55 protein-coding genes, 1 pseudogene and 1 riboswitch (1 of these 57 running past the window's edge) are annotated in these 49,129 nt (G+C 36.0%); of the genes and pseudogenes, 7 read left to right on the top strand and 49 right to left on the bottom strand.

Annotated elements, in window-relative coordinates:
• Positions 1–126 precede the first annotated feature (126 nt).
• A complete protein-coding gene (locus tag NFR29_RS01845; RefSeq protein ID WP_251422364.1) occupies positions 127–876 on the bottom strand; it encodes a class I SAM-dependent methyltransferase in 750 nt (249 codons plus the stop codon).
• A 122-nt stretch (positions 877–998) separates the two neighbouring features.
• Between NFR29_RS01845 and NFR29_RS01840 the strand changes: the two genes are divergently transcribed.
• Both NFR29_RS01840 and NFR29_RS08305 read left to right on the top strand, forming a co-directional pair.
• A complete protein-coding gene (locus NFR29_RS01840) occupies positions 999–1,928 on the top strand; it encodes a DUF1848 domain-containing protein (protein WP_251422362.1) in 930 nt (309 codons plus the stop codon).
• Positions 1,929–2,039: 111 nt separating this feature from the next.
• Positions 2,040–2,583, top strand: a pseudogene (locus NFR29_RS08305) (hotdog family protein).
• Between the two features lie 54 nt (positions 2,584–2,637).
• On the opposite strand, the gene NFR29_RS01825 reads toward NFR29_RS08305, so the two are convergent.
• Entirely contained in the window at positions 2,638–3,249 is a 612-nt protein-coding gene (locus NFR29_RS01825; protein ID WP_251422353.1) for a phosphatase PAP2 family protein, read from the bottom strand.
• A 104-nt stretch (positions 3,250–3,353) separates the two neighbouring features.
• Positions 3,354–4,733 (bottom strand): VanW family protein, encoded by a 1,380-nt coding sequence (locus NFR29_RS01820; RefSeq protein WP_251422350.1) that lies wholly within the window; start codon positions 4,731–4,733, stop codon positions 3,354–3,356.
• A 127-nt stretch (positions 4,734–4,860) separates the two neighbouring features.
• Here NFR29_RS01820 and NFR29_RS01815 point away from each other — a divergent pair, with 127 nt between their 5' ends.
• Positions 4,861–5,868 carry a site-specific integrase gene (locus NFR29_RS01815; RefSeq protein ID WP_251422347.1) on the top strand — a complete coding sequence of 336 codons (1,008 nt, stop codon included), beginning with the start codon at positions 4,861–4,863 and terminating at the stop codon, positions 5,866–5,868.
• A 111-nt stretch (positions 5,869–5,979) separates the two neighbouring features.
• Here NFR29_RS01815 and NFR29_RS01810 read toward each other — a convergent pair whose 3' ends face one another.
• Entirely contained in the window at positions 5,980–6,288 is a 309-nt protein-coding gene (locus tag NFR29_RS01810) for a LysM peptidoglycan-binding domain-containing protein (RefSeq protein ID WP_251422344.1), read from the bottom strand.
• Positions 6,289–6,525: 237 nt separating this feature from the next.
• Between NFR29_RS01810 and lexA the strand changes: the two genes are divergently transcribed.
• Positions 6,526–7,203, top strand: coding sequence for a transcriptional repressor LexA (gene lexA, locus NFR29_RS01805; protein WP_251422339.1), 678 nt, complete (start codon positions 6,526–6,528; stop codon positions 7,201–7,203).
• Positions 7,204–7,361: 158 nt separating this feature from the next.
• Here lexA and dapA read toward each other — a convergent pair whose 3' ends face one another.
• The 26 genes from dapA to cobU form a co-directional block, all read right to left on the bottom strand.
• The gene (dapA, locus tag NFR29_RS01800) at positions 7,362–8,252 is read right to left on the bottom strand and encodes a 4-hydroxy-tetrahydrodipicolinate synthase (RefSeq protein WP_251422337.1); all 891 of its coding nucleotides are present in this window, start codon (positions 8,250–8,252) and stop codon (positions 7,362–7,364) included.
• A 62-nt stretch (positions 8,253–8,314) separates the two neighbouring features.
• Entirely contained in the window at positions 8,315–9,346 is a 1,032-nt protein-coding gene (locus NFR29_RS01795) for an aspartate-semialdehyde dehydrogenase (RefSeq protein ID WP_251422334.1), read from the bottom strand.
• Between the two features lie 34 nt (positions 9,347–9,380).
• Complete coding sequence (gene dapB, locus NFR29_RS01790) at positions 9,381–10,178, bottom strand: 4-hydroxy-tetrahydrodipicolinate reductase (RefSeq protein ID WP_251422331.1); 798 nt, start codon at positions 10,176–10,178, stop codon at positions 9,381–9,383.
• Positions 10,179–10,257: 79 nt separating this feature from the next.
• Positions 10,258–10,432, bottom strand: a riboswitch (Lysine riboswitch).
• A 42-nt stretch (positions 10,433–10,474) separates the two neighbouring features.
• Complete coding sequence (recN, locus tag NFR29_RS01785) at positions 10,475–12,139, bottom strand: DNA repair protein RecN (RefSeq protein WP_251422328.1); 1,665 nt, start codon at positions 12,137–12,139, stop codon at positions 10,475–10,477.
• Between the two features lie 4 nt (positions 12,140–12,143).
• Positions 12,144–12,599 (bottom strand): arginine repressor, encoded by a 456-nt coding sequence (argR, locus tag NFR29_RS01780; RefSeq protein ID WP_251422325.1) that lies wholly within the window; start codon positions 12,597–12,599, stop codon positions 12,144–12,146.
• Between the two features lie 351 nt (positions 12,600–12,950).
• On the bottom strand, positions 12,951–13,526 hold the full coding sequence (mnmM, locus tag NFR29_RS01775; protein WP_251422323.1) for a tRNA 5-(aminomethyl)-2-thiouridylate-methyltransferase MnmM: 576 nt from the start codon (positions 13,524–13,526) through the stop codon (positions 12,951–12,953).
• Positions 13,527–13,536: 10 nt separating this feature from the next.
• Positions 13,537–14,421: an NAD(+)/NADH kinase gene (locus tag NFR29_RS01770; protein WP_251422320.1), complete on the bottom strand. Its 885-nt coding sequence runs from the start codon at positions 14,419–14,421 to the stop codon at positions 13,537–13,539.
• Between the two features lie 9 nt (positions 14,422–14,430).
• Entirely contained in the window at positions 14,431–15,234 is an 804-nt protein-coding gene (locus NFR29_RS01765; protein WP_251422317.1) for a TlyA family RNA methyltransferase, read from the bottom strand.
• On the bottom strand, positions 15,231–15,713 hold the full coding sequence (locus tag NFR29_RS01760) for a divergent PAP2 family protein (RefSeq protein ID WP_251422314.1): 483 nt from the start codon (positions 15,711–15,713) through the stop codon (positions 15,231–15,233). The genes NFR29_RS01765 and NFR29_RS01760 overlap by 4 nt, the downstream gene beginning before the upstream one ends.
• A gap of 19 nt (positions 15,714–15,732) precedes the next feature.
• Complete coding sequence (locus NFR29_RS01755; RefSeq protein ID WP_251422311.1) at positions 15,733–16,611, bottom strand: polyprenyl synthetase family protein; 879 nt, start codon at positions 16,609–16,611, stop codon at positions 15,733–15,735.
• A gap of 10 nt (positions 16,612–16,621) precedes the next feature.
• Positions 16,622–16,828, bottom strand: coding sequence for an exodeoxyribonuclease VII small subunit (xseB, locus tag NFR29_RS01750; protein WP_251422308.1), 207 nt, complete (start codon positions 16,826–16,828; stop codon positions 16,622–16,624).
• An 83-nt stretch (positions 16,829–16,911) separates the two neighbouring features.
• On the bottom strand, positions 16,912–18,138 hold the full coding sequence (gene xseA / locus NFR29_RS01745) for an exodeoxyribonuclease VII large subunit (RefSeq protein ID WP_251422305.1): 1,227 nt from the start codon (positions 18,136–18,138) through the stop codon (positions 16,912–16,914).
• Positions 18,135–19,082: a Kae1-like domain-containing protein gene (locus tag NFR29_RS01740; RefSeq protein ID WP_251422302.1), complete on the bottom strand. Its 948-nt coding sequence runs from the start codon at positions 19,080–19,082 to the stop codon at positions 18,135–18,137. Before NFR29_RS01740 ends, xseA begins: the two co-directional genes overlap by 4 nt.
• A complete protein-coding gene (gene nusB / locus NFR29_RS01735; protein ID WP_251422299.1) occupies positions 19,079–19,480 on the bottom strand; it encodes a transcription antitermination factor NusB in 402 nt (133 codons plus the stop codon). The genes NFR29_RS01740 and nusB overlap by 4 nt, the downstream gene beginning before the upstream one ends.
• A gap of 10 nt (positions 19,481–19,490) precedes the next feature.
• Positions 19,491–19,862 (bottom strand): Asp23/Gls24 family envelope stress response protein, encoded by a 372-nt coding sequence (locus tag NFR29_RS01730; protein WP_251422297.1) that lies wholly within the window; start codon positions 19,860–19,862, stop codon positions 19,491–19,493.
• A 4-nt stretch (positions 19,863–19,866) separates the two neighbouring features.
• Positions 19,867–20,256 carry an Asp23/Gls24 family envelope stress response protein gene (locus NFR29_RS01725; RefSeq protein ID WP_251422294.1) on the bottom strand — a complete coding sequence of 130 codons (390 nt, stop codon included), beginning with the start codon at positions 20,254–20,256 and terminating at the stop codon, positions 19,867–19,869.
• Positions 20,257–20,380: 124 nt separating this feature from the next.
• A complete protein-coding gene (gene efp, locus NFR29_RS01720; RefSeq protein WP_251422292.1) occupies positions 20,381–20,938 on the bottom strand; it encodes an elongation factor P in 558 nt (185 codons plus the stop codon).
• Positions 20,939–20,952: 14 nt separating this feature from the next.
• Positions 20,953–22,026 carry a M24 family metallopeptidase gene (locus tag NFR29_RS01715; RefSeq protein ID WP_251422289.1) on the bottom strand — a complete coding sequence of 358 codons (1,074 nt, stop codon included), beginning with the start codon at positions 22,024–22,026 and terminating at the stop codon, positions 20,953–20,955.
• A gap of 65 nt (positions 22,027–22,091) precedes the next feature.
• Positions 22,092–22,790, bottom strand: coding sequence for a pseudouridine synthase (locus NFR29_RS01710; protein ID WP_251422286.1), 699 nt, complete (start codon positions 22,788–22,790; stop codon positions 22,092–22,094).
• Positions 22,791–22,813: 23 nt separating this feature from the next.
• On the bottom strand, positions 22,814–23,452 hold the full coding sequence (gene cobC, locus NFR29_RS01705; protein ID WP_251422283.1) for an alpha-ribazole phosphatase: 639 nt from the start codon (positions 23,450–23,452) through the stop codon (positions 22,814–22,816).
• Between the two features lie 32 nt (positions 23,453–23,484).
• On the bottom strand, positions 23,485–24,615 hold the full coding sequence (locus NFR29_RS01700; RefSeq protein WP_251422280.1) for a pyridoxal phosphate-dependent aminotransferase: 1,131 nt from the start codon (positions 24,613–24,615) through the stop codon (positions 23,485–23,487).
• A gap of 103 nt (positions 24,616–24,718) precedes the next feature.
• A complete protein-coding gene (locus tag NFR29_RS01695; RefSeq protein ID WP_251422277.1) occupies positions 24,719–25,657 on the bottom strand; it encodes a GHMP family kinase ATP-binding protein in 939 nt (312 codons plus the stop codon).
• A gap of 43 nt (positions 25,658–25,700) precedes the next feature.
• Complete coding sequence (gene cobS / locus NFR29_RS01690; RefSeq protein WP_251422274.1) at positions 25,701–26,567, bottom strand: adenosylcobinamide-GDP ribazoletransferase; 867 nt, start codon at positions 26,565–26,567, stop codon at positions 25,701–25,703.
• Complete coding sequence (gene cbiB / locus NFR29_RS01685; protein ID WP_251422272.1) at positions 26,567–27,559, bottom strand: adenosylcobinamide-phosphate synthase CbiB; 993 nt, start codon at positions 27,557–27,559, stop codon at positions 26,567–26,569. The genes cobS and cbiB overlap by 1 nt, the downstream gene beginning before the upstream one ends.
• Before the next feature lie 5 nt (positions 27,560–27,564).
• Positions 27,565–29,091: a cobyric acid synthase gene (locus NFR29_RS01680; RefSeq protein ID WP_251422269.1), complete on the bottom strand. Its 1,527-nt coding sequence runs from the start codon at positions 29,089–29,091 to the stop codon at positions 27,565–27,567.
• Positions 29,084–29,662 carry a bifunctional adenosylcobinamide kinase/adenosylcobinamide-phosphate guanylyltransferase gene (gene cobU, locus NFR29_RS01675; protein WP_251422266.1) on the bottom strand — a complete coding sequence of 193 codons (579 nt, stop codon included), beginning with the start codon at positions 29,660–29,662 and terminating at the stop codon, positions 29,084–29,086. The genes NFR29_RS01680 and cobU overlap by 8 nt, the downstream gene beginning before the upstream one ends.
• A gap of 63 nt (positions 29,663–29,725) precedes the next feature.
• Here cobU and NFR29_RS01670 point away from each other — a divergent pair, with 63 nt between their 5' ends.
• Positions 29,726–30,061, top strand: coding sequence for a hypothetical protein (locus NFR29_RS01670; RefSeq protein WP_251422263.1), 336 nt, complete (start codon positions 29,726–29,728; stop codon positions 30,059–30,061).
• Between the two features lie 108 nt (positions 30,062–30,169).
• On the opposite strand, the gene NFR29_RS01665 is transcribed toward NFR29_RS01670, so the two are convergent.
• From NFR29_RS01665 to NFR29_RS01615, 11 genes are all read right to left on the bottom strand, one after another.
• Positions 30,170–30,685 carry a cob(I)yrinic acid a,c-diamide adenosyltransferase gene (locus NFR29_RS01665; RefSeq protein WP_251422261.1) on the bottom strand — a complete coding sequence of 172 codons (516 nt, stop codon included), beginning with the start codon at positions 30,683–30,685 and terminating at the stop codon, positions 30,170–30,172.
• A gap of 14 nt (positions 30,686–30,699) precedes the next feature.
• Positions 30,700–31,107 carry a nucleoside-diphosphate kinase gene (gene ndk, locus NFR29_RS01660; RefSeq protein WP_251422259.1) on the bottom strand — a complete coding sequence of 136 codons (408 nt, stop codon included), beginning with the start codon at positions 31,105–31,107 and terminating at the stop codon, positions 30,700–30,702.
• A gap of 19 nt (positions 31,108–31,126) precedes the next feature.
• Complete coding sequence (htpX, locus tag NFR29_RS01655; protein ID WP_251422257.1) at positions 31,127–31,984, bottom strand: zinc metalloprotease HtpX; 858 nt, start codon at positions 31,982–31,984, stop codon at positions 31,127–31,129.
• An 85-nt stretch (positions 31,985–32,069) separates the two neighbouring features.
• Positions 32,070–32,984 carry a homoserine kinase gene (thrB, locus tag NFR29_RS01650; RefSeq protein WP_251422254.1) on the bottom strand — a complete coding sequence of 305 codons (915 nt, stop codon included), beginning with the start codon at positions 32,982–32,984 and terminating at the stop codon, positions 32,070–32,072.
• Positions 32,985–32,986: 2 nt separating this feature from the next.
• The gene (locus tag NFR29_RS01645) at positions 32,987–34,276 is read right to left on the bottom strand and encodes a homoserine dehydrogenase (protein ID WP_251422251.1); all 1,290 of its coding nucleotides are present in this window, start codon (positions 34,274–34,276) and stop codon (positions 32,987–32,989) included.
• Positions 34,277–34,301: 25 nt separating this feature from the next.
• Entirely contained in the window at positions 34,302–34,751 is a 450-nt protein-coding gene (locus tag NFR29_RS01640) for an ACT domain-containing protein (RefSeq protein WP_251422248.1), read from the bottom strand.
• Between the two features lie 15 nt (positions 34,752–34,766).
• Positions 34,767–35,753 (bottom strand): lysylphosphatidylglycerol synthase transmembrane domain-containing protein, encoded by a 987-nt coding sequence (locus NFR29_RS01635; RefSeq protein ID WP_251422245.1) that lies wholly within the window; start codon positions 35,751–35,753, stop codon positions 34,767–34,769.
• Positions 35,750–36,604, bottom strand: a complete 855-nt coding sequence (locus tag NFR29_RS01630; protein WP_251422242.1) for a ChbG/HpnK family deacetylase — start codon at positions 36,602–36,604, stop codon at positions 35,750–35,752. The genes NFR29_RS01635 and NFR29_RS01630 overlap by 4 nt, the downstream gene beginning before the upstream one ends.
• Before the next feature lie 153 nt (positions 36,605–36,757).
• A complete protein-coding gene (locus tag NFR29_RS01625) occupies positions 36,758–37,564 on the bottom strand; it encodes a TrmH family RNA methyltransferase (protein WP_251422239.1) in 807 nt (268 codons plus the stop codon).
• Positions 37,546–39,276 (bottom strand): ABC transporter ATP-binding protein, encoded by a 1,731-nt coding sequence (locus tag NFR29_RS01620; RefSeq protein WP_251422236.1) that lies wholly within the window; start codon positions 39,274–39,276, stop codon positions 37,546–37,548. Before NFR29_RS01620 ends, NFR29_RS01625 begins: the two co-directional genes overlap by 19 nt.
• Complete coding sequence (locus tag NFR29_RS01615; RefSeq protein WP_251422233.1) at positions 39,273–40,991, bottom strand: ABC transporter ATP-binding protein; 1,719 nt, start codon at positions 40,989–40,991, stop codon at positions 39,273–39,275. The genes NFR29_RS01620 and NFR29_RS01615 overlap by 4 nt, the downstream gene beginning before the upstream one ends.
• Before the next feature lie 212 nt (positions 40,992–41,203).
• On the opposite strand from NFR29_RS01615, the gene tpx reads away from it, so the two are divergent.
• Positions 41,204–41,719 (top strand): thiol peroxidase, encoded by a 516-nt coding sequence (tpx, locus tag NFR29_RS01610; protein ID WP_251422231.1) that lies wholly within the window; start codon positions 41,204–41,206, stop codon positions 41,717–41,719.
• 73 nt (positions 41,720–41,792) lie between these two features.
• Positions 41,793–42,194 (top strand): phosphate-starvation-inducible PsiE family protein, encoded by a 402-nt coding sequence (locus NFR29_RS01605; protein ID WP_251422228.1) that lies wholly within the window; start codon positions 41,793–41,795, stop codon positions 42,192–42,194.
• Between the two features lie 107 nt (positions 42,195–42,301).
• On the opposite strand, the gene NFR29_RS01600 is transcribed toward NFR29_RS01605, so the two are convergent.
• From NFR29_RS01600 to dnaJ, 8 genes are all read right to left on the bottom strand, one after another.
• The gene (locus tag NFR29_RS01600) at positions 42,302–44,203 is read right to left on the bottom strand and encodes a type I glutamate--ammonia ligase (RefSeq protein ID WP_251422225.1); all 1,902 of its coding nucleotides are present in this window, start codon (positions 44,201–44,203) and stop codon (positions 42,302–42,304) included.
• Between the two features lie 149 nt (positions 44,204–44,352).
• Complete coding sequence (locus NFR29_RS01595) at positions 44,353–44,796, bottom strand: GatB/YqeY domain-containing protein (RefSeq protein ID WP_251422223.1); 444 nt, start codon at positions 44,794–44,796, stop codon at positions 44,353–44,355.
• A 71-nt stretch (positions 44,797–44,867) separates the two neighbouring features.
• A complete protein-coding gene (rpsU, locus tag NFR29_RS01590; protein ID WP_004695751.1) occupies positions 44,868–45,047 on the bottom strand; it encodes a 30S ribosomal protein S21 in 180 nt (59 codons plus the stop codon).
• A gap of 151 nt (positions 45,048–45,198) precedes the next feature.
• Positions 45,199–45,543 carry a histidine triad nucleotide-binding protein gene (locus NFR29_RS01585; RefSeq protein ID WP_251422220.1) on the bottom strand — a complete coding sequence of 115 codons (345 nt, stop codon included), beginning with the start codon at positions 45,541–45,543 and terminating at the stop codon, positions 45,199–45,201.
• A gap of 26 nt (positions 45,544–45,569) precedes the next feature.
• Positions 45,570–46,865, bottom strand: coding sequence for a tRNA (N(6)-L-threonylcarbamoyladenosine(37)-C(2))-methylthiotransferase MtaB (gene mtaB, locus NFR29_RS01580; protein ID WP_251422217.1), 1,296 nt, complete (start codon positions 46,863–46,865; stop codon positions 45,570–45,572).
• A gap of 90 nt (positions 46,866–46,955) precedes the next feature.
• The gene (locus tag NFR29_RS01575; RefSeq protein ID WP_251422214.1) at positions 46,956–47,675 is read right to left on the bottom strand and encodes an RsmE family RNA methyltransferase; all 720 of its coding nucleotides are present in this window, start codon (positions 47,673–47,675) and stop codon (positions 46,956–46,958) included.
• Positions 47,653–48,543 (bottom strand): 50S ribosomal protein L11 methyltransferase, encoded by an 891-nt coding sequence (locus tag NFR29_RS01570; protein WP_251422211.1) that lies wholly within the window; start codon positions 48,541–48,543, stop codon positions 47,653–47,655. The genes NFR29_RS01575 and NFR29_RS01570 overlap by 23 nt, the downstream gene beginning before the upstream one ends.
• A 55-nt stretch (positions 48,544–48,598) precedes the next feature.
• Positions 48,599–49,129: the 3' end of a molecular chaperone DnaJ gene (dnaJ, locus tag NFR29_RS01565; RefSeq protein WP_251422208.1), read on the bottom strand. It continues 621 nt past the right edge of the window; 531 of the gene's 1,152 nt are visible here — the last part of the coding sequence; its start codon lies beyond the right edge, outside the window — the gene reads right to left on this strand; the stop codon is at positions 48,599–48,601.

Below are 49,129 nucleotides of genomic sequence, written 5' to 3'. Positions count from 1 at the left end.
AAATGGCACCAACCACATAAGTGATTGGTGCCAAACAAATGATTAGGGATAAGCACCCCAACATTTGACAGAGAGCCAATAAAAAGCCAAGAGCAGTACATTAGTTGTATCGTTCTTGGCTTTATTTTAATTTTTTACAGCTTTCACTAAAAACATAGGCGCAGGAATATAAAATTCATCTTCTTCAGCATATATGCGAGATCCTACCGTAGTGTCTAGTGTAACAGTGGCATTAAGGCCTTCTAAAATCTGCTGATCCCACAATGGGCGATTAGTGGCACTAATAGAAAGCATGTGGTAAATGGTATGGCACTTTTCTAAGAGTTCTTCTTTAATATGTTGATGAGCGTGATGGCTAGCAAGGAGCTGTTGATGATGATTTTTTCCGTGCTCTGCATCATAATTCAATAACATACCATTAGGTTTTAAAACCCGTAACCACTCTTGATATGCCCTATCAGGGTGGGGGAGGTTCCACGTAACATTGCGGGCTACGACCATATCAAATGTATGGGTAGGAAACTCTAAGTTTTCTGCATCCATAACAGAAAAAATAGCTTTACTATTAAGTGTTTTAGCCAGCAGATTTGCTTCTTCAATCATATTTGGCGTAATATCGATGCCTGTTACAGAGTGACCTAAGTCCGCTAAGAGGATGCTGAAAAATCCAGCGCCACAGCCTACATCTAAGATGTGTAGAGGCTCTGTAGAAGATATGTGACTAATTAATTCATCGCGCCATAGTAAAAGCTTTGGACTTTGTAATTCTTTTTCACGCAGCTTTCTAAAATCTTCAGCTCGTTCTGTCCAATAGGACGTAATAAAGCGTTTTTCGTCTTCTTGTATAGATTGGATGGGGGTAAATGAATCGCTCATACATACTCCTTTATAGTTTCATGCTACTCCTTATAGTACCATATATAAAGGTAGATAGGTATTGCTTTATAACAAAATCTTTCGTTATAATTGAATTAATTTGAATGGGAAGGAGGCTATCTATGATATTACAAACAGGACAACGAACTGATATCCCTGCTTTTTATGGAGAGTGGTTTATAAACCGTATCAAAGAGGGATTTGTTGATGTGCGTAATCCTTATCATCCGAAAATGGTAACGCGTCATAAGATTGCCCCTCATATTGTAGATGGCATTGCTTTTTGTAGTAAAAACCCGAGACCTTTTATGAAATATCTTCCCGCTATTAGTGACTATCGTCAATATTGGCATGTAACTATAACGCCTTACGGAGATGATATTGAGCCTTATGTACCATCGAAAACCATTGTATTAGAGGCGTTTCGTGAGCTTAGTAATATACTAAATTCTACGGCTATTGTGTGGCGTTATGATCCGATTATTCTAACACATCGCTATACCTATGATTTCCACTGTGAAAGCTTTCATCAAATGGCGCAAACCCTATCTGGATATACAGATAGGGTTGTTGTAAGCTTTTTAGATATATTTGACAAAGTATTACAGAATTTTCCTGGTGGACATCGCCCAGAGAAGGACATACAACACAAATTAATTGGCGAATTTGTTCAAATTGCTAAATCTTGCCATATGACACTCAAAACGTGTGGCGAAGGTCATGAATTTAACATTGATGGGGCGCATACGGAGGGCTGCCTATTGTTATCTGACTATGAGCGTGCGTGGGGTGTTAAACTAGAAGCGCCTAAACGTAATCCAGCACGTCCCGAATGTGCTTGTTATTTGCACGGAGACATTGGTGCCTACGATACGTGTGAACATTTTTGTCGCTATTGTTATGCTAATACAAACCAAAGTACTGTACGGAGTAATCGAGCACTACACAATCCTCAGTCCACCATGTTAGTAGGGGAACTACAAGACACCGATATATTGCGTATTAGCGACGATAAGTCGTGGATTGTACCGTACCAAGAAGAATTGTTTTAATAAAAGACTTATTTTTATAGCATAACTGTTTTATAAGTGAATTACTTTAGTAGGAACGTTATATTAATAAAAAGCTTTTTAATAAGTAATATTATTCTAGCCGGAGGTGAAATGATGACTATAGAAAAGGATCACATGCTTGTATTGGCAATGTGTTATGACTTTGATAAAACCTTAACCCCTGATGATATGCAAGCCCAAGGATTTATTCAATCTGTAGGTTATGATGATGATGAGATTAAACGCTTTTGGGAAGAATCTAACACATTAGCTAAAACTCATGATATGGACAATAATTTAGCTTATATGTATAAAATGATTGCTGAAGCAGAAGGTCATTTATATGTAACAAAAGATAAGCTGATGGAATACGGTAGTCAAGTCAAGCTATATAATGGCGTTCTAACTTGGTTTGAACGAATGCGTCAATATGGAATATAATAAAGAAAAAGTGTATAAAATGATGCGCCATAACCGAATTCGTTATTATGCGCCAGCAGATTATTCTGATGGTTCTGAATTAGATACATTAGTAAAGTCGATTATTCGTAAAACAGCTGCTTATGAACTCTTGGAAAAAGAACATATTAAAGATAAACGTGAGGCGGAACTCATTACTTCCGATAACGATAATTTATCGGAAGTAATGGAATGATAAAAATTGGACCCCATACAGGCCCAATCTATATTTTTAGCATATTGCGGTATTTTATTTTCGTTTAAATGTATATGGTTCATATTCGACTTCTTGTTTTCGACTAGTCCACCAAGACCAAAGATATGTGGCGATTTTCCACGCTACATATCCAACAATTAGGCCTAATACCATTCCTGTTAATACATCTGTTGGATAATGTACAAACAAGTATACTCTCGAAAATGCGACTATAACAGATCCAACTAAAGCAATTATGCCCCAGAATCGCTTATTATAGTTTATATTATATAATCCCATATATAATGCCATAGCCGATGCAAATGATCCAAAGCTATGTCCTGACGGGAATGAATAGCTTGTTGCTTTTGGTGGCTCTGCTACTAATGGTACATCAGGAAAATCTACAAAAGGCCGTAATCGAGCGATATGAGGCTTTAATGTTTGATCGCCAATGATAAAGACTAATGTTAAGGATATAAAAATAGCTAATCCTACAACGCGATATTGCTTTTGAAGCATTAATATAATAGATAATACTATCCATAAAGCACCAGAGCTCGTTATAGTAGATATAAACACCATAAAGGGTGTTACATAAGGATTAACGAAATGTTGCTGCACATAAAATATTAGTGAATGATCAAATTGTAAGATCGTTTCCATAAAAAACCTCGTAAATTCTATAAGCATAAATTGTATACTACAAATAGAAATGATAGCCTAATCTAAGGAATAAATCAATAGATTAGGCTATTTTTAATAAAAACTTAATGTTTTTTCATATCTGAATCGTCTTTACCTTTAGATTCTTCTTTTTTATCAACTTTTTCAGGAGTTGCTTTAGCTGGTGCTTTTGTAATAATCGTATCTACTGGATCATAGAGAGAGCCGTACACATCTGTATGACTAGATCCATCACCGTATGTAATATGACGATATGTGTTGAGAGTAAATCCAGGATGACCTTCTTTGATGATATCTTCTGTTAGAGAAGGATCAAAGGATGTAATCGTTTGATTAGGTACCTCTTTTTCATCACCTACAGATATAGATACTGATTTAGGCTCATCTTGTGGTGTACCGATAATATAGATAGTCAACTCATTACCATTCATGACACTAAGAACGTATACGGCATTCTGATAAGGGTTTTTAAACTGAAAGTCTAAATATCCGTACGCTACAGTAGCATCTAATCCAGCCGGAATATATGACACAGGCTCAAAGTGAGGTGTTCTTTCCACAATTTCCATACCAGATAATAAAGCGGTATTAAAAATAGTAGAACTTACCTGACAAATGCCACCACCAATACCAGGTACGAGTTTGCCATCGATCATAACTGGCGCATCGTCAAAGCCTGCTTCGGCCGTTCTTTCACCAACTACGTCATTAAAAGAAAATACTTCTCCAGGTTTTAATAATGTGCCAGTAATTTTAGTAGATGCAATTTCTATATTGTTCGTCCGATTTCTGTTACTCGCATCAAAATAAGTGGTATAACTAGCTAATACAGTCGTTAATGGTTTTACATCTGCATCTGTGACGCGTATAGTTGCTTGGTTCGTGTGAATTAAGGCAACATTGTCAAATTTATTTTCTTTAACTTGCTCTTTTAATGCATTAATAGTAGCATCAATATCAATGCGATCCCCTTCTTTAGATGGAATCATTTTAACAACGCCATTTTCAATGACTAAACGAGCATCATTGCCAGGGGCATCTACTTGTTTTGCTAATTCTGTCAAATAAGCTCGAGCTTTTACTTCGTCTAGTTTATAAATGGGATCTATAGTAGCACCTGTTGTAAAAGCTGTAAATCGACTAATCACTAAGTCTAAGAAAGAATCTTCATAGCCATATGTATACAGTGCATTAGCAGTAGCATCAATATCTAAGGTAATACCTAAATCCGTAGCATTACTTTTAATAGCTGAATCATTATTTAATTGAATAGTAATTGGTACCGTATCTAAAGCCTCCTGAGCTAATAGCTGACGTACATTTTCTCTACTATAACCAGATAAATCCTTTTGTTTATAATGTACACCTTTTGTAATATCACCGGATATAGGTACCAAACTACATCCGCTTACACATAATGTGGAACTAAGTAATACACATACACTTAATCGTTTTATATTCATGGGAACACATCTCTCATATATACAGGAACACATCTCTCATAACTAATATATCGAATTAATTTATTATAGCATAAATAACTACTTTTATGTGTTACAATATTAATATACATGTAAAAAGGAATGAATTATGACAACAAATCAAAACAAGCATTTTTATTTACGCAATAATGATGCTTTAATGAATAGCAATAAATTGTCTATGAAAGCAAAACAAAGCATTTTATTGTCTAAAGCAGAAAATACAATAGATGCGTACGAGTCCGATTGGCTAGATTTCGTCGATTGGTGCAATTACCAAAAGGTCAGCTATTTCCCAGCTACACCGGAAACAGTAGTTAATTATATTAACGATTTAGCTGATTATGCTAAAGCTAATACGATTGCTCGTCGCATTAGTGCCATCTCAGAAAATTACAATGCCGCAGGAGCTGCTGCTAATCCGTGTATATCTCCTCTTGTTAAGCAAGCATTACGAGGGATTCGCCGTTTAAAAGGCACCTTCCAACAAGGTAAGACCCCTATCCTATTAGATGATATTGAAGATATATTAGAAACGATGGATACCTTAGACATACCAGATATACAAAAATTAAGAGATAAAGCCATCCTCCTCGTTGGGTTTATGGGGGCATTCCGGCGAAGTGAAATCGCTGCTATTACGGTGGAAAACTTAAAGTTTTCTCCACAAGGCTTAGAAATTTTTGTAGCTTCATCCAAGGCCGACCAAGAAGGTCAAGGGGCGATTGTAGCCATTCCACATTTAACAGGATCTCCTTTAGATGCGGTGAAGGCTTTAAAGAAATGGTTGTCTGCTAGTCAAATTACGACAGGTCCTGTATTTAGAGGCTTTACCAAGTCCATGTCCATTCGTAATACTGCTATATCAGATAAATCCATTGCGGATATAGTCAAACGCTATGTCTCTTTAATCGGTCTTAATCCTGATATGTATGGTGCCCACAGTTTGCGCCACGGTTTTGCTACAACGGCCGCTTCTTATGGTGTAGAAGAGCGAAATATTATGCGCCAAACTCGTCATCATAGTGTTAATATGGTGAGACGCTATATTAATGAAGCTAATAAATTTGTGGATAATCCTATTTCCACTATTTTTGAAAAACGATTTTCTAAATAATACATAACATGCTAGATAGTTTGAGATTAATTAATTTCTAGTAAATAAAACAGCTATGACTAAATGATTTATGTCACTAAATCAAATGGTCATAGCTGTTTTTATCTATATTTAGTTTTGAGCCATATAGTCCATAGCTCGTACTGGACTATCTACATCATGTACAGGTACTTTGATTTTGGCACCTGGCGTTAATGAGCCTGAATCTGTAATATTATTAAGTTCTTTTACTGCATATACAATTTCTCGAACATCCATATTAGGTTGTGCACTGCGAGCTGCAATATCCCATAATGTATCCCCTGCTTGTACTGTTACTTCTCGAACAGAATGGGGATTTGTAGTAATAGATGGAGATGTTTGTTGGTATCCAATTACCATTGCTAAGCACATAGTAAGCATAATCATTACATGTTTCATTTTATATAACCTCACAATATATAAGAGTAATTTCGAACAAAAATATCAGAACATTTGTTTGTCTACAATGAAATAATAACACAGGAACAAATGTTTGGTCAATAGTTTTGTGAACAAATGTTTGCAAAAATTATATAATGAGCCTATAATAGTGTATATAATCATATAAAAGAATATACATAAGAGATTATTCTCTATACTATAATCACTAATTATTGCTTTATTTTGGAGGTTCTTGTGAGACGCCCAGCAACAGATATAAATACTAAACAACGTCGTATATTGGAATTCATTCGTAATTCTTTGCATAATGAATATAGATGCCCTACTGTACGTGAAATATGTGCTCATGTCGGCCTAAGCTCCACTTCTACTGTCCAGTCTCACTTAAATACATTAGAAAAATTTGGCTATATTCGTCGAGATCCTAATAAAAACAGAGCTATTACGATTATTGATGAAAAAGCTCCTGACCTATCTGCTGGTGACAGCGTCGATGGTTTAAGCAGTTCTGATAATTTCGAATTTTTAGGCGCTCAATTAAAACAAGTCCCTCTTATTGGTACAGTACAAGCTGGTATGCCTATTACGGCAGTAGAAAACTTAGAATCGACGTTGACCTTGCCTGTACAATTAACAGGTGATTCTGATTGCTTTATGCTTCGCGTACAAGGCGAGTCGATGATGAATATTGGTATGTACGAAGGTGATATGCTCATTGTACGCCATCAAAACACTGCTAATAATGGAGATGTTGTAGTTGCTCGTATTGATGATGAAGCAACTGTAAAACGCTTCTATAAAGAAAACGGCCACATTCGTTTGCAGCCAGAAAATGATGACTTTGATCCTATTATTGTAAAAGACTGCCATATTGAAGGTTTAGTTATTGGTTTAGTACGGGATCGCATTTAAAAGAAGCATAGTTAAAGACTCCATTTATAATTAAATGTAAATAAAAAAAGGTAAGCATAGAATATGCTTACCTTCTTTTGTTCCTTTTGAGCTATCTAAATATTCTATTGTATTAACATATTTGTAAATACTATAGAATAAGTTTCTCTTCTTCTATATTAAGCTTGTAAATAGGCTTGTAAAGCCATATCAATGCATTTAGCTTCTTCCTCACTAGGTTCACACATTGGTAAATTAAATGCCCCTGCTGGTAAGCCTAGTTTTCGAGCTGCATATTTAACTGGTATAGGATTTGTTGTTACAAACATAGCTTGTATAATTGGCGTCAATTTATGATGCAATTGTTTTGCTTCTTCTGTATGTCCTGCTTCGAAAGCTTGAATCATATGATTCATATCATTACCACTAATATGAGACACAACAGATACAACACCACAAGCACCAAGAGATAACATTGGTAGTGTTAATGCATCATCACCACTATAAATCATGAAATCCGAATTTGGCATCAAGCGATTGATTTCAGAGGCAATTAAAATATTGCCACTTGCTTCTTTAACAGAGTTAATATGAGGATATTCTCCGTGTAATTTAGCTAATGTACTAGGAAGAATGCCGGTCCCTACTCGACCTGGTACATTATAAATCATGATAGGTAATGTAGTTGCTTCTGCAACAGCTTTAAAGTGTAAATATTGGCCATGTTGATTTGGTTTATTATAATATGGCACCACCACGAGTAGTCCAGAAATACCCTCTATAGCAGATACTTCTTTCACAAAATTGACAGTCTCTCTTGTATCATTAGAGCCTACATTAGCAATGATAGAACCTTTATGGCTGCATTCTTTGGCAATTGCTTTAAATAGTGAAAGTTTATCTTCTTGTGACATGGTTGGATTTTCCCCTGTTGTACCACATACAACAAGGCCGTCTGAACCATTATCTAAGAGATGATGAGCAATAGCTATGCTGTTTTCTATATTAACGGATCCATCTTCATTGAAAGATGTAATCATGGCTGTTAATACTCGGCCGAATGTTTTCATAATCTTCCTCCACTTGATAGTTTAAGTGTATTCACACCTATCAAGTCTATATTGATAGACTATTAAAATGCTTGTTTTTCTACTAAATATTCTGCAATTTGTAATGCATTTAATGCCGCACCTTTACGGATTTGGTCCCCTACAATCCAGAAATTCATACCTTTATCATTGTATAAGTCCTTACGAATACGTCCAATTTCACAATCATTTTTATTAGATGTATAGAGTGGCATTGGATATTCCTGTTCGCTTGGATTATCATTGACTTGCAAACCAGGGAAGGCTTCGCAAGCTTTACGGAATTCTTCTACCGATACAGGTGCTTCTGTTTCAACTAATACAGATTCAGAATGGGAACGATATACAGGTACACGCACAGTAGTTGGCACTACTTGAATCGTATCATCATGAAGGATTTTTTGTGTTTCATGAACCATCTTCATCTCTTCTTTTGTATAGTCATTATCTAAGAAAATATCGATTTGAGGAATTAAGTTGAATGCTACTGGGTAATGTTTTGGTGCAGATCCAGTCGGTAACAAATTAGCGGTCATTTCTTTACCTTCAATAAATTCTTGCACTTGATTTTCTAATTCCTCAATGCCTTCCTTACCAGCACCAGATACAGCTTGATAAGTAGATACGATTACTCGTTTGATAGGAGAAATATCGTGAAGTGGTTTTAAACCAAGACTCATAATAATGGTAGAGCAATTTGGATTAGCAATAATCCCTTTGTGAGTCAAAATATCTTCAGGATTTACTTCTGGTACTACTAATGGTACTTCTGGATCCATACGGAATGCGCTGGAGTTATCGATAACGATAGCACCTCGTTTAGCTGCTTCTGGAGCAAGTGTTTTGGAAATGGAACCACCAGCAAATAAAGCGATATCAATATCATCAAAGGACTCTGGTTTCGCTTCTTCTACAATATATGTTTTACCATTTACCACTAATTCTGTTCCTGCAGAACGAGCGGATGCCAATAATTTCAAATTTTCGTAAGGGAAATTGCGCTCTTCAATAAGTGTAATAAATTCTGCCCCTACTGCACCAGTAGCGCCTAAGATTGCTAAATTAGGTGTTCTCATAAATCTATCTCCTACCTTATTAAGTCATTCTATATTATAAGTAATGTTCTAAACCATATGTTAAGCCTGGCTTAGAGGCAATTTTTTTACAAGCCAATACGACGCCTGGCATAAAGGATAAACGGCTTAGGCTATCGTGACGTATAGATAAGGTTTCATCATAGCCACCGAATAATACCTCTTGGTGTGCCACATATCCTGGTAATCGAACACTGTGAATCGTTACGTCATCCACTTTAGCACCGCGAGCGCCAGCTAAACTTTCACGAGTTAAATCTTCAGATGCTTGTACATTATTAGCTACTTTAGCATCGTTAATTAATTTTGCTGTTAAAATAGCGGTTCCAGATGGTGCATCATACTTGTGATTGTGATGGAGTTCGATGATTTCTACATCTGGGAAGTACGGCGCTAATTGAGCCGCTACTTTCATCATCATCACTGCACCTAATGAGAAATTAGGGGCTACTAAGCAATTGGCATTGTTCGCTACACCGATTTGATGCAATTCTTGACGTTGCTCTTCCGTAAGACCTGTTGTACCGATGACGAGATGGACACCGGCAGCTAAGATTTTTTTCGCATTTTCATAAATAACTGCAGGATTTGTAAAGTCTACAATGACATCTGGCTTATTACTTGTTAATACATCGTCTATAGAGCTGACCATTTTGATTTGTAATGGTTCAATACCAGCTACAGTACCGATATCTTGACCAGCCTTAGTAGGATCGATGCCTCCTGCTAAGACTAAATCTGCATCTGCATGCACTGCTTTTACTACTTCCCGGCCCATTTTTCCACCAGCACCATTTACCATTACGCGAATCATAGTATACCTCCAAAAAAACCAGTGGAATGCTATCCACTGGTCTTATATATATTACGAATATAAACTCGATGTGTTTAAGAGCAATGATAGCACTCCACTAATCACTAGATTAGTGACAGTCATCTACCTATTAAATAGACAACCAGCACGATAATTTGGCAATCATCGAACTTCGGCAAATATACCTTTTACCATAAATCATAGCGCGCCAGCTCCTTATGATGACTCTTTATATTCGCACCTCTATCTGAATTATTGAATTTATACTATTAGTATAAATTTTTCTGAGTATTTAGTCAATGAAAATGCTCTATAAGTTCTTTTGCCGCCGCTAACGCAGTAGAAGACATGTCTTTACCAGACATCATGGAGGCAATTTGTTTTAACCGTTCCTCTTCGTTTAAAACAGATAATGTAGAAACTGTCCGTTCGTCTTGCTCTTGTTTTGTTAAGTGATAATGTTGTTTAGCAATACTTGCTGTTTGTGGCAAATGAGTGATACAGAATACTTGATTTGTAAAAGAAAGGTTTAATATTTTTTCTGCCACTTTTAAGGCGATATCACCACTAATGCCGACATCGATTTCATCAAATACAAATGTTTTATGACTATCGTTTCGGAATACTGATTTAAAAGCCAAAGCAATACGAGCTAATTCACCGCCAGAAGCGACTTTATGAAGCGGTAATAACTGCTCTCCTTTATTAGCTGTAAAGAGTAGTTCAATGGATTTAGCGCCTAATGGTAGTAACTCATCACTACTTTCTATATGAAAACGGATATCTCCTTTTTCCATGCCTAAGTCAGTTAGTTCTGAACGCAACTGCTGTGCAATGAGCTGTGCATTTTCTTGACGTACTTCAACTAAATGAATTAATGCTTCTTTAGCAATACCTCTCATTTTTTCTAATCGTTGTTCTAGTTCATCTTGTTCAAAAACTTGGCTTTCCAATTCTTCTAAACGAAGTTGTGCTTGATCTTCATAAGCAAGAATTTCCGCAATAGTATCACCATATTTCTTTTTCAATCCGTAGATCGTAGAATCTCGGTCTTGGCAATAAGCATAACGTTCTTCGTCATAACTGATAGAATCGCGATAGCGATCAAGAGACTGGGCAGCCTCTTCTAATTGGAAATAGGCAGAATTAATTAACTCTGAAATTTCATTAATATCTGAGTCATACCGAACTAGATCATTTACTTCCACCTTTATAGCATTTACCGTATCGAGTAATGGGTTTCTACCATTATAAAAGGCATCATAAGAAGAGGCTAAAACTTTATCAATATGTTCAAAACTATCAAGCCTTTTTAATTCTTCCGCAATAGCTATATCTTCATCTGGCTGCAACGCTGCCTCTTCTATTTCATCGATTTGAATTTTCAACATAGCCAACTCGCGAGCTCGTTCTGACATCGTAGTAGATAAATTTTCAAGAGCATCTTTGGCAGTCTTATAGTCTTTATAGGCTTTCTTATAATCTCTATAAGCTTTGTAACCTTTCTCATTGTAAGTATCTAAATATTCATGATGCGATTCAGGATTTAATAATTTTTGATTGCTATATTGGCCGTGAATATCTGCTAATTGTTGACCAATTTCTTTTAGTGCCTTTAATGGTATTGGTTGGTCATTGGCGAGAATGATAGATTTTCCTGCTCGATTAAAGGAGCGGGATAAAATGAGTTGTCCATCTTCTACCATAATATTTTTTGACTCTAACAATAATAATAAACTTTGGTGATTGGCAATATCGAAAATACCGTCAATAACAAAACTATCTTTACCATGACGAATGAACTCGCTACTTGCGCGTTCTCCTAAGAGGATACTGAAAGCATCCATTAAAATGGATTTACCTGCTCCAGTTTCGCCGGTAAAGATAGTTATGCCATCTTTAAAGGAAATATTCATTTGCTCAATCAACGCAAAGTTGCGAATGCTCATTTGCGTTAACATATAATTAATCCTTCATTAAATCTTGAATTCGTGTTAAAACTGCTGGTACATCTGCTTCGGTACGAGCAATTAGTAAAACCGTATCGTCCCCAGCTAAGGTACCAATCAATTCAGACCATTTAGCATGATCAATGGAAAATGCTACAGATTGAGCTGAACCAGGAATCGTATGTAGCACGATTTGATTCAAGCTGTGATCTACTTTAATTAAAGAATCCTGGAAAAGTCGATTAATACGACTTCTTGAAAGAACCACATTTTCTTCTGGAGATAATGCGTATCGATAATGACCATCGCCAGTAGGAATTTTGATTAACATCAATTCCTTAATATCCCGAGAGACAGTAGCCTGGGTTACTTCAATACCTTCCTCCAGTAAAGCGGCTGCTAATTCCTCTTGTGTCTCAATTGCCTTAGATTGCACAATTTCTTTAATTTTGTTATAGCGATAGCGTTTCATTTTAAACTCCCTTTTTTAAAACTTGCACATAAAAGAGAATAGTATCTTTCTGTAAACATTATACCATATATTCATAATTAATATAGACAATATGCTCTGTGACTTATACGTCTTATGCATATTATCTTTATATTTAATAGTCTGAAATTTTTTCGAACCAATAATAACGTGAAATCTAGAATATACGCATTTAATCTATTTATACAAAACTTATGATTTAAACAATAGAATACAAAATGCATAAATAAAATAGTCTATGACTCCACATTTTTATGATTTGCTATGCGTTTTTAGTATTATTAACATCTACATTTATATATCATAAAATTTTACCAATATGATTATATGGATTTATCTTTTTTGTACCATATATAACTCTGGTGGGTTATTAATTTGATTGATAGGTTTCCAGTGACAATTATTATATTCTTTTTGATTTAATTCACATAAGTATGATTCTAAGTCTTCTTTCTCTTGTAAACCCTCATCAGTGCCTGGATAAACAGCTATTGTAATAATTCCATCTTTGGCTAATTTCGGTAATGCTTGTTCTATAGCTGCTATGGTATGATGAGATTTTGTCATAATACGATGATCACCACCTGGCAAGTATCCTAAATTAAAGACTATCAAATCAATGCTCGCTTCTTTAATATCTTTTTTAAAGGCTACATCATGAGAGCTGTGTAAAAAAGTAATCATAATACGATTTGTCATATCATGAGTTTCCAATAAAGCTCTACTCGACTCAATAGCTTGTTCTTGAATATCGATACCGTACAAATGGCAATCAGGTTGGGCTCGTTCTGCCAAATATAATAAGTCATATCCATTGCCACAGGTGGCATCGACTACTGTTTTCGCTTCTACCATGATGCGGTCCCATAGCAGGTGTTGGAATTGTACTGCATTATTTATATTAATCATAACTGTATCATTACAACAACTCGTCTCGGCGAGATGCTAATTTCTTAAATAAAGTACCGAAGAAACATTGATCGTAGAACCGTACAAATAAACAATAGACTGGATTTGATTCGATATGTAACACATCGTCTTTTGTAAACTCATAATCGAAAGTACCATCAATGGAAATATGAAGGAAGGGCTCTCGATTAGGCATGGTGATTTGGATAGTATCATTTTCTTCCAATACCATAGATACACCTTGAATTAAATGTGGCGCAATAGGTGTAACGATAATGGACCGATTATCAGGTTTCATAATAGGTCCACCAGCCGATAAATTATACCCCGTTGATCCTGTAGCTGTTGAAATGATTAAACCGTCAGCGGGATACATTTGCGTATGGTTATGATTAACAGCTAAGTTGATACGCGCCATTTTTGCAGGTTCTGCTTTTGTCACAACAAGTTCATTAATAATAGGAATTAAATCTTCTTTTTTGTGATCGGCTCTTTCTATATAGGCATGTAGATGGCCTCTTTTTTCTATGCTATAGTCACCTGCTGCAATACGTTGGATGTGACCTTCTAATTGATCGATTTCGATTTGATTTAAAAAGCCTAACTCCCCTAAATTAATACCACAAACAGGAATATTATAGGAATAGATTTGCCTTGCCAAATGAATAATTGTACCATCGCCACCAAAACTGAAAGCCAGATCAATATATTTAAAAATTTCTGGGCGAGGTAAAATATGGTCACGGTCAATATTCAGCGTCTCATAAACTTCTTCGCTTTCAAGATCGTTTGGCCAATAGACTTTAATGCCTTCTTTTTTACAAATACGAGCTGCCGACTCTAAGACAGCTATAATATTACTTTTACCCATATTGGGGAAAAATCCAATACGCATATGTATCTCCTATAATGAATGAGCTTCTTCTACTACTGCGTCAATAAGTACATCACTGAGTGGTAATGCACTATCCTTATCCTTTGCAAAATAGCCTAGAAATTCAATATTTCCTTCCATCCCTTTAATGGGAGAAAATGTTAGTCCTTGTAAATATAAATGACAATCATAAGCGACTTGTAAAATACGATGTAAAACTTCTTTATGGATAGCAGGATCTCGTACAATACCGCCTTTTCCGACATTTTCTTTACCTGCTTCGAATTGAGGCTTAATAAGAGCCACTAAAGAGCCGGTATCTTTCAATAATGTGGTTGCTACTGGAAGTACTTTATCAAGGGAAATAAAAGCTACATCTATGGAAATAAAATCTACTAGCTCACCGAGTTGTTCTGGTGTAACAGTGCGTATATTTTGTTTCTCCATATTAATAACTCGATTATCTTGTCGCAATTTCCAAGCCAATTGATTATAGCCTACATCGATAGCAAAGACTTTAGATGCTCCATTTTGTAAAGCACAATCTGTAAATCCCCCTGTACTAGCGCCAATATCAATCATAACAGCACCGTCTAAGTCGATAGGATAGATTTGTAAGGCCTTTTCTAACTTAAGTCCACCGCGACTTACATACGATAGTGTGTTGCCTTTTACAACTAGATTGGCTTCTATCGGAACTTTTGTACCTGCTTTATCAATTCGTGTCGTATCCATAAATACTAAGCCCGCCATAATAGCAGCTTTCGCTTTTTCTCGACTTTCAAAGAGACCGCGATTGACAAGGAGTATGTCTAACCGTTCTTTATTGCTCATAGTGCACCATTATATATGTAAAAATATTGAATACATGCGACAATAATACCTAATATTAGTCCGCCAAATACTTCGATAGGCGTGTGACCGAGCAACTCTTTTAGTGCAAATTGACGGTCTTTGAGGACTACAGGAATATTTCGTTTTACAAAATAATCGATGATTTGGTTAATCATTTGTGCTTGTCGACCTGCCTCAAGGCGTACACCAGATGCATCATACATAACGACAATAGAGAATACAAGGGCAACAATAAAAATATCAGTAACTCCATTTTTTAAGTACAATGCTGTTGTTGTGGAAATGACAAATGATGTATGGGAACTAGGAAATCCGCCAGATCCGATAAGTCGTTCCAGTCTAAATTGACCATGTCTGATTAACTGCCATAGAAACTTAATCGCTTGTGCTGAAAACCATCCTAAGAAAGCCGCTTGCGCTATATAGTTTTGACTAATTTCTTCTACAATTTGAATCATTGTTATCTTCCTTATGAGCCTAATTGGTACGATTCACTAAGTAATCGATAATAGCTCCTAGTATTTGGGTATCATGCGATACCAATGCTAGTGCATCATAAGCTTCTTTTGCAATAGTATCTACTTCTTTTCGAGCAGCCTCTAAGCCTAGCAAAGATACATAGGTCGATTTATGTTGTCGTATATCGCTACCAGGAGTTTTTCCTAATTCCTCCATACTACCTACTACATCTAATATATCGTCAGTAATTTGGAATAATAAGCCTAATCGATCGGCATAGACCATATACGCTTTATAAGTACTTTCATCAGCATTAGCTAATATAAGTGCCAATTCAACAGAAGCATTAAATAAAGCGCCAGTTTTTCCTCTATGCAATAAACGGAGACCTTCTAATGGAATTTGTTTATCTTCTGATAAGAGGTCAAAGGCTTGACCTCCAACCATCCCTTCTGGACCCGCTGCTTTCGCTAAACAATGGATGGCTTCTATCTGCTGTTGCGGTGTCGTATTCGTATTTTCCCCACATAGCTGAAAGGCATAGGTCAATAGTCCATCACCTGCTAAAATAGCCATCCCCTCGCCATAGACTTTATGATTTGTTAGCTTTCCTCGCCGATAATCGTCATTATCCATAGCCGGCAAATCGTCATGAATTAACGAATAGGTATGAATACATTCTAAGGCACAAAGAAATTCTTTATATTCTTCAACATCTTCTTGTAGGGATTCTAAAACGGCTTTCGTCAATATAGGTCGAATTCGTTTACCCCCTAATAAGAGACTATATCGCATCGATTCATAAAGGGGCTCAAATTCAGGAATAGAGCTCTTTAACGTTGATGTTAACCAATTTTCGATGACCTCTTTGCTAGATGATAAGTAAGTGTTTAACATCCCTATCTCCTTATTCACTAATACGAACTTCTTCGATGATTTGTTGAATTTCTACTTCTACTGAATCTAGCATGTCTGCGCATTCTTTGACTAATGTGAGTCCTTTTTTATATTGTGCTAGTAGATCGGCAATAGATAAATCGCCTTCGTCAAGATTGCGAACAACATCTTCCAAAGCTTTATATTTTTTTTCGTAGTTTTTAAGTGATGCGGCCATAGTGCTGCCCTTTCTATTTATTAGAATCCATCATTATGTATAGAGACTATATTGGAAAGAATATTCGACCCTTACCAGAGTACTCATCTTTTATTTTGATATAATGGTTTATGTTTTTTTATAGTCTTTACATCTGCCGAAACAGTTCCATCTGCCAAGGTAAAAGAAATAGTATTACCTGTGTCTAATTGATTTACAGAATGTACTGTTACACCATTATGTTCGATTTTGGAATATCCTTTTGTCATCATATGTACAGGATTTTGCAATGATAACTCTTTAGCTAATAGCGATAATTTATGTTTTTCCTGCTCCATACGATGCATGCTAACTCGATGCATGCCATCTTTAATAGTTTGTAATAGAGATTTCTGTTTATGAATCAATTGCAACGCAGGAATACCTAATTTACGATTAAATAGAGTAGACAATTCTCCCCGTTTTTGTTGCAATATTTGATTTATCACATAATGAAGGTATTCTTCTTTTTTCTGTAAATCTTCTTGTAATGTTGTAATAGGTAATACCGAAATTTCTGCAGCATGACTTGGTGTAGCACCTCGCATATCTGCAGCATAATCAGCTAATGTATAATCTGTTTCATGCCCAACGGCAGAAATAATCGGTGTTTTCGCATGGTATATGGCTTCCACTACTTTACGATCATTAAAGCACCATAAATCCTCCATGGAGCCCCCACCACGACCGACTATAATAACATCTACATCTGGATCTTTATCAGCTCGTTCAATCCCTTTTGCAATTATGGGACCGGCGTTAGTACCTTGTACAGGAACAGAAAAAAGTTTAAATTTCATAAGAGGATTTCGATGTTCGCTAATATGTAAAATATCGTGTAATACAGCGCCTGATGGACTTGTAACAATACCGATACAACTAGATAAGACAGGAATCATTTGTTTATGGCTTTCATCAAAATAACCCAATGCAGTTAATTCCTGTTTTAATGCATCAAATTCAAGTTGTAACGGACTTTTACTGCCAATCTGCATATCGGAAGCGACAATATGCAATCGACCCATTTTATTATAAAAATTAACAGATCCTTTAATGGTCACTAACAATCCGTTTTCAATACTATTAGATAGTCCTTTCGACATGACTGTGCTAGACCACATCGTTACATCGATGGATGACTCTTCATCTTTTAAGGAGAAGTATACATGTCCACTGTTATGGCGTTTAGCATTCATAATAGTACCACTAATATAGAGGTTTTTTAACAAGTACTCTCGATCTAATGTACGTTTAATTAAATTGTTTAATTGAGTAATGCTTAATACATTCATTGTGACTCTCTATGGGCTAACAATGCGCCAAAGGCATTGCCTGTAGCATTGTCAACGGAAAAATAAGGATCTGCAAAGTAAACGTTAATATTATATTTACGGCATACTCGATATAGCCGTTCTCTCAATAGGGAGTTACTCATAACACCACCTACAGCAATTAATGTAATAACTGGATGGTTATTATAGTGATATGTAATGAGCTTCTCTAGGGAGTTTCCTATAGAAGAAAAGACGGCTTTACTAATGTTTTCTTTTGAAAGGACACCGTTTTCTATACGCCGTAAAGCTTCGCTACAAGGTCCCGCGAAACTAATCCACCCCTCTTTTACAGATGAAGGTAAAGGCTCATAGTCATCAGCATTTAAAGCTAAGTGCTCTAACGCCCTGCCGGCAGGAAATTGTAGTCCCATAGCAACACCGACACGATCGATAAATTGGCCTCCTTGTAAATCATTGGAGCCACCTAATAGAGTTGATTCAAAGGCACCTTTACCTACATATTGAGACATAATAAGATCCGTCGTGCCTCCTGATAGATGAAGACTAAAAAAAGAATCCTTCGGTAACTCTTTTATATGCCGCAAAGCGGCTAGGATATGATTTTCTTGATGAGAAAATTCATACAGTGGTACATTCAGCATGTGGCTTAGACTACGACCGAAGCCTTGACCTACGAGAAAAGCAGGCATATAGGATTCTTCTGAACGTCGAGGAAAGGCACTGACACCAATGCCAGCAATAGGCACCTGTGGTAATGATTCTAATAAAGAGGGAAAAACCTTTGTATGTTGAAAAACCATATTCGATTGCTGTAAGCCTTTTTCGCCCACTTTTACATCTAATATTTTACGAGCTTCTGCTACAATATTCCGCTCCTCATCAATGAGAGCACAGCTTGTAGTATAGCAGCTCGTATCAATACCTAAATAATAACGCTTCATGGTAAATTTTTGTAATAGCCATCTAAGATAGCATTAACCAATTTATAAGATGTATCACTACCGAATAGCTTGGCCAACTGAACGGCTTCATTAATTACAATAGATGGAGATAGCTCTTCTCGGTTATATGTTAATTCCCATACAGCGATACGTAAAATGGAACGATCTACTGTATCCATACGCGGCAAAGGTCTTTTTTTACAGTAAGGTGCCAAGCTTTCATCAATGATTTGAAGATGTTCTAGTACGCCATTAATAATTTTTTTAGCATAGTCTTGGTCCATTGATAAATTGAGTTCTCCTTCAGGAAAGATGACTTCGTCACCTACCCCATGGAACTCATTGGCATATAATGTTTGGAACGCATATTGACGGGCTTCGCGTCTGTTTCGTTTCATATAGACTCCTTTATTCTTTTACAACGCCTTCAATATGAACATCGACTTTTACATTGTCCAAATCAAGTACATGTTTTAAGGTTTGTCTGATTTCTAGTTGCAATTTCTTTGCTAAATCAATGATATTAAGACCGTAAAGGACTCGAATATACACATTGATTTCAATAAATCCTTTTCGATGCTTTACATTTATACCAGGTAAATTTTTTTGCCCAAAGGCTTGTGTAATGCCATCTACAATTTCATCGTACAAACGAGGACTCAAGGAATGTACACCTGGTACAGTACTCAATGTCTTCGTAGTGATATCAATAATAACAGAGTCGTCTATTTCTACAGTATCTCCAGTGATACTATTTTGTAAGATATTATCTGAATCCATATTCCTACTCCTCCGATGGTGAAAGTTCAGGTGCAAAATCATCAAAAATAATATCTTGCACCACAAGATCTATGGTTTCCACTTTTATTTCGGTATAACTTACAAGAGCGGTTTTAATACGCTCTTGTAGGCGTAAAGCAATATCTGGAATACGATAACCATAGGATATACTTACATATAGAGTAACTGCAATGGCGCCTTCATCAGTAAAAGAAATTTTTACTCCTTCATGATCTGTTTTTCGGCGAAAGAATGTATTGACTTCGTTATTAAAGGTGCTACTCATATGGTGCACACCTTTTGTAGCTAATGCAGTTATACTAACAATCGTGGCATATACATCATCACTTAATTTAATTTTTCCTGATTCTAATTCAGTATTTTTTTTAGTCATAAAGGCCTCTTTCAAAAAAGAGCACTTGTCCCTAACGATATAGATGACAAGTGCTCACTTAACAAAGACGGAGGGACTATTTTCTTGTATAAAGATCTGGCCCTACTACATCGATGAAATAGTACTAGGCACGTTCAATATATTGACCTGTACGAGTGTCAATACGAAGTACATCATCTACTTCAATGAAGAGAGGTACTTTTACAGTGTAACCTGTTTCTAATTTTGCTGGTTTGTTACCACCTGTTGCAGTATCACCTCGGATACCAGGGTCAGTTTCAACTACGCGAAGTTCTACTGCTACTGGTAAATCAAGACCGATAACAGTGCCTTGGAAGAACATGATGGAAACTTCCATATTTTCAAGAAGGAAGTTTTTTGCATCGCCTAATTGTTCAAGTGTCAATTCAACTTGATCATATGTTTCGTTATCCATAAATGTATAAGCACCATCAGATTCGTATAAGTATTGCATACGACGACGGTCAACATGAGCTTTTGGCACTTTTTCACCAGCGTTGAATGTACGTTCTACAACAGAACCTGTTTGTAGGTTTTTCATTTTTGTACGAACAAAGGCTGCACCTTTACCTGGTTTTACGTGTTGGAAATCAACTACTTGCCATACATTACCGTCAATTTCAACGGTTACTCCTGGACGAAAATCATTACTGGAAATCATGAAACTCTCTCCTTTTACACACCGATTTCAATTAATTCTTTTGGACTATGTGTTAATAATTCATAACCATCGGTTTTGACAATTACACTATCCTCTATTCTCAATCCGATTTTGCCAGATAGATAAATTCCTGGTTCAATCGTGATGATCATATTATGTTCTAATGTAGAATCTGATTTTGGACTAGCTGTAGGTTGTTCGTGAATATCGAGACCTACACCGTGACCTAAGCCGTGATGAAATGCTGATCCATAGCCCTTTTCTCTAATATAAGAGCGGGATACTTCGTCTAATTCTTTCCCAGAAATACCTGCTTTAACAGCATTAACGCCACGCTGTTGCGCTTCTAGGACGATAGCATATAATTCTTTTTGTTCTTCATTAGCTTTACCCATCACGATGGTTCTAGTCATGTCTGAATGATAGCCTTTATAAACAGCTCCAAAATCGAAGGTTACAAAATCACCTTCTTCTATAATTTTATCGCTTGCTACGCCATGTGGCATGCTAGAGCGATGACCAGAAGCGACAATGGTCGCAAAGGATGGTTCTTCGGAGCCGCGCTTAAGCATTTCACTTTCCAAAATAATGCGCGCATCATTTTCTGTCATACCTACTTTTAATTGTGGTAATAAAGCGGCAAACGCTTCGTCACCGATGCGAGCAGCTTCGCGCATATAGATGAGCTCATCATCACGCTTGACAGCTCGTAAGGTAGCTAGATTGATGGACGTAAAATTAAATCGTTCATCTAAGGTATCACATAGCAATTCATAGGTATCAACAGGCATATATTTGCCTTCAACACCGAATAATCCTTCGTGAATGTGATGTTCATTGAGAATGTCAACAAAAGCATCCATCACAGTCGTACTATATTGAATAACCGTATATCCTTCACATTGATTCATTGCTTGTTCAGTATAACGGAAATCAGTAACGATATAAGCTTTATTATCAGTAATAAAGGCAAAGGCCTCTGTACCTGTAAACCCTGCGAAATAATGAAGATTAGTAGGGCTAATAATAATCACACCAGTTAATTGCTGGTCTTTAATATATTGTTGTAGCCGATGTAATCCATTCATAATCATACTCCTAGTTTATAAAGTACACTTTATAATACCACAAAATACCTATATTGAATAGAATTTTATTTTTTAAAAGCTCCTATCTCTTCTTCTGTAAGAGGAATAAAAGTACTTATCGTTTCAATATCTTTTAATGTAATCGTTCCAATCGAGAGACGCTTTAAATACGTTACCGTACCTCCAGCAGCACTAATCATACGCTTTACTTGATGGTATTTACCTTCTTCAATAATTATTTTGGCCTTTCCTGGCTCTAGTAACTCTATAGTAGCTGGCTTGCATTGAGTGCCATCACCTAAAAGAATTCCTTCTTTTATTCTAGCAAGACCTTCTTTTGATAAAATCCCTTCATAATTTAATTCATATACTTTGGGAACAGATTTATGTCCATTAATAATCGAATGTCCCCATACACCATCATTAGTAAGTAGTAACAAGCCTTCTGTATCTTTATCTAATCGACCTACTGGGAATACCCCCATTTTTATATATTCAGGTGGCAATAAATCCATAACAACAGGATGAATTTTATCTTCTACAGCCGTTACATAGCCAGCAGGCTTATGTAATTTTACATAATACATTTGCTGCATTGATACACGAACACCATCGACCATTACTTCATCAACATCAATGGAAATAGACTGATCTTTTTTAGTAGCTTGTACACCATTAATCGAAACGCGACCAGATTTTATCAATTGATGTACTTCTTTACGACTGCCAAATGCTTTATTAGCTAATAATTTATCTAATCTCATAGTACGTCCTTAACTCATGCAGATTAAGTTGGTCCTGAAAGAACTTCTACATGAGATGTATCATTGAGTAAATTTAAAATATTATGATCAAACTCTCCCATTCCATTGTAATAAACACGATTAATTGCTGTATTACCTTGACTAAACTTCCAGCAGTGGCTAAGAGGAATATCTAATAATTTACATAAAATCGTGCGAATCGTTCCACCGTGACAAGTGATTAACAATGTTTCATCTTCATCATTTTCACTGATAAAATCATGGACTGCTGCCCAAGCCCTATCTTGTAAGTCCTTAAAACTTTCACCATTGGGAACCTTTACCATATGAGGACGACGATACATTTGATCGATTAATCCTGGCCAACCTTCTTCTATTTCTGTATATAATAAGGCTTCCCAATCTCCAAAATTTAATTCTCGTAATCGCTCATCTTGTTGAATTGGAATAGTCCTATTTCCTCGAATCGATTCAGCCGTTACAAGAGCTCTCGACAAATCACTGGAAATGATACGATCAAAAACTACATCTTTTAATGATTCCCCACAAGCTTTTGCTTGAGCCAAACCATTATCATTTAAAGGGACATCCGTAATACCTTGATATTTTCCTAATTTATTCCAATCTGTTTCGCCATGTCTGACGATATATAATGTTTTCATATATACTCTCTAACTCTTAAATTATATAATTGCTAGTTATTGAAAAAATCCTTAAAGATTTGTATTAATTTTTCGTTTTGGTTATGCGTTTTAACAGCCACTCGAATCCAACCTTCTCCTAACCCGCTATAAGTAGCGCAGTTACGAATCACAATATTGTCTTTACTCAATCGTTGCTCTAAATCTGAAACTTTAATAGTTTTGTCTTTAATTTCTATAAGGATAAAATTAGCCGATGGTTTATATACTGTCAATGATTCAATGGAAGACAAATGATCGTACATATATCGTTGCTCTTCAGCAAGGATTTCTTTTGTTTTGATAATATACTCACTATCGTTTAAAGCGCCAACCGTATAAGCCTGCGCCAATGTATTAATAGACCAAGCCGGAATAAAAGGTTTAATAGCTTCAATCAGCGTAGAGTCCGCAAATAGTGCACCAATCCGCAAGCCTGGAACAGCATAAAACTTTGTCAAAGAGTGAACGATAATCATATTTTTATGGTCCTTTAATAAGGAACGCATGGAATGTGTATTGTCGCTTAATGGTTCGGTACCGATAAAATCGATAAAGGATTCGTCAATAACAAGTAAACTATTAGCATCTTCTAACATAGATGCTAATTGGCTGATCTGATTCTTATCTAATAATGTGCCGTCTGGATTATTCGGATTACCTAAAAAGACTATAATACGACCGTCTTGCCCTTTTAATTCTGCTGCAAAACTTTGTAATGCTAAGTAAGGTACTTCGAAATAAGGCGTACTATTAGGTTCCTCGCGTTGCCTATAAAATACATCTCGTACAGGAATTGATGCTGCCTCCATAGACAGGCGATATTCGGAAAAACCAGGCGCTGGCACAAAAGCACCAGTAAAGCCTGGTAATCGTCCTATAGCAAATAATAACTCTGTTGCCCCATTGCCAACTAAGATAGATTCTTTAGGCATATTATAGACATCGGCAACGGCATTTAATACGTCGTCATTTGTAATATCTGGGTAATGCGCAATATATGGTAACATTGCTTCTAATGCGTTCAATCCTTTTGGACTAGGTCCTAAAAGATTGATATTAGCACTAAAATCAATAACTTCATAAGGTTCTATTCGCTGATTATGAGCAAATTTAAAAATATTGCCACCATGTTCCATTGACATAATTATTATATCCTCTTCTACGTTATGATAACGTACCTACATATTAACATCACTAGGAGATGGGCTCTTCTTATTATAACAAGGAGCCATTGTATTTACTTTCTTATCGTTTGATATATGTTAACCCTTCGTTTGTCGTTTCTACTGTATCTACATAGGTTAATTTCGGTAATTTTAGTGTAATATATTGTTTACATTCATCAATACCCGTAGAATCTGTAGGAAACAAAAGCCCCATAATGGTTCCGCTATGAGCGATGATGGTACCAGCACTCCCAAAATTGATACCTATATCATGAAAATCATACAAATGTGGTTTATACAAAATTCTCTGATTCCCAAAAGCACTTAATGTAGCGGCCTCACCTATAAGCGATATATCACGTTCTGCAAGACCTTTTGTAAATAAAGACAATGCTTCTGTTACAATAGGTTCCTTTTCTTTGATTTTTGCTGGCAACTCTTCTTGTTCATTAAATCGAATCGTATCTATGGTCCCGCCTTCATCAAAGATAAGAATCTTCACTGGTGGGCAAGGTCCTAATGATTGACTAATTTTTCCATTAATATAATCAAATTGGACAGTTCCTGGATAAAAAGATGCATCTGTAGGCTCTAAGGCTAAACAAATCGATTCCAGTTCCTTTAAGCTTAACGGTTTGCCTAATGCTAGAGATGTAGCCATAGCAGCTGCTGCAATATCTGCAGAGCTAGAAGCCATGCCTTTACCTTGTAATATGTCAGAACGAACATAAACAGATAAAGAACGCTCTATATTGTGGCCCATCATGTGTCGAAAAGGTTTCGAGTTTCTAAGTACTTCTTCTACTACTAAGTCGCTAGCAAGTAATTGTTCTACTAATCGTTTCGCATCATTAGATTTTGGTTGCAAAGAACAGTGTTGATGAGGTAATGGAAAAGCCACATCGCTTAGGGCGTAAGAATATCGATTAATGGGACAAGTCACTAAGAAGGATTGTCCATCAATAGACCCTTGAATAAATTCACCACATGTTCCTGGTGATCGCACATAATAGGCCAACCTAACCTCCTTGCAGAATATAAAATATCGAATCGTATAACCTTTATATGGCTTTCATATAGATAGATAATACGATTACATAAACGAACAATAGTAATACTTCCGATACTTCTACTACAAAGCCATATGTATCGCCTGTAGTACCGCCTAATTGTTTCACAATATATTGATTGAGTAGGTAATTAATGATGTAAGTAACAACCATAGAAAAGGTATTAATAAGCGTAAGCACCATTACTATTGTAGCTATTAAGGGGAGCGAAACATAATATAATGCCTCGAAATTACCTACTGTCATAAATGAAGCAGCTAAAAAATAGATTCCTAACAGAATACCTATGATGAAAGGCATGAAAAAAGTAGCTATCGTATTTTTTAATACCACATGTTTAGGCGCCATTTCTGAAAACGCTTGTCCCATACCTGTTTTTCTGGCATAGGGATAGGAGCAAATACTATGAACTAAGGTGAAACGGCTCATTAAGGGCATCATAATCAAGATAATATATAAATAGTAATAGTCTGGTACGGCTACTAATAGCTGCCATTTTAATAATGTCACAAAGAGAATCGCTACTACACCAAAAGAACCAACGCGGCTATCTTTCATAATCTCTAGCATTTTCTCACGATCACGACCAGAAAAAATGCCGTCGCTTGTGTCCATTAGACCATCCGCATGTAGTCCACCGGTTATAAGAAATTCACTAATGACGATAATGAGCAATAACGTACTAGTAGGAAATATATATTGACCTATACCATAGATAATAGCTAGGAGCAAACCAATAACTAAACCTACATAAGGAAAAGCAATGACTGATTTTCCAAAGTCCTCCATTGTCCATTCTTGTTGATTCACAACTTTCAAACGTGTTAAAAACTGTAAGGCAATAAAAAAGGATTTCATTAGATTGTAACTCCATATATAGTCAGTGTTGATAGAATAATCATAAGCACTGTAGCGCAGTACATCATATAAATAGTACGAGTAATATGTAATCGATTCATTTCTTCTAAAGGATCCCCCATATAAGGCCGGAATGTTTCTTTATTAAAATACCGATTAAAGCCCCCTAATCGTATGTGTAAAGCACCTGCTACCGGTGCTTCTGCATAACCACTATTGGGACTTGGATGTTTTTTAGCATCTCGTATTGTAATATGAAAGGCTTGTTTCGCATCAAATCGTAAGATAAAGGCAGCTATAAGAAATAAAATAAAGGTAATACGAGCAGGGATCCAATTTAACCAATCATCTAATTTAGCAGCTACTCTACCAAAAAATAGATATTTTTCATTTTTATAGCCCATCATGGAGTCCATTGTATTGGCAGCACGGTATAATACAGCACCTATAGGGCCAGCTATGACGAACCAAAATAATGGAGCCACTACCCCATCAATGGTATTTTCTGAAATTGTTTCTACTGTAGCTCGAGTAATTTCACTTTCGTCAAGATCTTCTGTATCGCGCCCTACAATCCAAGACAATTTTTCTCGCGCTTCTTTGAGAGAACCTTGTTTTAATAATCGATTAAGTTCAAAGCCTGCACCACCGAGAGAGCGAGGAGAAATAGTAATGTAAAGAATTAAAATCTCTACAATATAGAGAACCCATTCATTAATAAATGCAGCAAACCACAATATGAGGGATGTAATGATATATGTTGTGAGTAAAATAAATCCTACCGCAATCCCACCATACCAGAGTTTTTTCGTATCATTATCAGTCTCTTTATAAAAGACAGCTTCAAAAAAGCTGATAATACGCCCCATTAATACGACAGGATGAAATTTTGATTTCGGGTCACCTAAGGCTATATCTAATAAAAACGCCAATAGAGGAATACAAACATAGCTATATGTAGTAAACCAATCTAAAACTGTATGTATATTCATAAGTGTCACGCATTATCCTTTAATAGATTCATAATATAGTCCATATCTAAATGTTCTTCTACTATATCAGCTAAGCGATTATAAGCATTATTTTTATGGTCAAAATAACGGAACAATATCGGCTGTTCATCTAATCCTTTGGCAAGTCGTAATTGATTAATGATAAATCGTCTAAATTCATCATTATCAAATACACCATGAATATAAGTGCCCATGATCCGTCCATTACCATCGATGAAACCATCTACTACATGGACTGGTTGTTCACTGCGAGATGTAATAGTAAAACACCGTTTTACCGATTCTTCATTAGGTGTAGTATCGCCCATATGGATTTCGTAGCCCACTAAATTCTTTCCAGAATAGCTACCGTTAAGAAATTGAAGGCCTTCTACATCGAAAGTGACTTGGTGAGTCATTTTTTGATCTTTCATAGTCGTTGTCGATGGTACAAGTGCAAGACCTTGGATTTCTTCAATATCCCCTTCCATATGGTGCGGATCATAGATAGTCGTTCCCAACATTTGATTACCACCACAAATGCCAATAACAGGAGTACCAGCAGCTGCTAGAGCTTGTACTTCTTCAGCAAAGCCAGAATCTCTTAGATATTGCAAATCCGCTAATGTATTTTTAGAACCAGGCAAAATTACTAAATCCGGTTGACCTAATGCTTCACCAGGCCCTACAAATCGAACGGATACATCAGGTTCATAATTTAATGCATCAAAATCTGTAAAATTAGATATTTTAGGAGTTTGTAGTACAGCAATTTGAATCTCTTTATGTGTTGCATTTCGTTTATTTTCTAACGCTACCGAGTCTTCTTCATCAATATCTAGCTGTTCAATAGCAGGAATGACGCCGACCACTTTTTTTCCTGTTTTTTCTTCTATGAAAGTCAAAGCTGGTTCTAATAACTTAATATCGCCACGGAATTTATTGATAACAATACCTCTGATTAAGTCTCGTTCTTCTGGTTCTAATAATTCTAAAGTTCCTACGATAGAGGCTATGGCACCGCCGCGATCGATATCGGCAATTAACAATACTGGAGCCTGCGTCATTTTTGCAATGCGCATATTGACGATATCATTAGCTTTCAAATTAACTTCTGCAGGGCTACCAGCCCCTTCAATAACGATCATTTCAAAATTTCTATCTAAGAAATCTAATGATTCTTTTACTTTATCTAAAGCTGTTAAAGAATATTTTGTGTGGTATTCTTTGGCAGAATATATACCTACTGGTTTCCCCATGAGTACTACTTGAGACGATTGATTACCTGTAGGTTTCAATAAAACAGGGTTCATTTGAACGATAGGATCGATGCCAGCTGCTTCTGCTTGGGCAACTTGAGCTCTACCGATTTCATCCCCCCATTTAGTAACATAAGAATTTAATGCCATATTTTGCGCTTTGAAGGGAACCGTTTTATAACCTTTACGATAGAGAATACGACATAAGGCGGTACATAAAATACTTTTTCCTACATTGGAGCTCGTTCCCTGGAACATAATTTTTTTAGCCATCTATATGAACCTCCTGAGATTTTAATTCTATCGTTACACCACTAATCGTGAGATATAGCTTATCTGCTGCTCTAGCTACTTCTTGGTTAATACGTCCTGCAATATCGCGGAAATAGCGAGTTAATTTATTATCTGGCACAATACCTAATCCTAATTCATTGGTTACAAATATAACGATCTTATCTTGACTAGCTTGAATTAATGTCAATAAAGCTTGCACTTCTGTTATGATTGCTTGTTCTACTTCATTGGCTGATTCTTGATTATCAATATCTCCATAGGCAAAGAAATGATTTGTAGTGAACATCGTTAAACAGTCAATCAAAATGATATCATTATCTAGTTCTATCGTCGGCCATGCAAGGGATAAAAAAGTAGGCACTTCATAAGTATGCCATTCAGTCCCTCTTCTCGCTTGATGTTTAACAATGCGATCTTTCATTTCGTCATCGAAAGCTTGACCTGTTGCAATGTAAGCCTTTTGTCCTGGTAATGATTTCGCTAATCGTTCAGCAAATTCACTTTTTCCACTTCTTGCTCCACCAGAGCAAAGTATAATTGTTGATTTCATAAATCACCTATACAAGTATATATAATTTCTGTATCATTATTAGTATAACAAAGGAGAGATACGATGGAAATTATGAATATGAAACTAAAAATGATGTCTACCTTATGGGAAAATACATATCGAGTAGCTATTGAAGATGGACAAGGTGGTTATATCGGCACCGTGCGAGTTATTGTAAACATACCAATCGATCCAGAGCAATTACCACCCAATGCACCACAAGTGGAGCCACAACTATTTGTCCTCGTAGAGGATTTTAATTTTAGTTCCTCTGAACTCATTCGGTTTGAAACGACCTTATCAGATTTATTAAGAGAAAAATTTAGATATGAAATTCCTCATATTTTCTTTTTCTACCCTAGCCCTCACGATGTATTGACTCAAGATATCACTCAATAGTAATAATGTAAACCCATTTGTTGATACATAAGTCCTATTGAATATAGAATTAGACAACCTCAATAGAGGAAAATAAAAAAGCTATGTGCATGACATAGCTTTTTTTATTTATTCTGCGTCAAGCTCTTCTTCAACACGGCTAAGAATAAAACATAAATCGGATAAGCGATTTAAATATCGCAAATTGGACTCATGTACTTCTTCACCATTATCTAATACGCGCCATAAAACGCGTTCTGCGCGGCGTGCAACAGTTCTAGCTACATGCAAGTAAGATGATGAAACATGATCGCCAGGAATGACAAAACTTGCCAACGGCTCTAACTGTTCATCAAATTTATCAATCGCTTTTTCCAAGTGTTTCACTTGTTGGTCTGTTATTTTAGGATTTTGGCCAAGACTAGCTACGTCAGCCATCAATGTCCATAATGTACGCTCAATGTCGAGCAATTCAGCTTGCACTTTTGAATGTGTTGCATGTGCTCTTGCTAAGCCAAGAAAAGCTTGTAGTTCATCAATCGTGCCATAAGCTTCCACACGAAGTGATGATTTTTGAACTCGTTCACCTGTATAAAGGCCTGTTGTGCCTTTATCACCAGTTTTCGTATAAACGCTACTGCCCATTTTGAGCCCTCCTTTTATTTATATTCAGGAAACCATAAATGAATTTCGCGATTAGCAGACTCAACAGAGTCCGATGCATGAACTACATTGGAGTCCATAGTTAAGGCATAGTCACCACGAATACTACCAGGTACTGCATCTACTGGATTTGTAGCACCATTGATAGAACGAACAGAAGTAACTGCATGTTTACCAGCTAAGACAAAAGCCAATACTGGTCCAGATGTTATGAAATCAACAAGCTCACCAAAGAACGCTTTCTCTTTATGCTCAGCATAATGTTCTTCTCCTAGTGCTCTAGAAGCTGTTACTAGCTTCATAGCTTTAATAAGTAAACCTTTACGTTCATAACGGCTAATGATTTCACCACAAATTTGACGTTTTACACCATCTGGCTTAATTAACACTAATGTTTCTTCCATGATTATGCCTCCTGTTCGTTTACTTATATTTAGACTGTAATGATAATTCTTTCAATTTTGCAATGCGATCTTCCGTACGCGGATGTGTACTGAACAGATTAGATAAGCTTTCACCAAGTCCCATCATAGGATTGACAATAAACATATGGGCGGTAGCATTATTAGCATTTGGCAGCGCTCCATATTTCGAATAATGGTCGATTTTTGCCAGGGCAGATGCTAATGCCATTGGATTTTTTGAAAGTTCTGCGCCCCCCTCATCAGCAGCATATTCGCGAGTTCTGGAAATCGTCATTTGAATAATAGACGCTGCTAAAGGAGCCAACACCATCATAGCAATAAGAGCAATAGGGTTGCCATTGTTTTCTCTATCATCAGAACGACCGCCAAAAATAAGCCCAAACTGAGCAATCGTAGAAATGGCGCCTCCAATAATAGCGGCAACAGTACTGATTAAAGTATCACGATTTTTAACATGTGTCAGTTCATGTCCCAATACGCCTTCTAACTCTTCATCTGTTAATAATCGTTGAATCCCTGCTGTTACAGCTACTGCTGCATGTTCTGGATTGCGACCAGTCGCAAAAGCATTAGGGATTTCGCTCGGTATGATATATACCTTAGGCATCGGTAGATTCCCATTAGCTGCCAATCGCTGCACCATACCATATAGTTTTGGATCGGACTGCGCATTGACTTCTTGTGCATTATATTGGGCTAATACCATTTTGTCACTATACCAATAAGACATAAAGGTCATTACCCCAGATACGATGAACATGAGCATCATACCTTGAGTGCCGCCAAAGGCATTACCTAAAAATACTAACAACGCTGTTAACGAAGCTAGCAAGATTGTTGTTTTTAAATTGTTCATAGATTCCTCCAACTTATGTTTTTGGCCTATGCCCTAACTCGTTATTATTATACCACAATATACAGTGAAAACTGTAATTGTCCATTTATACTCTACTAGCCCCCACTGTGTCTGCCTCTAATGTATATGTCTTATTGGCAATACCGTGATCCGTAAAGACTTGCCCCATCGCTGCTGCTACTGCTTCCACATGTGCTTTGTCGGCATAAGCAATCAAAGTAGATCCAGATCCGCTGATGGTCGCACCGTAAGCGCCCTTCTCTTTGGCAACAGTAAAAACTTCATCACAATGAGGAATCAATGTTTTACGATAGGGAACGTGTAAATTATCTTCTAATGCTACTGTTAAATTATTTAATTGTTTTGTAATTAAACTTGTCACAAACAAAGAAGCATGACTTACATTTTGAACGGCTTCTTTGAAAGGTACATGATTTGGCAAAACGGAACGGGCGTATTCAGTAGACACCAATACTTCCGGAACGACTACGGCAAAATGTAGTGTTTCTGGTACAGGAATGACTGTATTTAATACTCTATCTTTTAATCCTGTAGCACAACATAAATTACCGTAAATAGCTGGTGCCACATTGTCTGGATGTCCTTCCATACGGTTAGCAATAACTAATAATTCCTCTTTTGTTAACGGTTTGCTGATTAATTCATTAGCTAATAATAGCCCCCCTACGATGGCCGTACTACTACTACCTAAGCCTCGAGAAGGAGGAATTAATGTGTCAGATGTAATATGTCCATATTGAATCGGTTCTTGTGCTTTAGCAAATACTTGCTCCATAGCAATACCAATTAAATTAGTTTTAGGATCTTCTTTCTCTAATAAATCAGCACCAAAGCCAGTAAAGGTATAGGTAAAACGATTAGATTTTGGTTCTGCTTCAAAGGTAAAAATATTATATAAATTTAATGCTAATCCTAAGCAATCAAATCCGGGACCACAGTTTGCACTCGTAGCGGGTACTTGTACGCGAATACGTTCCATTATTATACTTCCATGATTCGAATAACACTATTAACTTCTTGTACAGAGCGAAGACTATTAAAGGATTCGATTAAGTTTAAAATATAAGACCGTGGACATTTAGATGTTACAATAGCAAGCACTGCTGTTTCAGGGTCCATATTTCTCTGTACGATGGATAATACAGAAATTTTATTTTCTGCCATTTTAGCTGAAATTTTGGCCAATACCCCCATTTTATTATCAACTGCTAAACGAATGTAGTAGCTAGATTGGACTTTACCTGGGGCATAGATATTTTTTTGATCATAATAGAATGGCTTAAAATGGCCTGTAGCGTCAAAAGCAATATTTTTAGATACTTCCATAATATCACTTACTACAGAACTACCAGTAGGTAAACTACCAGCACCTCGACCATAGAACATAGCATCATCGATACCGTTCCCTTTAATATATAAAGCGTTATAAGAGCCTCGTACAGATGCTAGTGGATGTGTCAAAAGTACAAAAGCAGGATATACATTGAGGGATAAGCCTTTAGATGTTTCTTTCGCGCTGCCTATTAGTTTAATGTTATACCCAAATTCTTTACCGAAATCGATATCTTCTGTATCAATGTTAGTAATCCCTTCTACGGTTACATCTTCAAAGAAGATACGGCGATTAAAGCTAATAGATGCTAAAATAGCGAGTTTTCGAGCTGCATCTAGACCTTCTACGTCAGCTGTAGGATCAGCTTCTGCATAACCTAATTCTTGGGCTTCTTTTAACACATCACTATAGCTTAAGCCTTCCTCGGTCATTTTCGACAAGATGAAGTTTGTCGTACCATTCATAATACCTACTAGCTCGGTAATGCGATTACCACCAAGGGAATCATAAATTGTTTTAATAATAGGAATACCACCTAATACAGAAGCTTCAAATTTTAAATCGACCCCATTTTTATGAGCTAAATCAAGTAAATACGGTCCAGCTTCTGCTAACAAATCTTTATTGGCGGTAACTACGCTTTTTTTAGCTTTCAATGCTGCTTCTACGCAATCTTTAGCAAATGTAGTACCGCCCATGAGTTCTACAACGATACTGATAGAATCATCGTTGATAATATCTTCTACATTCGTTACATATGTAGTATGACTCGGCAATGTAATATTTTTATATTTATCTGGATTGCGCACAAAGATTTTAGCAATCTCAATATCTACATCTGTACGATTCGTAATGAGTTCAGCATTTTCTTGTAACAAATTAAATGTCCCTTGTGCAACAGTGCCAAAACCTAATAAGGCAATTTTTACAGTCTTCATACTAGTCCTACTCTCTTTCACAAGCCTATGCTTGGCCTAAAATTTCAACCTTAATAATTCCCTTCATAGATCGAATATCGTGAAGTAAATCTTCCAGGGAACCTTGTAAATTTTTCGTTTCAAAAGAAATACTACTATTGGCGATTCCTTGTAAAGGAATATCTTGATTGATCGTTAAAATACTGCCATTTTTATCCGCAATTGCTTTCAATACGCTAGATAACATACCTGATTCATTTGACATAGAAACAGTAATACTTACAATTTTACCTTGGGCGATTTCAAAAAATGGAAATACATAATCTTTATATTTATAATAGGCAGAACGACTCAGATCCATTTTTTCTACTGCTTCATTGATAGTTTTTACTTCCCCTAACTTTAATATTTCTTTTACTTTAATGGTCTTTTTTATCGCTTCAGGAAGAATATCTTCTTGCACTAAATAAAATTTATCTGCTTTAGGTTTAGACATAGTAAGCCTCCTTGCTTAACTTGATGTTTCACGAGCTACAAACTGGCGTCCATATAAGGTGAGTGTGCCATACATACCAATAAAAAATGGTACATATTCAGCTACAACTCGCCATGCTACGGCAACAATTCCTACAGTACCAATCGGTACATAAGGTGCAAATAACATAACAAATAAACCTTCTGCCACACCGGCACCACCTGGAGTTGGGGCAAAATAGAGAATCAAATTTAATACAATCATTCGATCTAACACTTGAACGATTGGTACATCTGTAGTAAAAGCAAACATCAAGGCTGGCGCAATGCAATATAAACAAATCAAACTCAATCCAGATTCTATAAATACTACAAATGATTGCCATGGTTTTCTATATAATAAGCCAAAGCCTTGATTTAATGTTTCTAACTTTGCTAACCAATCTTTTGTTTTATTAGCTTTAAATCGATTGGCCATAGTATATACAAATTGTCGCATATACTTCGTTTGTAAGGCATAGGTCCCTATCAACGTCGCTAATACGACCAAAATTGAGAAAATTAACAACATATCGCGCGATATATAGGGTACTTCCATGGGATCGTAGAGAAAAATAATAGGTAACATAAGTACTAAAAATAGTATGGAAAAGACTGTTCGTATTAATACGATGGGAGTTCCTTTTCCCAATGGTACACCATATGTTTTCAATACAAGCACTTGCGCTACGGCACCACCACTAGCACCAGGCGTTAGCATAGCCATAAAGTAATTACTAAATATGACCCGCAACACGGCTTTAATGGATAACTCATAGCCGCCTATTTTGACTAGTCGTTGTAAGCGCAAGCCATCAAAATACATACCCAGCGCTAATGCTAGTAAAGCTAATAAGATGGATTCCCAGTTAAAGGTAGACAGTGTTTGCAACGCTTCTAAATCAATGGTGTAATAAATAATCCCTATGGATATAGCAAATAGCAAGGTAAACATGGCTATGCCACGCTTCATCATTTTTGTCATTGCAAATCCCCGTAATTAATCAATTCTATATCATGTTGTAAAATATAGCGACGTACATGATCAGATGTAAGAGCCTCTAACTCTTCTTTCCAATGATAATTCCAATTATAAATTCGATTTAACATCGTATTATCTATACCGGGATGAGTCATGATTTCATGAATGCCTGGATAGTCTTTCACTTCTTTTAAAATCCGAATCAATGCGATTTCTGTTAATTGTCCTCCATTAATCATCCCCCAAAAATATTGGTTAATATGAATACCCTTTTGTCGAACTGTACTCATAGCTTGTTCAGCTATTGATGACAGGCCTAATTTACCTACCATTCGGAAAGGATTGTACACACCATTGATAAACAGCCCTCTTTCATTAGGGATGCGCATGGCTTTAATGTGATTTGTCAAAGCTTCTTCCATAACGATTGGCAAAATAGTAGGCAATATATGCATATGTTGATGACCATCTACATGGGTAATTCGTAAACCTGTATTGACGATTTTTTCTATTTGCCGAGAAATTTCTAGTCGTACTTCACTATAGTTAATATCCCCTTTATAGAGACGTTTCATGAATTCAATATAGTTATCTACAAAAACTCCATCCTTTGTAACTAAACTAGGAACTTCTTTAGGATCGCTTACAGGTGATAATCCCCCTACTAAAGCTATGTGTACACCAATACCTAGAGTGTCATGTTCTTTAGCCATAGCTACGGCTTCATTAAAAGCATGTCCTGTAGCTAATAAGGATGTACTTGTAATGACGCCTGTTAGATGACCATCTATAATCCCTGCATTTACCGCAGAATGTAAGCCAAAATCATCAGCATTTATAATCAGTTTAGACATAATAGAACTCTTTCTTATAAAAAAATGGGAGAACATTGTTCTCCCAGAAAGGATATATGTTATTGTACCAAATACAGAGAGGTAAAATCAATACAAAATATAGATTAATGTTTACTGTAAATGGACTTTTACTACTGTTAAAGGGTTCTTTTTCTACATCTGTTCCCTTACTTTGTACATACACAAAGCTGCTGCTACAGCTACATTGAGGGACTCCATAGGGCCATACATAGGAATAGTAATTCCTACTTGGCATAAGGATAGGATTTCTTTTGATACCCCATTCCCTTCATTACCTACTACAATTATTGATTTCGGAGCATAAGCAATCGAATCATAAGACTGTGCTGCTTCCAATGTAGTGACATAAGCAGTCATGCTATGATCCTTTAAGATATCGTTAAAGGTGCTAATCGTAATATCTTCGTAAATAGGAATGTGATGGAGTGCACTCATCGTACTGCGCACTACTTTGTCATTATATACATCTACCGTCCCCTTCAATAAAAAGACACCTTTAGCGCCTGCCGCTACAGCTGTTCGTATAATAGTCCCTAAATTTCCTGGATCTTGGACGCCATCAATGGCAATATAGAGCCCATCATCAAAGGTTGCCTCGTCCAAAAGGTGTGTTGTTTTTTTAGCTATGCCTATAACCCCCTGAGTGTGGACGGTATCTTCTAATTTAGCAAAAATAGGGTCTTGTACGATAAAAATCTTAATAGTCCCTATCGCTTGTATTTGAGAAATCAATGTTTCGATCTCTTTAAGAGATGCTTTTGATTCTTTCACTAATACAACTTTCAAAGCATCGCGATCTAATATATCACGGATAAGACGAACCCCTTCTAGAAGGTATTCATTATATGTTTGTCGATATTTTCTTTGCTTTAATAATAAGGCTCGTTTAATCCTTTTGTTGTCTTTAGAATGGATATATTCTAATGTTGATGGCTCCATAATTGATAAAATTCTCCTCGTTTTTCAATGAGCTCTGTAAAAGTACCTGTTTCTACTATTCTACCATAGGACAATACGACGATTCGATTGGCTTGTTCCACTGTAGAAAGTCGATGAGCTACATTGATAATAGTCTTTTCCCCTCGTATAGTTTCTATACTTTTTTGAATTTGCCCTTCAGTATGACTGTCCACATTCGATGTCGCTTCATCTAATAATAAAATAGGCTTATTTACAATTAATGTTCTAGCAAAAGCGAGTAATTGTTTTTGTCCATCTGATAATAAAGCTCCTAAATAACCTACAGATGTATTATATCCATTCGGCAAATTTTCAATCATGCTATGAAGATTCACTTTTTGAGTAGCCTCTACGATCTCTTCTTTTGTAATAGATGTATCATAGAGATTTAAATTATCTTCTATGGAGCCTTTAAAGAGATAGGCATTTTGAAATACATAGCCTATAATATTGCGAATCATAGAGCTATCATAATCAGCTAAATTGTAGCCATTAATATAAATAGCGCCTTTGGTAGGATTTAATAAACCCATTAATAAAGACAATAATGTAGATTTGCCACTTCCAGATAAGCCAACTACACCAATATATTCACCACGGCGAATCGTTAAATGAAAGTCTTCTAACGCATAATGCTCATCATTATCATAGGAAAAATACACATGATCGAAGACGATACTGTCAATCTGTTTAAACTCTTCTGGTACGGTAGTCACCAAATCTCGTTTCTCTTCTTCAAGAACAGGAACTAATCGTTCAGCCCCTGCCAAAGCACTTTGTAGGGAGTTATATTTTTCTGCAATTTCTTTCATAGGTTGGAAGAATCTATCCATATATTGAATGAAAGCAAATACAGTTCCTGCATCGGCTACTGATTCTAAAAGATTAGTCATTGTAAAAATAATAATTAAAGCGACGAAGAAAAGAGCATCCACGAGTGGTCTAAAAATAGAGAAAGTAATAACTTCAAAAATCCCTGCATCTAAAAATTCTCGATTAACTTTATCATATCGCTTTTCAATAATCTTTTCCCCTACATAGGTTTTGACGATAATAATATAATTAAGCAATTCCTTAATACTTGAATTAGAAGCTGCCACAGAAGTCCTAACTTGTCTAAAAGCGCGCCGTGAAAACTTCTGATAAACCCATATAATACCACCCATAACAGGTAGTAAAAGGGTCATCACAATCGCTAAGGGAACGTTGATGGCGTACATAAAACATAGAATACCAATGATCATTAAACCGCTGCTAATGAGCTTTAAAATGACATCACTATATAATGTGCGCAATGATTCTACATCATTAGTAATACGAGTCACCCAATTACCGATAGGCGTTTCTTGAAATTCATGAGAGCTTTTATGCGTGATTTTTTCAAAGACTGCACTTCGGATATGGTAAATGATTTTTTGTCCAAAAGAAGCTAGCAAATAGTTTTCCAACAAAATAAACACAATACTCCCAACAATGGTTAAGGCATAGACACCAGCATAATATTCGATAGTGTTGATATCCTTGATAGCAAAGCCATAATCAATGACTTGTTTCGTAATATAAGGTCGCCAAAGAGAGAGAAATAAATTCGTCATGAGAGCCATAGCTGCTACAATTAAGAGCCACATATAAGGCTTTATATAATTTGTTAAATGTAAAAATAGAGTTACGTCGCTTTGTTTTTGTTTCATCGCTGACCCCTCCTATTTTGTGCACTGTACAAATTATAATAAATCCCTTCTTTTTGTAGCAATTTTTGATGAGTTCCTACTTCAGCAATCATACCATCATCAAAGACGATGATTTGATCAGCGTTTTCGATAACTTCTAATCGTTGAGAACTACAAATAATAGTTTTATTTTGGACAGATTGCAATGTTTTTACAATCGTATTTACCGTAATAGCGTCTAAAGCGGAAAAACAATCATCTAAAATAAGATAAGGCGCATTTTTATAAAAACCACGAGCCATATTGATGCGTTGCTTTTGTCCCCCTGACAAATCACGGCCTTCTTCTTGTAATGTGCTTAATGGGTTGTCTAAAGCATCCCCTAAATCTCTATATAAGGTAGCCATTTCTGCAGCTTCCTGAACAGATATATGGTTACTGTTTTCGTAACCAAAGGAAATATTATCGCTAATACTCGTCCCTAATAGGTAGGACTGTGTTGGCACATAGCTAATGGAGTTCCGCAATGTACCTAACGAGATGTTCCGAATATCTTGGTTGTTAATATAAACTGATTTTGGTGGAGCGCTTTCTAAACCAAGCAATAATTTAAATAATGTAGTTTTACCAGAACCAGGCTTTCCTACAATGCCGATAAATTGGTTTGGTTCTATCGTCAAATTCACTTGTTTTAACGTAGGCGACTTTGATCCTTCATAAGTAAAGTTTAAGTACCGTATATCAATAGGCCCTAATGGTAATTGGTTTTCACCAATAGAAACATCTTCTACAGGGATGTCCATAAACTCTACAATACGGTCTAACGAAGCTAAACCTTTTTGCATAATAGCTACTAAGGATCCAAAACCAATCAACGGTCCTACAATAAGCATAATAAAAGAATTAATGGTAACAAATTCCCCTACGGACATCGCCCCTTTTACTGCTAAGGTACCACAAATATAGATACTAATAGCAACACAGATAAAGGGTGCTACCATAGTTAATGGTGTCAATAAGGAATCGTAAAGAGCCACTTCCATATTGTGATTATAGTTTTTTCTATTAATGCTATTAAATAGATTTCCAATAATGCGCTCTTTATTAAATGCGCGGATGACATCCATCCCTTGAAACAACTCTTGTCCAAATTCTGTCATATCACTATAGGTATTTTGCGCTTGTCGCTGTTTCTTCCTCAATATACGACCTAATACAAAGATAGCCAATAAAATAAAGAATATGGGTGTCATAATTTGAGCTGCCAAAAGAAAATCGATTTTTTCGATTAAAATAATAGAGCCTAATATGGAATATAAAATAATATCTACAATGATCATGACGCCTAATCCTAAAGCTACTCGCAGTGAAGTTACATCATTAGTCATTAAAGCCATAACTTTTCCTGGTCCATGTAATTCATAATAGGTAGCAGGAATTTGTAAGGCTTGGGTACAAATACGTTGTCGAAATAAATATTCCATACGCCGAATAGAGCCTAATAAGGTACGTCTAGAAATAATTTTTAATACTGTAATAAGACTCCCTAAAGCGATAATGTAGTATATATAAGTAGACAATCCTTCTTTATTGTATTGCAATGTATCAATTGCATTGCCTACTAATTCGGGAAGAAATAAAAATCCAATGTCTATAATGGCCAACACAAGTAGCCCTAATAGATAAATAGACCCTTCTTTCCGAAAAAAATCTTTAAAAATGGTAGATGCCTTCATATGGGCCTCCTCTCTACTATGTATCCTACCATGTACTTTGGCTTTCATCTACTACTAATTAAAAAGAGTATCATTTATATATTCATCTAATTAGTTAATTAGTAACTATATCGAATTTTTTAGTTTACTAATAAAAAGGAAAATGATATACTATTTCATAGATATATAAATCTTAAATTATTAACTCAATAGACTCTTAGGAGGAATGAAAGATGGAAAAACGTACTGGTGTTGTAACATTTGCAGGTGGCCCTATCACTTTAGTGGGTCCTGAAGTAAAAGTAGGTCAACAAGCACCTGAATTCACATTATTATCTAACGATTTACAACCAAAAACTTTAAAAGATTACGAAGGTAAAGTAAAAGTAATTTCTGTAGTACCTTCTCTTGACACTGGTGTTTGCGATGCCCAAACTCGTTGGTTCAACCAAGATGCTACAAGCTTATCTGATGACATTGTAGTATTGACTGTATCGATGGACCTTCCATTTGCTCAAAAACGTTGGTGTGGTGCTGCTGGTGTTGATAAAGTTGAAACTTTATCTGACCACAAAGACGCTTCCTTTGGTGAAAACTATGGTTTCTTAATCGACGAACTTCGCCTATTAACTCGTGGCGTAGTTGTAATTGGTAAAGATAACAAAGTAACATATGTAGAATATGTTCCAGAAGTAACACAAGCAGTAAACTTTGATGCTGCTTTAGAAGCTATTAAAAGCGCTATCTAATAGAGTATAATAAAAGCTAACTCTTTCGAGTTAGCTTTTATTTATTATTTTTGTTTTATAAAAAGAGGTTATTGTGCAATCTATTCTTTCTAAATTATTTCGTATTCTTACTATCGTTATGAATACGGCTCTTTTCATTGCTGGCATCGCCCTTTGTGCAGCCCTCGTTGATTCATTAATCACCTTAATTTACACTGCCTGGGAAAGTTTTTTTGTAGACGCTAATTATAATGATGTAGTAGGAGAGTTAATTACGTTCTTCTTATACTTTGAATTTTTAGCATTAATTACTAAATATTTTAAAAATAATTTCCACTTCCCTCTCCACTATTTTCTCTATATCGGTATTACTGCTATTGTACGATTGATTATCGTATCCCATGATACGGCATTAGACGTACTCATTTGGTCAGTCTCTATTCTAGTCTTAGTGTTAAGTCTATTATTAGTAGAAAAATTTGTACAACGAGATTAATAGTAAAAACCGGTTATTTTCCTTTGATCATTCATCAAAGAAAGATAACCGGTCTTTTTTATGTTCTTATCTACTATAAAAGAATAGATACTACTATGTAAGATGTATTAGAAAATATTTTTGCTATAGTTAGCATATTTTTCTTCTAACTCTTCCATTTTATCGTTCATTTCAATTTGCAATTTAGAAGCTGTATCGTAATCACCAGCTGCTAAAGCATCAGTTAAACGAGTAAATAAAGATGTTCTTTCTTCGCTATCTTTAGCAAGGTAAAAACGCAACTCATTTACTTCTGCATATCGTTTATCATCAACACTATTATTAGTCTCTGTATGAACTGCTACCATATCCCGTACAACTTGTAAGTTATTAGGAATGATACGATGTGCTAATACTAATTTCCAACGTTTTAAGATAGATGCAATAAAGGATTCCATCAAATCTTTAGTAAATCCATCACCTTGCGCTAATGTTTCCACTAATTGAGGGTTATTTTTATAGCCCAAAATATTTTCCCATACAGTTGCTGGTGCTACACCAAACATTTGATTCCGTTCTTCTTGTGTGTAATCTTCAAATACATCTTTTTCAGAACGATATGCTCGGTTTGTATCTAAGTAATCTGCAGGTTCCCCTACTTCTTTCGATAATTCTGCTACTAATTCTGCCTGTGTTTTACCACTAGTAATGGCATATTTCATACCGTCAAAAGCAGAAATGTAGATCAATGCCAATGCCGTATATGTATTTGTATAAGGATTTGGAGAACGCAATTCATAACGGGTAGCCATTGGATTATCAATGTCTCGAATCAAACCGCAAAGAATCGTACGGTTACGGCTCGGTTCAGAAGGATCAGTACCTAAAGACGTTACGATACATACTGGTGCCTCGAAACCTGGTTTCAATCGATTCAAAGAGTCTGTTGTAGAGCTAATAAATGGATTGATTGCTTCATAATGTTTCAATAAGCCCATGATCGCGCCAATACCTAATGAACTAGCTGCTTCTTTTTTCATATCTTCTGGGCTAAATAAGTTGACTACTTTACCGCTTTTTAATTTAGCCATTACACCGAAATGTGTATGCTCCCCAGAACCAGCAACACCGATAATTGGTTTTGCATTAAAGGTTACATCTAAACCATTTTCACGGAATACTTCGCGAACGATAATACGAGCTTGTAATTCATTATCAGCAGTTTGTAATGGATTATTAGAGAATTTCCAGTCAATTTCCAATTGTTCAAGTACTGCATCTTCATGACCATCTTCGTCAAGTTTTGCTTTTACACCACCTACTTCTTTATGGCCCATTTCAGCAACCATACCGTATTTATCAAGGCGTTCTACCGCTTGTTCAAGAGCCGTACGAACAGAACCGTGTGTACGTTGCCAATATTGTTCTTGTAAACGCTGGGAAATAGAAAGCTCTTTCTTCGTAATATTTTTAGTTGGTTTTTTTACCCAAAACTCTAATTCTGTAGCAGATGTGAAAATAATATCTACAATCTCATCTGTATTGATATGTGGCATGCTAGGCAAGCCTTTTTCTTTAATTAACGCTAGTAATTCATTACGTACATAGTCGCAGCTACGTTTTAAAATAGAACGGGAATCTACATATCGATAATTGTGCATTAAGAATGCAGGAATACGCAATGTACCTGTTGGTAAACCAGTAGCTTCGTCAATATTTTCATAGTTATAATCAACGAACCAATTTACACTTGGATCACCCCACATATCTACACGAGCATTATTCAAGGTAGCAATATTTGTTAATACTACAGAGGAACCATCTGTTTGAACGGCGCGGCCTTCAAAGAAAGATTCATAGTCATCGAAAAATGCAGACATAGGAATTTTTTCATCTGTATCATTACCAGCAAGGTCGATACCTACAAGAGATACAAATTTAATTTCTGGATGTTGTTCTAATAAAGATAACACTCCTTCTTTACCATATTGACCTGCCGGAATATAGTACAATAATTCTTTTGTAGCCATAATTGCCTCCTAAACGTACAAAAAAAGACTCTAACCAGTAGATACACAAAAGTATATCTACAAGTAGAGTCTTCGTTGACTAATTATTTTCTTGTATTCATAGTATCACATAGTAAAAATAATTGTCAATTATTTCTATAGAATTTAAATTATCCTAATAATTCTTTTACAATCGTATTGACTACTTTACCATCAGCGCGACCTTTTGTATGAGGCATAACGTGTTTCATTACATTCCCCATATTCACATCATTGCCACATGCTTTGATAGCTTCTTCTACGATTTGACGAATTTCTGCTTCCGTTAATTGAGCTGGCATATATTTTTGCAACACAGCCATTTCTGCTTTAATAGTTTCGATTAAATCTTCACGGCCTGCTTTTTCAAATTCCGCTAACGAATCTTGGCGAGTTTTCATTTCTTTCGCTAAAATTCCTAAAATACCGTTATCATCTAATTCTACTTTATCATTAATTTCTGTGTTTTTAATAGCACTATTAACCATTCGGATAACAGATAAAGCGACTTTACCTTCTTCACGGGCTTTCATAGCGGCTTTCATATCTTCTTTTAATTGATCTTTTAAGCTCATTATAGCCTCCTTATAGAGTACAAAGAAACCCTAATTCACGTCTTTGCAGATTAGAATTAGGGTTGTCATTCTTATGCTCTGAATTTGCGTTTTCTTGCTGCTTCAGATTTTTTCTTTCTTTTTACGCTTGGTTTTTCGTAGTGTTCGCGTTTTCTTACTTCAGACAAAACACCTGCTTTTTGGCAGGAGCGTTTGAATCGGCGAAGAGCACTTTCAAGCGTTTCGTTTTTTCCGACTTTGATTTCAGACATCTATATCCCTCCCTCCAAAAATAATATCAGGGAAGTGCTGATAATTTTAATACGCACATATACATATTATATGTAGAACACTAGATTCTGTCAATATATGAGGGCGCATTTTATAGGGAACTTTGAAAGTTTTATAAAATGGGATCTATTTTTATGCTTCTGGCCATCCCATCGGCTCTCCTCCTAATAAATGGGCATGCATATGGAATACAGTTTGACCAGCTTCACTGCCAGTATTAAAAATCAAGCGATATCCTGTTTTGCTAATACCTAATTCTTTTGCTACATCTCGAACGAATGGCAATAAACCATCTACATACTCTTCATTTTTATCTGTTAAGTGAGCAATATTAGCTACATGGTTTTTAGGGATGATCAAAACATGTACCTTTTTCACAGGGCTAATATCGTGAAAAGCATAGAATTTATCATTCTCTAATACTTTTTTTGATGGAATCTCACCATTTATAATTTTACAAAAAATACAATCGCTCATAAGTCTTACTCCTTTCTTGTACGAAATTATTCAATAATGACAAATTCACCGTCTAAACCAACGATAGTACCACCTACTACATCGCCAATAGAATGTTTACCATTCGATTTATATTTGCCATGAATATATTCATTGGTTAAGCCAATATAATAGCCATCTTCTTCTTTTTCGATAAGAATGTCTCCCGCTTTACCGATACGTGATTTCGCATACGCTTCATAACCACTTTGGCTTAAATTATTTAATAAAGCTATGCGAGTCTTTTTCACGGCTTCTGGCACTTGGTCTGGCATAGTGGCAGCTGGTGTACCTTCTCGAATAGAATAAGGAAATGCATGAATATGAGTAAAACCAAGCTCCCTTATTGTACGCAAGGTCTCTTCAAAGTCTTCATCACTTTCCTGCGGAAATCCTGCAATAATATCAGTTGTTATGGATAAATCAGGAATGCGGTTTCTTAAATCTTTAATTAAATCCTTGTATTCTTGCAATGTATAATGACGGCGCATCAATTTCAAAATATGATCGGACCCAGCTTGGAGTGGTAAATGTAGATGTGAACACACACGTTTATTGGTAGCCATTAATTCTATCAGTTCATCCGATACTTCTACAGATTCAATAGAACCAAAACGGATGCGATGAAGCTCAGGAATCTCCAATAACGCTTTCACCACATCGGCCAAAGTAGGCCGCCCAGGCAACTCAACACCATAATTACCGAGATGAATGCCGGTAAGCACAATTTCATGGAACCCATGAGCAACTAATCGTTTAGCCTCGCTCACAATATCGTCGATTTTTCGAGATTTTAATTTTCCCCTCGTATAAGGAATAATACAGAAAGAGCAGTAGTTATTACACCCTTCTTGAATTTTCATAAATGCTCGTGCTTTATCTGATTCATTACCAAATAATGGCATTTCTTCAAAATTGGACTCTTCCATAATATTGCGGACCGCATTAATTTGTTTCTCTGTTGTTTCTAGTTGTTCTACTAATTCAACGATCTTAGCGCGATTATTAGTGCCAATAACAAGATTTACACCTTCAATAGCAGCAATCGCATCTGGTGCCAATTGAGCGTAACAACCAGTGACAATAATATAGGCATCATTATTTTGACGCTTTGCTTTTCGAATGAGTTGACGAGATTTCTTTTCCCCCATATTCGTTACAGAACATGTATTGATTACATAAATATCGGCTACTTCATCAAAATCAACAGCTTTATAATTCTTTTGTAAAAATAGACCTTTCATAGCATCTGTATCGTATTGATTAACACGACACCCTAAGGTCGTAAAGGCAACGGTTTTCATTACACCTCCTGTTCTATATGTATAAATATGGTAAAAGCTAAATCATATAGATACATAAGTTTCTATCTCTATAGAATATTTGTATAACTATTATAATTCTATCTCATATTGAATCATCGATAATGCAGCAATAGCCGCCGTTTCTGCTCTTAAAATAGTAGGTCCTAACGTAATCGATTGACCTCCACTATTTATAATATCATTGATTTCTTTCTCTTGAAAGCCTCCCTCAGGTCCAATACAGATTAATATGTCTCTATCATCTTTCTCTTCCTGTAAAGCTTGCTTAATCGAGTATCCATCTTCTCGTTCATAAGCAACTAATTTTATGGCTTCTTTTTCTAATTCCATAATAGAGGAAATCGTTTCATTGATTACAATTGATGGCAATTGACTACGACCGCATTGTTGAGATGCTTCCAATGTGATTTTATCCCACCGGTTTAGTTTGGCTTGTAATTTTTTGTCATCATATTTAACAATGCTATTAGCAGTAGTTACTAAATAGATGGTATCCACATTTAATTCCGTCGCTTTCTGTAGAACCCACTCTAATTTATCCCCCTTTAGCAAAGACTGTACAAGTATAGTTCGATGAGTCACCGTAAGTTCTTCCACAAACTCAATGAGAGATGCGCGAGCTTTACCATGTTCTTCACCACTAATTTTATATAACGCAGATCGATTATCACTACCAGTTACAGTCAATGGTTGATGTACATCGTGACGAAATACACGAAGGTGATGTGTTATCTCTTTGTCTAATATAATTTCATCTGTTAAAGGGCTATCTATAAAGATTTTTTTCATCTTTTTTCCTCAGTCCAAACGTATGCCAAGAGCCATTTACCAACTCTGTTTCAATGTCCCAATAATCCATAATGAAAGGCATAATCTCATCATATCGATCATCGATAATACCACTAATAATCAACACTCCTTGATGATCTAGTTTTTTACCGATAGTTGGTAATAATACTTTCAAAGGGTCCACGGTCAAATTAGCCAATATAATCTGCGCCATCCCTTGAAAGTCTCTATCTAAATCACCATGAATAATAGCTGCCTCAACATGATTATGTTCAGCATTAATGGCCGCTTGTTTAGCCGCATTTTCATCAATATCAATGCCCACTAAATTAGATATGCCCAATTTAGCAGCAATCAATAAGAGAATGCCGGTCCCAGTACCAATATCAAGACAAGTGGTATTTTTTACATCACCATCTAATCGTTCTACATAAGATTGTAATAATGTAGCACAAGATTTTGTTGTTTCATGAGAACCTGTGCCAAAGGATAAATCAGAATCAATTTCTATAATTTCCTTATGGTCGACATTATCATAATCCTGCCAAGCTGGCTTAATAACAATGTTAGGTAATATTTCTGTAGGCTCTATATACTGCTGCCAGGAATTATACCAAGTAGACTCATCAATCGTATTTATTTCCACATTATAGATGTGAATCTCCTGTTGGTTAAATTGATTTTTTATATCAGTGATAACATCATCTACAGAAAGGGATGGATCAATGTAAATCGTTAGTTTTTGTTGATTTGCCATCCCTTCTATATCTTCTTCTATAATACCATTGTCTGCATAATCGCTAAAAAGAGTAGTCACCATATCGGTGGCTACTCTTTCGCAGACAATGGATATTTCTATCCATTGCATACATGCTCCTTTACTGGGTTCCTAGCGGAACGAACCATTCTTTAACAAGAGCTGTTCATCTAGTTAAACAATCTTTTATTTTTTCAAAAAGACTTTTACTTACTTGTAAATTATTAACGTCTTCATCGCTTTCACTAGCAAAACGCAATAATAATTCTCGTTGTGTATCAGTCAATTTCTTAGGCGTTTGTACTGTTGCCACAATATGCTGATCCCCTCGTTGATTAGGATTGCGCAGGTATGGAATACCTTTTCCTTTCACTCGGAAGGTAGTACCTGTTTGAGTCCCTTCTGGGATTTTTAATTCTACTTTGCCATCTAATGTATTGACTTGTATAGTAGCACCTAGCGCAGCTTGTGCAAAACTAATATTGACACGGCTCACTACATCATTACCAGAGCGTTCAAATTCTTTATGTTGACGTACATAAATATATACGTATAAATCGCCTTTAGGGCCACCTAAAATACCTGGTTCACCTTCATTAGCGACGCGCAATCGGGAGCCATTATCTACACCAGGTGGGATTTTAATAGCGATTTTACGTTTCACCAACATTTCGCCAGTATCGCGACATTTTGAACA

This window comes from Veillonella agrestimuris, from assembly GCF_943193065.1.
Classification (GTDB): domain Bacteria; phylum Bacillota; class Negativicutes; order Veillonellales; family Veillonellaceae; genus Veillonella; species Veillonella agrestimuris.
This window is presented reverse-complemented; position numbering and strand designations above follow the sequence as displayed.

What these genes read in the sequence shown, in the direction of transcription:
- NFR29_RS01770 (WP_251422320.1), bottom strand. Translation starts at nt 14,421, where the DNA reads ATGCGTATTGGATTTTTCCCCAATATGGGTAAAAGTAATATTATAGCT.
- NFR29_RS01640 (WP_251422248.1), bottom strand. Translation starts at nt 34,751, where the DNA reads ATGTCTAAACCTAAAGCAGATAAATTTTATTTAGTGCAAGAAGATATT.
- NFR29_RS01585 (WP_251422220.1), bottom strand. Translation starts at nt 45,543, where the DNA reads ATGAGCGATTGTATTTTTTGTAAAATTATAAATGGTGAGATTCCATCA.
- mnmM (WP_251422323.1), bottom strand. Translation starts at nt 13,526, where the DNA reads ATGATTAATATAAATAATGCAGTACAATTCCAACACCTGCTATGGGAC.
- NFR29_RS01760 (WP_251422314.1), bottom strand. Translation starts at nt 15,713, where the DNA reads ATGATTCAAATTGTAGAAGAAATTAGTCAAAACTATATAGCGCAAGCG.
- NFR29_RS01840 (WP_251422362.1), top strand. Translation starts at nt 999, where the DNA reads ATGATATTACAAACAGGACAACGAACTGATATCCCTGCTTTTTATGGA.
- NFR29_RS01740 (WP_251422302.1), bottom strand. Translation starts at nt 19,082, where the DNA reads ATGAAGCGTTATTATTTAGGTATTGATACGAGCTGCTATACTACAAGC.
- NFR29_RS01630 (WP_251422242.1), bottom strand. Translation starts at nt 36,604, where the DNA reads ATGTCTAAACTGATTATAAATGCTGATGATTTTGGCTTACATTCTGCG.
- NFR29_RS01645 (WP_251422251.1), bottom strand. Translation starts at nt 34,276, where the DNA reads ATGAAGACTGTAAAAATTGCCTTATTAGGTTTTGGCACTGTTGCACAA.
- NFR29_RS01570 (WP_251422211.1), bottom strand. Translation starts at nt 48,543, where the DNA reads ATGCAATGGATAGAAATATCCATTGTCTGCGAAAGAGTAGCCACCGAT.
- NFR29_RS01710 (WP_251422286.1), bottom strand. Translation starts at nt 22,790, where the DNA reads ATGAGATTAGATAAATTATTAGCTAATAAAGCATTTGGCAGTCGTAAA.
- NFR29_RS01795 (WP_251422334.1), bottom strand. Translation starts at nt 9,346, where the DNA reads ATGAGAACACCTAATTTAGCAATCTTAGGCGCTACTGGTGCAGTAGGG.
- NFR29_RS01755 (WP_251422311.1), bottom strand. Translation starts at nt 16,611, where the DNA reads ATGTTAAACACTTACTTATCATCTAGCAAAGAGGTCATCGAAAATTGG.
- NFR29_RS01725 (WP_251422294.1), bottom strand. Translation starts at nt 20,256, where the DNA reads ATGACTAAAAAAAATACTGAATTAGAATCAGGAAAAATTAAATTAAGT.
- NFR29_RS01595 (WP_251422223.1), bottom strand. Translation starts at nt 44,796, where the DNA reads ATGAGCTTAAAAGATCAATTAAAAGAAGATATGAAAGCCGCTATGAAA.
- NFR29_RS01575 (WP_251422214.1), bottom strand. Translation starts at nt 47,675, where the DNA reads ATGAAAAAAATCTTTATAGATAGCCCTTTAACAGATGAAATTATATTA.
- thrB (WP_251422254.1), bottom strand. Translation starts at nt 32,984, where the DNA reads ATGGAACGTATTCGCGTACAAGTACCCGCTACGAGTGCAAACTGTGGT.
- NFR29_RS01620 (WP_251422236.1), bottom strand. Translation starts at nt 39,276, where the DNA reads ATGAAACAAAAACAAAGCGACGTAACTCTATTTTTACATTTAACAAAT.
- NFR29_RS01680 (WP_251422269.1), bottom strand. Translation starts at nt 29,091, where the DNA reads ATGGCTAAAAAAATTATGTTCCAGGGAACGAGCTCCAATGTAGGAAAA.
- xseB (WP_251422308.1), bottom strand. Translation starts at nt 16,828, where the DNA reads ATGGCCGCATCACTTAAAAACTACGAAAAAAAATATAAAGCTTTGGAA.
- cobC (WP_251422283.1), bottom strand. Translation starts at nt 23,452, where the DNA reads ATGAAAACATTATATATCGTCAGACATGGCGAAACAGATTGGAATAAA.
- cobU (WP_251422266.1), bottom strand. Translation starts at nt 29,662, where the DNA reads ATGAAATCAACAATTATACTTTGCTCTGGTGGAGCAAGAAGTGGAAAA.
- dapA (WP_251422337.1), bottom strand. Translation starts at nt 8,252, where the DNA reads ATGAAAACATTCGGCCGAGTATTAACAGCCATGATTACATCTTTCAAT.
- NFR29_RS01730 (WP_251422297.1), bottom strand. Translation starts at nt 19,862, where the DNA reads ATGGATTCAGATAATATCTTACAAAATAGTATCACTGGAGATACTGTA.
- xseA (WP_251422305.1), bottom strand. Translation starts at nt 18,138, where the DNA reads ATGAATGTATTAAGCATTACTCAATTAAACAATTTAATTAAACGTACA.
- NFR29_RS01845 (WP_251422364.1), bottom strand. Translation starts at nt 876, where the DNA reads ATGAGCGATTCATTTACCCCCATCCAATCTATACAAGAAGACGAAAAA.
- NFR29_RS01815 (WP_251422347.1), top strand. Translation starts at nt 4,861, where the DNA reads ATGACAACAAATCAAAACAAGCATTTTTATTTACGCAATAATGATGCT.
- NFR29_RS01600 (WP_251422225.1), bottom strand. Translation starts at nt 44,203, where the DNA reads ATGGCTACAAAAGAATTATTGTACTATATTCCGGCAGGTCAATATGGT.
- NFR29_RS01825 (WP_251422353.1), bottom strand. Translation starts at nt 3,249, where the DNA reads ATGGAAACGATCTTACAATTTGATCATTCACTAATATTTTATGTGCAG.
- cobS (WP_251422274.1), bottom strand. Translation starts at nt 26,567, where the DNA reads ATGAAATCCTTTTTTATTGCCTTACAGTTTTTAACACGTTTGAAAGTT.
- rpsU (WP_004695751.1), bottom strand. Translation starts at nt 45,047, where the DNA reads ATGTCTGAAATCAAAGTCGGAAAAAACGAAACGCTTGAAAGTGCTCTT.
- NFR29_RS01665 (WP_251422261.1), bottom strand. Translation starts at nt 30,685, where the DNA reads ATGGGCAGTAGCGTTTATACGAAAACTGGTGATAAAGGCACAACAGGC.
- htpX (WP_251422257.1), bottom strand. Translation starts at nt 31,984, where the DNA reads ATGAACAATTTAAAAACAACAATCTTGCTAGCTTCGTTAACAGCGTTG.
- ndk (WP_251422259.1), bottom strand. Translation starts at nt 31,107, where the DNA reads ATGGAAGAAACATTAGTGTTAATTAAGCCAGATGGTGTAAAACGTCAA.
- NFR29_RS01615 (WP_251422233.1), bottom strand. Translation starts at nt 40,991, where the DNA reads ATGAAGGCATCTACCATTTTTAAAGATTTTTTTCGGAAAGAAGGGTCT.
- dapB (WP_251422331.1), bottom strand. Translation starts at nt 10,178, where the DNA reads ATGATTCGCGTAATGGTAAATGGTGCTGGTGGAAAAATGGGCCGGGAA.
- NFR29_RS01700 (WP_251422280.1), bottom strand. Translation starts at nt 24,615, where the DNA reads ATGTCAATGGAACATGGTGGCAATATTTTTAAATTTGCTCATAATCAG.
- NFR29_RS01635 (WP_251422245.1), bottom strand. Translation starts at nt 35,753, where the DNA reads ATGACAAAAATGATGAAGCGTGGCATAGCCATGTTTACCTTGCTATTT.
- cbiB (WP_251422272.1), bottom strand. Translation starts at nt 27,559, where the DNA reads ATGAATATACATACAGTTTTAGATTGGTTTACTACATATAGCTATGTT.
- NFR29_RS01715 (WP_251422289.1), bottom strand. Translation starts at nt 22,026, where the DNA reads ATGAATGGATTACATCGGCTACAACAATATATTAAAGACCAGCAATTA.
- tpx (WP_251422231.1), top strand. Translation starts at nt 41,204, where the DNA reads ATGGAAAAACGTACTGGTGTTGTAACATTTGCAGGTGGCCCTATCACT.
- recN (WP_251422328.1), bottom strand. Translation starts at nt 12,139, where the DNA reads ATGTTAACGCAAATGAGCATTCGCAACTTTGCGTTGATTGAGCAAATG.
- nusB (WP_251422299.1), bottom strand. Translation starts at nt 19,480, where the DNA reads ATGAAACGAAACAGACGCGAAGCCCGTCAATATGCGTTCCAAACATTA.
- argR (WP_251422325.1), bottom strand. Translation starts at nt 12,599, where the DNA reads ATGAAACGCTATCGCTATAACAAAATTAAAGAAATTGTGCAATCTAAG.
- NFR29_RS01670 (WP_251422263.1), top strand. Translation starts at nt 29,726, where the DNA reads ATGGAAATTATGAATATGAAACTAAAAATGATGTCTACCTTATGGGAA.
- NFR29_RS01765 (WP_251422317.1), bottom strand. Translation starts at nt 15,234, where the DNA reads ATGAGCAATAAAGAACGGTTAGACATACTCCTTGTCAATCGCGGTCTC.
- mtaB (WP_251422217.1), bottom strand. Translation starts at nt 46,865, where the DNA reads ATGAAAACCGTTGCCTTTACGACCTTAGGGTGTCGTGTTAATCAATAC.
- NFR29_RS01820 (WP_251422350.1), bottom strand. Translation starts at nt 4,733, where the DNA reads ATGAATATAAAACGATTAAGTGTATGTGTATTACTTAGTTCCACATTA.
- NFR29_RS01625 (WP_251422239.1), bottom strand. Translation starts at nt 37,564, where the DNA reads ATGGAGCCATCAACATTAGAATATATCCATTCTAAAGACAACAAAAGG.
- NFR29_RS01810 (WP_251422344.1), bottom strand. Translation starts at nt 6,288, where the DNA reads ATGAAACATGTAATGATTATGCTTACTATGTGCTTAGCAATGGTAATT.
- efp (WP_251422292.1), bottom strand. Translation starts at nt 20,938, where the DNA reads ATGATTTCCAGTAATGATTTTCGTCCAGGAGTAACCGTTGAAATTGAC.